Origin of the sequence: Streptomyces sp. NPDC019531 (assembly GCF_044903305.1) — a bacterium.
In the GTDB taxonomy this organism is placed as follows: Bacteria; Actinomycetota; Actinomycetes; order Streptomycetales; family Streptomycetaceae; genus Streptomyces.
This window is the reverse complement of the sequence record NZ_JBJDQL010000055.1, coordinates 6422-55214: the sequence shown is the minus strand read 5'-3', so window position 1 is coordinate 55214 and position 48793 is coordinate 6422. Positions and strand designations below refer to the sequence as shown.

Annotated in this window: 34 protein-coding genes and 1 pseudogene; 13 read left to right on the top strand and 22 right to left on the bottom strand. The window is 69.0% G+C overall.

The genetic code is table 11. The features are described from left to right. Positions 1–433: 433 nt before the first annotated feature. Both ACI2L1_RS39530 and ACI2L1_RS39525 read right to left on the bottom strand, forming a co-directional pair. Positions 434–2812 (bottom strand): S8 family peptidase, encoded by a 2379-nt coding sequence (locus tag ACI2L1_RS39530; protein ID WP_404744287.1) that lies wholly within the window; start codon positions 2810–2812, stop codon positions 434–436. Between the two features lie 237 nt (positions 2813–3049). Further along, positions 3050–4030, bottom strand: a complete 981-nt coding sequence (locus ACI2L1_RS39525) for an AAA family ATPase (protein WP_404744286.1) — start codon at positions 4028–4030, stop codon at positions 3050–3052. Between the two features lie 886 nt (positions 4031–4916). Here ACI2L1_RS39525 and ACI2L1_RS39520 point away from each other — a divergent pair. Beyond that, positions 4917–5177 (top strand): hypothetical protein, encoded by a 261-nt coding sequence (locus ACI2L1_RS39520; RefSeq protein ID WP_404744285.1) that lies wholly within the window; start codon positions 4917–4919, stop codon positions 5175–5177. Between the two features lie 384 nt (positions 5178–5561). Here the strand turns inward: ACI2L1_RS39520 and ACI2L1_RS39515 are convergent, their stop codons facing one another. Next, positions 5562–6377, bottom strand: coding sequence for a DUF4231 domain-containing protein (locus ACI2L1_RS39515; RefSeq protein WP_404744284.1), 816 nt, complete (start codon positions 6375–6377; stop codon positions 5562–5564). A 410-nt stretch (positions 6378–6787) separates the two neighbouring features. Further along, positions 6788–7498: a hypothetical protein gene (locus ACI2L1_RS39510; RefSeq protein WP_404744283.1), complete on the bottom strand. Its 711-nt coding sequence runs from the start codon at positions 7496–7498 to the stop codon at positions 6788–6790. A gap of 1431 nt (positions 7499–8929) precedes the next feature. Here ACI2L1_RS39510 and ACI2L1_RS39505 point away from each other — a divergent pair. Both ACI2L1_RS39505 and ACI2L1_RS39500 read left to right on the top strand, forming a co-directional pair. Then, on the top strand, positions 8930–11365 hold the full coding sequence (locus tag ACI2L1_RS39505) for a helicase-associated domain-containing protein (RefSeq protein ID WP_404744282.1): 2436 nt from the start codon (positions 8930–8932) through the stop codon (positions 11363–11365). Between the two features lie 61 nt (positions 11366–11426). Continuing rightward, a complete protein-coding gene (locus ACI2L1_RS39500) occupies positions 11427–12848 on the top strand; it encodes an ATP-binding protein (RefSeq protein WP_404744281.1) in 1422 nt (473 codons plus the stop codon). Between the two features lie 219 nt (positions 12849–13067). Here the strand turns inward: ACI2L1_RS39500 and ACI2L1_RS39495 are convergent, their stop codons facing one another. Genes ACI2L1_RS39495 through ACI2L1_RS39480 form a run of 4 tightly spaced genes read right to left on the bottom strand, consistent with a single transcriptional unit; the run spans position 13068 to position 19225 of the window. After that, entirely contained in the window at positions 13068–15521 is a 2454-nt protein-coding gene (locus ACI2L1_RS39495) for a SpoIIE family protein phosphatase (protein ID WP_404744280.1), read from the bottom strand. An 8-nt stretch (positions 15522–15529) separates the two neighbouring features. After that, positions 15530–16240, bottom strand: a complete 711-nt coding sequence (locus tag ACI2L1_RS39490; protein WP_404744279.1) for an HD domain-containing protein — start codon at positions 16238–16240, stop codon at positions 15530–15532. Positions 16241–16266: 26 nt separating this feature from the next. Beyond that, positions 16267–18099: a PEP-utilizing enzyme gene (locus ACI2L1_RS39485; RefSeq protein WP_404744278.1), complete on the bottom strand. Its 1833-nt coding sequence runs from the start codon at positions 18097–18099 to the stop codon at positions 16267–16269. Positions 18100–18142: 43 nt separating this feature from the next. Further along, positions 18143–19225 (bottom strand): PEP/pyruvate-binding domain-containing protein, encoded by a 1083-nt coding sequence (locus ACI2L1_RS39480; RefSeq protein ID WP_404744277.1) that lies wholly within the window; start codon positions 19223–19225, stop codon positions 18143–18145. 652 nt (positions 19226–19877) lie between these two features. On the opposite strand from ACI2L1_RS39480, the gene ACI2L1_RS39475 reads away from it, so the two are divergent. Then, the gene (locus ACI2L1_RS39475; protein ID WP_404744276.1) at positions 19878–20231 is read left to right on the top strand and encodes a hypothetical protein; all 354 of its coding nucleotides are present in this window, start codon (positions 19878–19880) and stop codon (positions 20229–20231) included. 253 nt (positions 20232–20484) lie between these two features. Here the strand turns inward: ACI2L1_RS39475 and ACI2L1_RS39470 are convergent, their stop codons facing one another. Next, positions 20485–22005 (bottom strand): glycosyl hydrolase family 28 protein, encoded by a 1521-nt coding sequence (locus ACI2L1_RS39470; protein ID WP_404744275.1) that lies wholly within the window; start codon positions 22003–22005, stop codon positions 20485–20487. A gap of 218 nt (positions 22006–22223) precedes the next feature. Between ACI2L1_RS39470 and ACI2L1_RS39465 the strand changes: the two genes are divergently transcribed. Continuing rightward, a complete protein-coding gene (locus tag ACI2L1_RS39465; protein ID WP_404744274.1) occupies positions 22224–23492 on the top strand; it encodes an ROK family transcriptional regulator in 1269 nt (422 codons plus the stop codon). Between the two features lie 148 nt (positions 23493–23640). Here ACI2L1_RS39465 and ACI2L1_RS39460 read toward each other — a convergent pair whose 3' ends face one another. The 7 genes from ACI2L1_RS39460 to ACI2L1_RS39430 form a co-directional block, all read right to left on the bottom strand. Continuing rightward, the gene (locus ACI2L1_RS39460) at positions 23641–25950 is read right to left on the bottom strand and encodes a beta-L-arabinofuranosidase domain-containing protein (RefSeq protein ID WP_404744273.1); all 2310 of its coding nucleotides are present in this window, start codon (positions 25948–25950) and stop codon (positions 23641–23643) included. Positions 25951–26020: 70 nt separating this feature from the next. After that, positions 26021–27100, bottom strand: a complete 1080-nt coding sequence (locus tag ACI2L1_RS39455) for a lactonase family protein (RefSeq protein WP_404744272.1) — start codon at positions 27098–27100, stop codon at positions 26021–26023. A gap of 101 nt (positions 27101–27201) precedes the next feature. Then, positions 27202–28200, bottom strand: coding sequence for a sugar kinase (locus ACI2L1_RS39450; RefSeq protein WP_404744290.1), 999 nt, complete (start codon positions 28198–28200; stop codon positions 27202–27204). Between the two features lie 26 nt (positions 28201–28226). Further along, positions 28227–28898: a bifunctional 4-hydroxy-2-oxoglutarate aldolase/2-dehydro-3-deoxy-phosphogluconate aldolase gene (locus ACI2L1_RS39445; RefSeq protein ID WP_404744271.1), complete on the bottom strand. Its 672-nt coding sequence runs from the start codon at positions 28896–28898 to the stop codon at positions 28227–28229. After that, complete coding sequence (locus ACI2L1_RS39440; protein ID WP_404744270.1) at positions 28895–29716, bottom strand: carbohydrate ABC transporter permease; 822 nt, start codon at positions 29714–29716, stop codon at positions 28895–28897. The genes ACI2L1_RS39445 and ACI2L1_RS39440 overlap by 4 nt, the downstream gene beginning before the upstream one ends. Beyond that, a complete protein-coding gene (locus ACI2L1_RS39435) occupies positions 29713–30753 on the bottom strand; it encodes a carbohydrate ABC transporter permease (RefSeq protein ID WP_404744269.1) in 1041 nt (346 codons plus the stop codon). Before ACI2L1_RS39435 ends, ACI2L1_RS39440 begins: the two co-directional genes overlap by 4 nt. Beyond that, entirely contained in the window at positions 30750–32102 is a 1353-nt protein-coding gene (locus tag ACI2L1_RS39430) for an extracellular solute-binding protein (protein ID WP_404744268.1), read from the bottom strand. Before ACI2L1_RS39430 ends, ACI2L1_RS39435 begins: the two co-directional genes overlap by 4 nt. Positions 32103–32844: 742 nt before the next feature. On the opposite strand from ACI2L1_RS39430, the gene ACI2L1_RS39425 reads away from it, so the two are divergent. From ACI2L1_RS39425 to ACI2L1_RS39400, 6 genes are all read left to right on the top strand, one after another. After that, the gene (locus ACI2L1_RS39425; RefSeq protein ID WP_404744267.1) at positions 32845–33894 is read left to right on the top strand and encodes a LacI family DNA-binding transcriptional regulator; all 1050 of its coding nucleotides are present in this window, start codon (positions 32845–32847) and stop codon (positions 33892–33894) included. Next, positions 33891–34667: an SDR family NAD(P)-dependent oxidoreductase gene (locus ACI2L1_RS39420; protein ID WP_404744266.1), complete on the top strand. Its 777-nt coding sequence runs from the start codon at positions 33891–33893 to the stop codon at positions 34665–34667. The genes ACI2L1_RS39425 and ACI2L1_RS39420 overlap by 4 nt, the downstream gene beginning before the upstream one ends. Before the next feature lie 223 nt (positions 34668–34890). Next, a complete protein-coding gene (gene dgoD / locus ACI2L1_RS39415; protein WP_404744265.1) occupies positions 34891–36036 on the top strand; it encodes a galactonate dehydratase in 1146 nt (381 codons plus the stop codon). 374 nt (positions 36037–36410) lie between these two features. After that, positions 36411–37937, top strand: a complete 1527-nt coding sequence (locus ACI2L1_RS39410) for an alpha-N-arabinofuranosidase (RefSeq protein ID WP_404744264.1) — start codon at positions 36411–36413, stop codon at positions 37935–37937. A gap of 14 nt (positions 37938–37951) precedes the next feature. Further along, positions 37952–40372, top strand: coding sequence for an alpha-L-arabinofuranosidase C-terminal domain-containing protein (locus ACI2L1_RS39405; protein ID WP_404744263.1), 2421 nt, complete (start codon positions 37952–37954; stop codon positions 40370–40372). Beyond that, a complete protein-coding gene (locus ACI2L1_RS39400) occupies positions 40369–41694 on the top strand; it encodes a glycoside hydrolase family 27 protein (RefSeq protein WP_404744262.1) in 1326 nt (441 codons plus the stop codon). The genes ACI2L1_RS39405 and ACI2L1_RS39400 overlap by 4 nt, the downstream gene beginning before the upstream one ends. A gap of 208 nt (positions 41695–41902) precedes the next feature. Here ACI2L1_RS39400 and ACI2L1_RS39395 read toward each other — a convergent pair whose 3' ends face one another. Next, a complete protein-coding gene (locus ACI2L1_RS39395) occupies positions 41903–42682 on the bottom strand; it encodes an SDR family NAD(P)-dependent oxidoreductase (protein ID WP_404744261.1) in 780 nt (259 codons plus the stop codon). Positions 42683–42712: 30 nt separating this feature from the next. On the opposite strand from ACI2L1_RS39395, the gene ACI2L1_RS39390 reads away from it, so the two are divergent. Then, the gene (locus ACI2L1_RS39390) at positions 42713–43543 is read left to right on the top strand and encodes a DUF72 domain-containing protein (RefSeq protein WP_404744260.1); all 831 of its coding nucleotides are present in this window, start codon (positions 42713–42715) and stop codon (positions 43541–43543) included. Here ACI2L1_RS39390 and ACI2L1_RS39385 read toward each other — a convergent pair. From ACI2L1_RS39385 to ACI2L1_RS39365, 5 genes and pseudogenes are all read right to left on the bottom strand, one after another. Continuing rightward, positions 43509–45284, bottom strand: coding sequence for a copper resistance CopC/CopD family protein (locus ACI2L1_RS39385; RefSeq protein WP_404744259.1), 1776 nt, complete (start codon positions 45282–45284; stop codon positions 43509–43511). The two genes, ACI2L1_RS39390 and ACI2L1_RS39385, sit on opposite strands and share 35 nt — an antisense overlap. Positions 45285–45405: 121 nt before the next feature. Continuing rightward, entirely contained in the window at positions 45406–46158 is a 753-nt protein-coding gene (locus ACI2L1_RS39380) for an SDR family NAD(P)-dependent oxidoreductase (protein ID WP_404744258.1), read from the bottom strand. Then, complete coding sequence (locus ACI2L1_RS39375; RefSeq protein WP_404744257.1) at positions 46155–46622, bottom strand: cupin domain-containing protein; 468 nt, start codon at positions 46620–46622, stop codon at positions 46155–46157. The genes ACI2L1_RS39380 and ACI2L1_RS39375 overlap by 4 nt, the downstream gene beginning before the upstream one ends. Continuing rightward, positions 46619–47224 (bottom strand): GNAT family N-acetyltransferase, encoded by a 606-nt coding sequence (locus tag ACI2L1_RS39370; protein WP_404744256.1) that lies wholly within the window; start codon positions 47222–47224, stop codon positions 46619–46621. The genes ACI2L1_RS39375 and ACI2L1_RS39370 overlap by 4 nt, the downstream gene beginning before the upstream one ends. Further along, positions 47217–48362: pseudogene (locus ACI2L1_RS39365) on the bottom strand (penicillin acylase family protein); the annotation flags it as partial. The pseudogene ACI2L1_RS39365 and the gene ACI2L1_RS39370, both read right to left, overlap by 8 nt. A 90-nt stretch (positions 48363–48452) precedes the next feature. Here ACI2L1_RS39365 and ACI2L1_RS39360 point away from each other — a divergent pair. Then, on the top strand, positions 48453–48793 hold a 341-nt coding region (locus ACI2L1_RS39360), incomplete at its 3' end, for a hypothetical protein (RefSeq protein ID WP_404744255.1).

Sequence of the window (48793 nt, the reverse complement as noted above, 5' to 3'; positions counted from 1 at the left end):
AGACCCGAAACCCTTCGTATGGACGAAGACCGCGGACGAGATCCTTGAGCGCCTCGCCGGATATCTGAACCGAATTCCAGACTCAGGACACTAGTTCAAGGCGGCTCGCTCCGCTCCCCGCGCGCGGCCCGGCCCCCGGCCGGGCCTGCGCTCCTGTCTCCGCCCCGCTCCAGCCCGGCCGGCGCCCGTGCCGCGCTCACAGCAATCAGCCGCCTGATGCCAGAAAAGGGGTACGTCGTGGCTGGGGCGGTCGGCTCCGCGGCTTTACGGAGCCACTTTGGCGCGAGCCTCGAAGATCATGGCCCCAACGTCGTGCTTTACCGGGCAGGTCCACAGACTGCCCGACGCGCCGCAAGCTTACGGGGCCATGATCACTCGCGCCAAAGCAGCGCCACCCCAAAGCCGCTCCACCGACCTCATTTCTTAAATGCGCCTACTCAGTATCCCTGCCAAGCCGCACCCTGGTCCTCACACGCAGCCTGGCGGCAATCTCGTTGTAAACCTGAATGCGCGAATCCTCCGAGACTTCAAGACTGACTGCCAAGCCGTAGGGCACAGGCTCTCTGATTTTTCCGATCAAAGCACGGCAATTCACTTGCACGGAAATCAGATCGCCGTCGACAAATACGGCCGCGCGATCCCCACTCATGACTTCATGTTGCACGGTCCCGCGCCGCACACTTTGCCAGTCAGCATCGGTTCGCCGCACTTCAAGCTCAGCGGTGCTTGGCATGAAATACAGGTGTGCAGCCCTATGTTTCCTGTCGTTTCGAACTGTGGGAGAGAAGTACGCCAGAGTCACAGTGAACCTTCGCGGAATTGTCTTGCCAGCAAGTCCAGGCGGCAGGGGGAACTGAAACACGTCTGCTTCCCCTTCAGAGAGTTCGCCCCACCCCAAGACCGTCGCCCTATTGGCCGCACACTCCCTCACACGCCGCACGTCGAGAACTCCGAAGCCATAAAATCTCGAAATCGCTTCCCGTAATTTCGTTTTGGGGACATCGGTCAGTACATCACTCAGTTCCTGTGCCGCACTGGGATATCGAACGGAATGAACCAAAGCCGCCTTCGTCAATACCGCCCAGTACTTCTCGGGCACCTCGGTACCGTTTGTCGACATCTCACTAAGCAACTCAAGAAACAGTCCACCCTGATGAGAAGTCACGGCCGCGGCACCCGAAGTGCCATGAAAGTGTCGACTCCCGTTCAATGCCCCAGGTGGGCCCCCAGGCGAGGCAGTGAGTAGACCTGGAGCAATCGAACTTGATACGAAGTCCAAGGTAGTAGTGGGGGTTTGTCCCCCGCTTGGCCGCTGCCGGAACAAAGTGCGCCCGCCTGGAGCAATTAGGTCAGGCTTGACGCTGCGCCTATACCCCATCCCAATTGCCGTCACGGGACTCGGAAGCGACTCAGTTCCGCTGGCTGAGCCAGGCAACGGATCTATGCGGCGGCCGACGATATAGCTGTCCCCGCAGGCATCGTCATGGCAAGCTCCCACGCAGAGGCCATTCACAGCCTCAGATGGACTTAGAATTCGGCGCCTTTCCGCAGTAGCAACTAGGAGGCGGAGCGTCTCCTGTCTTAGCTTTTCTGGGGCAAGAGTCTCAAAGATGTCAGGGGCATACGGATAGGTCAAGCAAGTGGGGTGATTCCCCGCGCTAACCACAAAGAGGACCTGATATTTGTACGCCAGCCAATCTAGAAGCCTCGCCCAGGGGCTCAGAGTCGTTGCTAGCTGCAGACTCGCATCCCCCAGTGAGAGATTAATGAGACGCACACGCCCATTTCGGGTGAGATCTTCATGCGATAGTAGACGCACAAGAGAACGGTGCACCAGGTCAATAGCAAGTTGATCCCCGGGAATTCTTTCCACCCGTGAATTCCACGCTTCTTCGGGACGCAAGACCGGTCGTACGTAAATAGGTCGACGGAGACTCTCCGTCTCAGCTTCCCCTCTGTCACCGTGCAAGATCAGGCTCGCCACAGCAGTTCCGTGCTGCCTGTCACCAGCTTCGATCTCTGGGTCCCAGTCGTCAGGATCATCGACAATTACGGCATCACGCAATGATTCGTGCTGCGCCAGGGGATATCCATCCAGGACCGCCACCAGCGGATGGAGGTTACGGTCACGAGACGCCTGTGAAAAGTCGAAGGTTTCCTCAGCTAGGTCTTGAATTGGGGTGGCAGACTGCGCTTCAGGCCTAAAAAATGCAATCTCCTGTGCGCGAATCAAGGCGACGTCTTGGTATCGTTCATTTAGGATGGATTCAATGGCCTGAATTGGCAGATGAGCGAGAATTCCATGATAGCCGATATCGGAAATTGCACAGCTGGCCAGCGTCTGGCCGCCAGCGATTTCTACTAGGGACCGTACGCGTTGCTCGGCGCTCTCTCGGCGACCCGTTGCGGCCCTGTACCAGAGTTCGATCTCCACAGGAACAGATTCCTGCGCCTCTTCGACTCTGGCGGCAAATTCCTCTAGGACGCCGGTGCCTCGAAGCCTGTCCTTGGCGGACCACCTGCGCAGGTCAACAAGACGTGCAAATACATTACGCCATCGAGTCAGGCCGCGCGGGAACTTTTGAGTGTCACTCTTATACATGTCCCAGAGCTTCAAGACGTCATTGAGCCCGTCTTGATTACTCGCAAGCATGAACAGCGTGCCGTCAAAGCGCGCAGAGGGATCGTCTAGATCTACAAAGTTTCCCGCACCGTCAATATCGGTCGTATCTGATTCTGCCAGATATTCGAAACCTTGGATCTTACTTACGGCTTTATAGAAATCATCAACGTCTCCGATGATCTCTAGCACAAGGACTAGTTCAGGGTCTACGCCAGAGAGCTCTGATTCGATGGAGGCCCTTTGCCCCTCAAGCATGTCATGCAGTGCTTGCCATGCTCCGCCTAATCTTTTCTTCTGGGAGTCCGCTCCAGGGAAACGAATGTTCGATTCTCCGCCGCCGTTCAGCTTCTGCCGGCCAGTCTTTCGGCGCTCTGGAAAGACTAGTAGAGGGTAGGACGACGAAGGAGGCGTAACCATGCTTATACCTTAGCCCTTTTGGATGGCTCTCGCACGCTTTTCCCAGTTAACTAGGACCCTTGACACGAGGCTGTCGTCTTTACCGTCCAAGTCGCCAGCGAGAATTTGCCTACGCCGCAACTCTAGGAAAAAGTCCTCAATCTCTGCATAGCTAATTTGGCCGAGCCTGTCAATTATGGTTCTGCTTGATTTAGAAAATCCCATTCCCAGCCGTTCCCGGAGATCCTCAGCGAAACCTGTCCGCTGATCTCGCGTCGGCATAGGAAATTCCAATTTCAGCTGGAACCTTCGCCATACCGCACGATCCAGCAATTCGCTGTGATTGGTCGCCGCGCAAACGATCACATGAGAGGGCAACTGGTCAACTTGCATAAGCAGATTGCTTACGACTCGCTTAACCTCTCCCGTGTCATGCTCGTCTCCACGCTCTTTAGCCAAGGTGTCGAACTCATCCAAGAAAAGTACGCAGTGCCGAGAGCGCGCTTCAGCGAATACTTTCTCGAGGTTGAGGCTTGTCTCACCTAGGTAGCTGGTAATTACGGTTTCGTACCGCAGGACCAATAGGGGAACGGCTAGTTCTGCTGCGAGCGCCTCAGCTGTAGATGTTTTGCCGTTTCCAGGAGGCCCAATGAGGAGAACGCGATGACGCGGCTCAATATTATAAGCTCGCAGCAAATCGACGCGATGCTGCTCCTCAATCAGAGTTGCCAAATCTTCAGAGATGTTTTCCGGCAGCCTTAGGTCCGAAAGGCGCCGCTTTGGGTGGATTTCAACGTAGCCATCACTTTTCGCAGCCGTACTAGGCTGCTGCAGCATATTTGGCTGGCTGGCAGGCGCATGGCGAAGCAGGCTCACTAGCTGATCGGCGAGGACCGTGTGCCTCTTGGCTTGCTCCTCGCTAGCAAGAGCTTCCACGCTACTTCTCACACGCCGCTCATCGCGTGTCAGGGCTGCTTGTGCCAACTGCAACAGCAGGTCAGCTCGGGCCATGGCTCCTCCCCGATCCCGCTTCCAATGGCTCGGCCACTCCAGTTAGGCATCCCCACATCAGACACCCACTAGTCCAAGGATGCCGCAAGGTACTGACACTTCCCCACGCAAACCCCGGACGATAGCCGTAACGCCCTACCGTATCAACAGCATCGGTCACACTCGGTACGATGCGGACACGTTGTGTTACCGCCACCGTCCGGCATCCGCAAGTTTGCAGATCCTGGCTCACGACGCTGGACTGTTGGCTGCGCTACGAGAGGTCAACGACGCCGGCCAGGCCCCTGGGAGCCTACTGGCGGCGAGGAGACACGGAAGAGCCCGAATACCAAGCCCGACGAGACCCGTGCGGCGCAGCCATCGACTCGTACATTGACCAGAGCAGCCGCGTGATCGGTAAGCGCCTGGAGCGCCCCTAACGAACCGCTGAACGACACCGCACCCGTTCAGGGCGGCAGCAGCGGGGTATCACGGGCGGTGCCGCAGAGGACGCCTCACTGCAGCCGTTCGCCTAGGTCAGCGAGCCGAACCAGCGATGAATGATCGCAGGTTCCCAAGCTGAGAGCGCGAGTCGCTTCTTGGCGCCCTCTCTACCTAGAAGCCCACGTGTGCCAGCACTCGGGTTCCTGCCGCCGCAGGCGATAGTGCGCGCCCGTGATCCAGGTGCTTTGCTCTGGATATGCAGGCTGTCTACGCAAGTCTCGTAGCTGTGTCCGGCACGCTGCTCGGAGCAGTGACTACTCACGGATTCCAGCGCCGCGCAGCGGAGTCCGCGACACGTAACTCCCGGGCGGATCGCCTACGCGAAGAGCGGCTGACCGCCTACAGCGCCTTCGCGGAGGCTGTGACGGACTATCGGAGTAGCCAGTACCGACGGTGGGAACTCATGCAACTCGATCCAGCGAGCCCTGAGTCGGCAGCAGCGAAGCTCGAATCGCATCGCCTGCGCGGCGTGACTCGACAGATACGCTGGCGCATACAACTCCTGACCGATGATCAGGAACTCGTGCAGCTTGCCGACGCCGCAGTCATCGAGGCCAGAGACGTGGGCTTGGCTGATGATGTGGCTGACCGCAAGCGCAGACACGATCTCGCCGGCGAAGCGGTCGAGCGGTTCGTTCTTCATGCGGCCACGCATGTGCGCTAGCCCAGAAACACCGGAAGCCAGCCGCGCTTCTTGGTGATTGGCCGTCGAGCGGTGTGTGTCTAACTGCGTGACAACGCCGACGGACAACGGCGGACGAGCGCGAACGTCTGCGGACCATTAGCGCAGGCGAAGGGGACACCAGCCCAAGGCAGAGCCCTCACCCAAGTTGCTTCGGGACGAAAAGGTCGCCTCACGTGGTCTCGCCTCCCCGCTCCGTTCGTCGCAGCTTGCTCTGGCCAACGGCATGGCAGCGTGGCTGAGGACCGGTTGGGGTACAGCGAGGCACACGCGTGCCTGATCGGTCAACGCGCCCGCCATCGTGGCTGGCTGTCGTCGGTTGAGGCCCAGACGGCTCTCAACTGGCCATGCCATCGCGGCGCACAATCAGCCGGCCTGATCACGCGTTTCCGACGGTTGGTCAAGCTGTTGTTCGCGGCGGCTCTGTTCCACTCGGAGGGTTTCGACCTTCGCGGTGAGAAGCGCAAGGTTTGCCGCAGAGTCAGTGCCATCGTAGGGCGGCAGGCCGAGGTGGAAAGCGTTAGCGTGCTCTTCGATCGAGTCTGCGGTCTGCTGCAAGTTGAAGCTGCGTTCGCGGAACTTGTAGTACCCAGTGATGCCTGCACAGATGGCAACCATCATGGTCAGGCCAATGATGATCGATTTGAGTGGCTGAGTGGTATCGCTGAAGGACTGCGCCCCAGCATTTGCAATGGAACCGATGATAATCAGAAGCTGGAATAAATTGTGCCGTCGACGGTAATGGCGACTCTCCTTACGGAGCTGATCCAATTCCTCTGGTATGGACTCAGTAAAGGCGAACTGTCTGTTGCGAATGGGGATGTCTAGCGGAGTCGCGTCGATGAGCCGACTCTCGATCGCGATTTCAAGATCTAGCTCCAGCTCCTCTCGAGTCAGCCGATTCCCACTGGTGCCAGGCCGTGGGCCTGGGTGCCTGATCGTTTCGATCCACGAGGACGCAACGAACGCGACAGCAAATGCGACCGCCAGAAGAACGAGCACCGTATTGATGGGCGCCATGTCGAAGCGCCGCCACGTCAGCGCAGTGGGGACTGCGACGCCGAGCACACAGAGCACGACACCAGCCCCGAAGCCATACATCAGGCGCTGTCGCAGGTTAACCCCTCTGATGTGCTGACGAAGTTCCAGGATCCGTCCGTTGTGTGCCCGCAGACGTGCCACAGGTCCGAGCGGCGATGGAGCTGACACACATCCCCCTTACTGCTCTGCTCGTGCCGGTCTCGCTCCGGCACCATCTCCAGCTCGGCGAGCCCGCGGCCGAAGTCATCTTCAGTCGTACCCGCACGCTAAGGTCACGGCACTGCGCATCGCGGAAAACGGCTACTGATTCCGGCGACGGCCCGCCCAGTGCGGGTACTTTACGGGCCAGTGCCATACCCCCCCCCCGGCACCATCACGCCCGCGTCCGGAAAGGCCGTTATGGCTGTCCGTCTCAGCTTCCGTCTTGTTCAGCACCGGTTCCGTCTTGTTCAGCACCGGTTAGGCAAGACCAACCACGAGTCGACCGCGGCCCAGGACCGACTCATATGCTGGGTCTGCTGGCGTATGTGAAGCATTCGGTTCCGTAGAGGTCAGCTGTCCTCGGGGCTGTCTCCAGCGCCTCCGGAGTTCGCTTCAGTGGTGCCGGTGACGCGGTCGTGTGCCTTCTCTGCGGCAACCATCACGAGCGCCACCAATCCACTTAGCTCCAGGAATTTACCGAGGATGCCGTCCGCGGTCTCGCTGGAGAACGTCACGGTCATCAAGGACGTCATGATGACGGCTCCGACGAACAGAGCAAACTGCTGGCGGCTCACCTCGACGGGGAGGTACTCGATGGCTTCCGAGGCAGTGAAGTCACGGACGCTGTCCTCCAGCTCGGCCACCAGTTCCTCGGGGACGTCATCCTCGGGCGTGGCCCGGTAGGCCTCTTCCACTGCGGCTGCGGCAGTCGTGAGCTGGGCCTGGCTGAGGGTGCGAAGCCCCTCCACCGTGCTCATCAGCCGGGACAGCGCGGTGGCGCCGACGGTCAGGTCGAGGTTGGCCTGTATCTGCCGCTGGGTCTCAGCGAACGACAGCAGCATCCTGGACAGACCGCTCGTGTCGAGGTTGGCCTGCATCTGCCGCTGGGCTTCAGCGAACGACAGCAGCATCCTGGACAGACCGCTCGTGTCGAGGTTGGCCTGCATCTGCCGCTGGGCTTCAGCAAACGACAGCAGCATCCTGGACAGGCTGGCCAGGGCCGGAGAATCCACGCGCAGGAGGTGAAGCGACGTCTCGGGCATCTCGGGTGTGGTCGCCATGCCGGCCACCTTGCCACAGTGCGGGCGGCCCTGGATGTGTGGTCTGCAATTCGCGAGTGGTGAGACGGCAGAGTGTGCTCGCTGTCTTGGGGCACCGGCGGGGGCACGCTCATTCGCCTCTATCCACGGCGCCCTGAACGGTCTATTCGTTGTGCTCACGCAGCATCCGCATGACGATCGCGAGGGAGGGCCCTTCCTCTTGCCGGTTGTGATGACGAGCATGGCCGCGATCTGTCGCAGGCTCATCTCTTGCCTGAGCAGGTTCGGGGCCATGGCGAGGACGGTCACAGGGCGCGATCGTCGGCAGCAGCGCTGGCAGGCTGGCGGACAGCCGCACCACTCGGCGGGACGGCTCAGCGGATGCGTCTATCTGCAAAGCACAGTCCACGGTGGATTTGCTGAGTTTCGCTGAACCGGGCGACTGAGAAGACAACCTGCGGTACGCATGCATGACTAAGCGATGGACCCCAGGCCCAGACGGAGGATCAGCATGCGGGGAAGAGAGCTGCCGTTTACCACTGCGTCTGACCAGCGTGACGCGATGGAGTACATGCAGGAGTGTTACGCAGACGAAGGTGTCGCCCGCTCCAGGGAGCCAGCAGTACTGGTGCGCGCCAGCGCTGCCGGTAGCCGAGAGGTCTTCCACGGTGACGAGCACTGCGGCCTCATGGTCGGCGACGGACGACATCTCGCTGAAGCCAGTTGGATGCTGCTGGGCGATGCGCGGGGTGCGAGGTATCGACCGTGCGAGCGCTGTGGATCTCCCTCCGTGTAGAGCCCAACTGGCCACGGCCACGCCCTCGTACTGCCGTCAGCCGACCGTCTCAGTTTCCGTCTCATTCAGCGCCGTTCATGGCCGTTCAGACAGGACCGCAGCCGACAGCCACTCCCAGGACCAGCCGCCCATGAACCCAGGTGAACGCCCCTGCACGCAGCCCCGCAACCCACCAACACAGTTGGAAAGCGTGTTGGGGGCAACCCCTCACGAGTTCGAATCTCGTATCCTCCGCTCCCGCCTGAACAGGCGAAACGAAGAGCCGAGCCGCGAACGTGGCTCGGCTCTTCGGCGTGGATTGGTTGCAGTTTTGGTTGCGTCCACAGCAGATATTCAGGACATTCCGGTGAACAGTCAGGCGCACGCGCCCGCATGGGTGGCTTCATGTCGAACCCAGTCGCTTACGTCCGCGTCCATCGCCTTCTGGGGTTCGGCGAGGTAGGCCAGGGGCGCGCGGGGAGCCGGGCACGGGATCCGGTCAGGCGTCTCGCGCCGGGTCGCGTCCGCAGTTGACGCGCACCACGAGCCGCCAACGCTCGCTGGAGGAACCTGGCCCCGTGCGGCACCCACTGATCACGGGAATACGCCATTCTTGAACCCGGCGTCGATACTCCGGCCCGCTGCGATACTCCCTGGCGCAACGAGGTGCACACCACGTGAAGTCTCGATCCACGCTGGCGACATGGCTGGGCAGCCTCGACGGCTCTCGTCTGGCACGCGTGCTCGGAGTGCGAAAGGACGCCATGTCCCCTCCGGAGCCGCGCTCGGTGGGGGAACTGGCGGACCGTCTACAGCGCCCGGGATCGGTGGCACTGGTCCTGCCGCGGCTCGCGCTGCCGCATCTCCAGGTGGCCGAGGCGCTGGCGGCGTTGGGTGCGCCCGCGTCACGCGAAGCCCTGGCGGCGCTGCTGGGCGTGGTGGACGACGAAACCACCCGCGAACTGGACGCCGTGCTGGAAGTGCTGGCCGATCATGCTCTGGTCTGGCCGGACGGCGCGGAGAAGCTCCGCATTGCCGGACCTCTGCGGCAGGCGTGGGACGCGCCCTTGGGACTGGACGCTCCGCTGGAGCAGCTGCTCGCGGGCGCGACCTCCGACGAGCTGCGCGGCATGCTGGCGGCCCTGGGCGTCAAGCCGCCGAGCACCAAGCCGCAGCGACTGGCCGCACTGGTGGAACACCACAGCAAAGCGGAACAAGTTGTCTCGGTGGTTGCGCGAGCCCCTGCGGCGGCCCGGAAGCTACTCGAACGCCACGCGGAGGGTGAGCCAGGGCAGCCGCAGTTCATCGTGTTCGGCACTCCCGGTTCCGGCCTCGAACCGGGCGAGCGATGGGCGCTGGACCGGGGGCTCCTGATCAAGGACCGTCACGGCTACGGTCCGGCCCGTATGCCGGCCGAGGTGGCGCTCGCGCTGCGCGGGCCGGGCTGGCACGCTCCGTTCGAGCCCCTCCCGCCTTCCGCACGATTGGCGTCTGTCACCCCGGCAGAGGTGGACCGCGAGGCGTCAGCCGCGGCCACGGTGTTCGCTTCGCACGCCGCTTCGGTCCTGTCGGCATGCTCTGAGGCCGCGCCGGCCCGGCTGAAGTCCGGCGGGATCGGTGCGCGTGAACTGGCCCGGATCGGCAAGGCCGCCCAGGCCGATGACGCCGTCGTGCGCCTTGCTCTCGAGACCGCTTACGCTGCCGGGCTCCTGGGGCGGGACGGCGATCGCGTGGCGCCCACCGAGGCGTATGACGCCTGGGCGCAGCAGGAACCCCCGGAGCAGTTCGCCGTACTGCTTCAGGCATGGCGGAACTTGCCGCTCACCCCGGCGCAGTCGCGTGACGAGGACAACAAGGCGCTTCCCGCTCTTGCGGGAGCACCGCCCTGCAATGGCTGCGTGGAGGCTCGCCACGGGTTGTTGGCCGCAGCCGCACAGCTTCCGGCAGGGCGGGGCACGAGGGTCACGTCGGATCTTGGGCCCCTGATCGCCTGGCACCGCCCGTTCGCCCACTCGTCGCCCCCGGACGGAACACCGTTCGCCATCGTGATCCGTGAGGCCGAAATCCTCGGCGTACTCGCCCGCGGTGCCCTGTCCGCCTTCGGCATCCACGTTCGGGCCGGCGACACGGAGGGGCTGGGAATCGAGTGCCGGCGGCTGCTGCCCTCGGCCACCTCGACGGCACGGATCGGTGCCGACCTCACCGCCGTCGTCACCGGCACACCGTCCGCGCGGCTGGCCTCGCTCCTGGACTCCGTCGCCGACCGGGAGACAAGCGGTACGGCATCGGTGTGGCGGTTCAGCGCCGACGGCATCCGCCGGGCACTGGATGCCGGCCGCGTCCCCGACGCCATCGCCGCCGACCTGGCCGCTGTCGCCGCCGGGCCCCTGCCGCAGCCGCTGTCGTACCTGATCACCGACACCGCACGTGGCCACGGGCGCGTACGCGTCGCCCCCGCCGCCTGCGTCCTCCACAGCGACGAGGCCGCGCTCTTGGCGGAACTCGCTGCCCACCGCAAGCTCGCCAAGCTTGGGCTACGGCAGCTGGCGCCGACGGTGCTGGTCAGCCGCAGCTCGCTCGACACGACTGTCGCCGCGCTCCGGGCCGAGGGATACGCTCCCGTCGCCGAGACTGCCGAGGGCACGGTACGGATCGAGAAGACCCGGCCTCAGCGGGCCGCCGCTCCTGTGCCGGCTCCGCGCGGCACGGGCACAGGGGGCAGTGGCCGGATCGCCGCCACAGTCGTGGCGAAGGCGGCCTCCGCGGTAGACCCGGGCATCTTGGCGGCCCAGCTGCTGAAGGCCCCGCCGACGCCTCCCGAACCCGCGCCGTTCGACGGAGGAGCGGCCTTCGCCACGGACACCGAGGAGATCGTCGCAGGGTGGGCGAAGCACCTGCCGTACAGCGACGTCCGTCAGCTCGCCCATGCCATTGATACCGGTGAACCCATCACCGTCGAGTACGTCGCTGCCTCGGGGAACAGGACGGTGCGCACCCTCAGCCGCCTCAAGCTCGACCCGCCCTACCTCGAAGCCTGGTGCCACCTGCGAGACGACGAGCGCGTTTTCACCCTCTCCCGCATCCACAGCGTCATGAGCCTCATGCCCGAGTGAGGCAGATGGTACCGATGGGGATAGTATCCCTGCCGATACCATCCCCATCGGGAGGTCGGAAATGCGTCGCTTCATCGGGCGGGACCGTGAGCTGCGCGTGCTCGGCAACGCTTTGCAGGCGGTTCAGGATGCCGTCGGGTCGGCGCAGCCTGGGCAGTGCATCCTCATGCGGGGGAGACGGCGGGTGGGCAAGTCCAGCCTCGTCGAGGAGTTCCTCCGGCGGACCGAGACGCCGAACCTCTTTTACACCGCGGCGGGCGGCACGGCGGAGGACGAATTGTCGGAGCTGTTCGACACCGTTGCCAGGTCCACTCTGCCGGAGCGGAGACTGTTCGCGGAGGAGACCCCCGATCAGTGGAACGCAGCATTCAGGCTCCTTGCGGAGATCCTGCCCGACGACACCCCCAGCGTCGTCGTCATCGACGAGGTTCCGTATCTCATGGACCGCATCGACGCCTTCGAGGGCATGCTTCAGCGGGCATGGGACCGGCTTCTCAGCCGCAAGCCCGTGCTCCTCCTCCTGGTCGGATCCGATCTGTCGATGATGGAGGCACTGAACAGCTACGACCGGCCCTTTCACCAACGAGGCCGGGAAATGATCGTGGGCCCGCTGAACCCGGCCGACATCGGCGAGATGCTCGGCCTGTCACCGGCTGCCGCGTTCGACGCTGCTCTGATCACTGGGGGGCTCCCCCTGATCTGCGCCGAGTGGCGGGTCGGAGCGGACGTCTGGGAGTTCCTCCGCGATTCACTGGACAACCCGATCTCGGCACTGCTGGTCTCGGCCGAGCGCTCACTGGCCGCTGAGTTTCCGCCGCAGGCGATGAGCAGGGAGGTCCTGCGAGCCATCGGATCCGGGGAGCGGACCTTCACCAACATCGCGCGCGCGGCCGGCGGCATCGCCCACACCACTCTCACCCGAGCCACTGACGTCCTGGCCGAGAAACGGGTCGTGGCCGCCGAACTGCCACTCTCACTGCGGCCGTCGAAGGAACGCCGCTATCGCGTGGCCGACCCCTACCTGCGGTTCTGGCTCGCGTTTCTGGATCCGCACATGGCGGAGATCGAGCGGATGCGGGGAGATCTCACACTGAGCCGGATCAAGGAGCAGTGGACGAGCTGGCGTGGTCGCGCGATCGACCCCCTGGTCCGGGAATCCCTCGCCCGCCTGCTGCCGGACGGGCTCCTGCCCGCCGCCCCGGCGATCGGCGGGTACTGGACCCGCAGCAACGCCGTCGAAATCGATTTGGTGGGCGCCGACCGACAACCGGTGGCCAAACAGTTGCTCTTCCTCGGCTCGGTCAAGTGGCTGGAGAACTCCGCGTTCGACGGCCACGACCTGGCCGCACTGCAGAAGCACCGAGCAGCGATCACCGACGAGCCGGTACCGCTCGTGGCGGTCTCCCGCAGCGGGATCGGTTGTTCCGGCCTTCAGGCGGTGTACGGTCCCGAGGAACTGCTCAGCGGTTGGCGCAGAATGTGAGCAGGAACTGAGCCCTGGTTGCAGTTCTGGTTGCATTCGCTGTCGTTCAGTACCGTCCACCGCCTGCCCTCAGCCACATTCCGTCGCAGGTCAGGACGACCCTGCCCCCTCCCGAGCCTCCGGACGAACATTAACTGGGCGACCGGCAGCAGCCCCGTACAGCCCCATAGGGATGCCTCCCGCCGCGCGCCGGCGGAGGCTTGTGTGCCGAAGTCCGGCTCACGCCGCCTCCACCGGCTCCCACCCGTCGGAGCGGACCGGCCCGGACTCTGCCGGAAGGGCCTGCTCACACCAGATCGTCTTGCCTGTCGAGGTCTGCCGCGATCCCCACCGCTGCGTCAACTGGGCGACCAGCAGCAGCCCCCGGCCGCCCTCGTCGAACGAGCGCGCCCGCCGCATGTGTGGCGCGGCGCTGTTCGCGTCCGAGACCTCGCAGGTCAGCACCTGGTCGTAGATCAGCCGCAGTTGGATCGGGGAACCGCCGTACCGGATCGCGTTCGTCACCAGTTCGCTGACCACCAACTCGGTCACGAACGCGGCCTCCTCCAGCCCCCAGGACTCCAGCCTGCGCAGGCTCTCCGCCCGTACCCCCGCCACCGCCGCAGGGTCCGCCGCCACGTCCCACACCGCGACCCGCCGGGTGTCCAGCGCCCGGGTCCGCACCAGCAACAGCGCGGCGTCGTCCGCGGGGCCGTTCGGGAGCAGCGTCCGCACCACCTGGTCGCACAGGTGCTCCAGCGAGTCGGCCGGCGCGGTCAGTGCCCTTCGCAGCGCCTCCACGCCCACGTCCAGATCGTGTTGCCGGGACTCGACCAGACCGTCGGTGAACAGCGCCAGCAGACTGCCCGGCTCCAGCGTCGTCTCGACCGACTCGAACGGCACACCGCCCAGGCCGAGCGGCGGGCCGGCCGGCACCTCCAGGAACCCGGCCGACCCGTCCGGTGCCACCAGAGCGGGCACCGGATGACCGGCCCGGGCCAGCGAACAGCGCCCCGACACCGGGTCGTACACCGCGTACAGACAGGTCGCGCCGATGTCCGACGCCGGATCGCCGCCCAGGTCGCCCCCCGACTCCGCGGACAACTGGATCACCAGGTCGTCCAGCCGCGTCAGCAACTCGTCCGGAGTCGGATCGACGTCCGCGAGCGTGCGTACGGCGGTCCGCAACCGCCCCATCGCCGCCGCCGCGTGAATCCCGTGTCCCACGACGTCCCCGACCACAAGGGCCACGCGCTCACCCGACAGGTGGATCACATCGAACCAGTCGCCCCCCACCCCCAGGTTCGGTGACGCGGGCAGATAACGCGAGGCCACCTGCACCGCCGACTGGGGCGGCAACCGCTGGGGAAGGAGACTGCGCTGAAGCGCCAGCGCCGCGGTGCGCTCCCGGGTGAACCTTCGTGCGTTGTCCAGACACACCGCCGCCCGAGCCACCAGGTCCTCGGCAAGAGACAGGTCCTCGGGTTCGAAGAAGTCCGGAGTCTCCCGATTGCGGACGAACATGACGACGCCCAGCATCGTCCCCCTCGCCCTGACCGGCACCAGCATCCACGAGTGCGTCTCGAACCGGGCGATCTTCGCCTGCCGGGCCGGGCTCTCGGCCGCCCATGCGCGGATCACCGGGTCCGTCGTCCGGTACACCGCCGGGCGTCCGCTGGCCAGGCACAGTGCCGCGGGGGAGTTGGCGAGGTACACGTCGGAGTCGTCGGCGGCGTCCTGTACCTCCGTGACGCCCTGGAACAGGGTCAGCTCGGCGATCCGGCGCATCCGGACGGCGCCGGCTATCGGCCCAGGGATGGGCTCGTCGCCCCGCAGCAGAAGCTCGAGGAGGTCGACGCGGGCGAAGTTGCAGAACCGGGGCACCACCACCTCGGTCAACTCCCGACCGGTCTGAGGCAGGTCCAAGGTGCTGCCGATGCGGACGCTCGCGTCGTTCAGCAGCGCCAGGCGCTCTCGGTCCCGGCTGGCCTGGGTCACGTCCGTCACGGTGGTGCAGACGCCGAGTGTCTGGCCCCGGCTGTCCCGCAACGGTGTCGCGGAGACGCTCAGCACCCGGTGGGCGGACTCAGCCAGGACACGGCCCTTGACCTCACCGACCTGCTCCTCACCCGTCAACAGGGCGAGCCGCATCCGCTCCTCCCACTCCACGGCGTCCGGGCCGGTCAGGACGTCGGTCAGGCGGCGCCCGCGCCGCTGCTCGTCCGGGATGCCGCTGAGCCGGCGCATCCGTTCGCTCTGCCACACGCAGCGCAGGTCGGTGTCGTAGACCGTGAGTGCCATCGGCGCGGATTCCAGGGCCCAGGAGGACAGCGCCTCCCGCTCCCGGAGTGGGGACGGGACGGGAGGCGGGCCGATCAACAGGACCGAACCCGGCCCGGTTTCGTCTCCGCAGCCGACCACGGAGTGGTGGGACACCGGCAGGGTCAGCAGTCTGTCGGCTCCGTCCCGGACCGGAATCACCGAGTGCCGTTCGCCGGGCCCGTCGGTGTCTTCGTGGTCCAGGTCCTCCAGCCCGAGCAGCTTTGCGACCGGCTGTCTCAGTGCCTCCGCGGCCGTGTGGCCCAGCAGGCGTTCCGCACCCGCGTTCCACCCGATGACCAGACCCCGCCGGTCGGTCACGACCAGCGCGATGGGGGGCGACCAGTCCATGGCACCCAGCGTGCTGTACGCCATGTCCATAATCAACCTGAATTGTCGCCATGTGTGCGGGGAGCCCGACTGCTGATCGCCAGCCGCTGCGGACTGTGCTCGAGTCCGCCGAGGGCGGCCAGCGCACGGCCGATCCCGCGTGCCGGCTCGGTGAACAAACGGTTGTAGGTGATCGACAGGACCAGCCGCAGAGCCTGCTCGGCGTCGAGGCAGAACCAGGAGCCGATGGTCCGCAGCCCGTGCGGGGTGAGCCGCCACAGCTTGTCGGCGTCCTTGACCACCGCGTCGTCGGCGTTCAGGGCGTACGGCCGGGTGTCGTGACCGTCGACGATCGCCACGACCCGCGCGGCGTGGGCCTGCGGGTATCCGACCTCGGCCAGGATGCGTGCCGCGATGAGGGCGCCCTCGGTCTCGTGTCTGCGGACCGTCTCCAGATGGCGGGAGCCGGGGGCGATCGCGGGAAGGATGTGTGCCGGGTCGACGGCCTTCCAGCCGGTGTCATGGAGCAGGATCGCCGGGAGCACGACTTCGGCACGGGCCGGCGGCACCGCGTCCAGCAACGCGGCGGCGAGGCCGTAGGCGTAGAGCGAGTGCGTGTCGTTGTCACGCACATCCAGATAGGGCAGGGCGCGGTCCCAGATCTCCTGATGGACCCCGGTCAGGCGCACCAGTGCGGGGACGGCGTCCGCCGGGGGGATCTGCGACGCGTCGAGCGGAAGTACATCGAACGGTTCGGGAGGCATAGCGGTCTCCTGGAGGTGCGAGCAGCTCAGTCGAGGAGTGTGACCGTGCCGGCCGTGCCGTCCACCCGGACCCGCTGCCCGGTCCTGATGCGAGTGGACGCCGTCCCGGTTCCCGTGACCGCGGGCAGGGAGTACTCGCGGCAGACGATGGCGGCGTGCGACATCACCCCGCCGATGTCGGTCACCGTGGCCCGTATCCGGCCGAACACCGGGGCCCAGCTGGGCGCCGTGACCGGCGCGACGAGGATCTCCCCGTCCTGTACGAGGTCCAGCTCGGCGGGGCTGTGCACGATTCGGGCCGGGCCGACCGCGAGTCCTGGTGAGGCGGCCATGCCGGTCAGGTCGCCGGCGGCAGGGCCGACCAGCCAGGAGCGGACCCGTTCGCTGGTGATGCCCCAGAGCATGATGCTGAACGGTTCCGTGACGGTTTCCGGAGGCCGGTTCAGCGCCGGTTCCGGGCGCTGTGCCGCCAGGACCTGCACGATTCGCCGTCGCCGTTCCACCACGGGCGGCCAGTAGTCGGGGCCCACCGGTGCGCAGCCCTCCGCCCAGGCTGCCGCGAAGTCGAACAGGGCGCCACGGACCTCGTCGCGCGTGAGGTAGAGCATGTCGGTCTCACCCGGCCAGAAGCCCGCCCGGTGCAGCAGTGCGGACAGCTGCCGGATCTTGCGCCAGAAGACACCCATGGTCCAGTGCTCGATATAGAAGTTGTGGTTCTCCACGTACGGGTAGACATGGCGGGCGAGCCGCAGTTTGGCCTCGAAGTCGGCGCGCTGGCCGGGGGCGAGCAGCGCGGCGTACTCGTCGGTGATCCGGTCGCGTTCGGAGACGAGCTCGGCCACGCGCCGGTCCACGTTCTCGCCGCGGCGCAGCCGTCGGACGTAGTCGCGGACGTACCCCAGGGGCAGCGAGGGATCGTCCCGCCAGTACCGGTCGTCGCTGTAGAAGCCGTTGCCCGAGGTGAAGTTGAACCACGGGTCGCGGGCCGTCTCCCAGGCGGCCAGCCACTCATGGCCCCGGGGCGCCCGGGCGACGGCGGCGAGGGTGTCGGGCCCGGGTCCGGTGGTGGTCAGCGGCTGCTCCAGTCCCAGTGCGACGCCCAGCTTGGCCAGCTGCTTCAGCTCGTCGTCCGGGCGGAACAGCTCCATGTCGACGCCCTGGGTCATGCTCGCGATGCCCTGGTCGGGGATGCCGGGAAACCACTGCCTGCAGGCAGTGAAGAGGTCCAGGTAGGCCGCGTAGCCGAGGTTGAGGAACTCGAAGTGGTACTGCCAGGCACGGTGGCACAGCGCCAGAAGCCGGTCGTATCCGCCGAGCAGGGCATCGGTCGCGTCCAGTCCGACGCCGCGCTCGATCTCCTCGTACGGCTGCGCGGGGGGCAGCTCGGTGAACTGGATCGCCTCCAGCTCCTGGATCGTGGTGCGGACCTTGCGCTTCCAGTTGTCCAGCAGCGCGTCCCAGTGCTCGAAGTAATACCCCGCGCGTCTGAGGAACTCCGGGACGCGCGCCGCGGCCTCCTCCGGTGGTACGGCGACCGGGCTGAGATAGACATACCCCAGGTGGACACGGCTCTCGATGCCGGAGGCCGGCGGCACGAGGAAGTGCCGGGTGTTGTACTGGCCCAGGCACTTGGCCGCCAGTTCGGGGCCGATCGTCTCGAACGGTTTCAGCACCGCGGGCCAGTGCTGGCTGTCGCAGAACCAGAACTTCGCCTCGTCCGCCACACGCCTCTTGGGCTGGAAGAGCACGTGGTACGGGTACAGGCTCTGCCAGTCCTCGGCCCCGGCGGGCGGCTGCTGCTCGTAAGGGCTGGGGAAGGTCTCGCGCGGTCCGGCTGTCGTGCGTGGCTGGGTCGCCATGGTGAGGTCCCTTCATCGGGTCCGTCGTGACCGGGCCCGAGGTTCAGGTCGGATAGGTCCCGAGGCCGAGCATCGTGTCGGCGATGCTGGAGACGCCCGCCCCGGGCACCACCGTGGCGGTTGTGCGCGGTCTGCGGCTCCAGACCGTCTCGGGACGCGCCTGGAGAAGAAACACCCGGGGGCTGTCGTCCGGGAGCGGAGCGGAGGCACGGCCGATGGCCCACTCGATGTCCTGCGGGCAGCCGTAGTGGCGCTCGACCGCCTTGGCCAGCCGGGCGATCGCGGTGACCTCGGCGGGTGCCAGACAGGCCACCTCCTGGCGGGCGTCCTCGACCGCGCGCCGGACGAGGACGTCTCCGTCCGGCGCCGCGACGAGCTCGTGCCGCTTTCGCGACACCGTCGTCCGTACGGGGAGGAGCAGCACCTTGTCCACGACGTAGCTGTCGGGGGTCATCTCCCCGGACACCACCGGCTGTCCGAGCCCCAGCGCGGCATCGATGACGATCTTCGACCGGTCGCCGTCGGACGGATTCACGGTCAGGGCCACACCCGCCGCGCGGGCGTCGACCATCCTCTGCACGCCGACCGCCATGCCCAGTCCCCGCTCGGGCACACCGTTGGCGGCGCGGTAGGCGAGGGCACGGGCCGTCCACAGGCTCGCCCAGCAGCGGCGTACGGCGTCGAGGACGGCGTCGGCCCCCCGGACCCACAGGTATGTGTCGTACTGCCCGGCGAAGCTCAGGGTCGGCAGGTCCTCCGTCACAGCGCTGGACCGTACGGCCACCGGGATGTCTCCGCCGTCCCCGAGGCCCCGGTAGGCGGCGGTCACGGCCGCGGTGACCGGAGACGGCACGGGCCGCTCGGTCACCAGTCGGCGGACCGCGGCGGCGCGTGCCTCGGTGCCGCCGGCGTCGCTGACATCGAGGCCGGCGAGGGCGGCGTCGATCTCCGCGCGCAGGCCACCGCTGTCGAGCAGCACGTCGAAGGCGTCCGTGGTCAACGCGAACCCGAGCGGCACCGGGAGCCCGGAGCCGGTCATCGTGAGCAGACCGGCGCACTTGCTCCCGACCCGAGCCGTGGCCGGATCGGCGCCGGAGCCGAATGTGACGGTGTACGGGCAGGCCATGGGACGTCCCTCCGCTATGACGCGGCTCACAACACATCCCCACCATCGAGCGTAAGGGGTCCTCGCCAGGCGGGGGACTTCCTGGCCCGGCAGGCGTCGCACACCGGGGGCGAGGGCGGGCGGGGTCGATCACCGACGAGTCCGTACTGATCGTGACGGTCCGGACGAGTCCGTACCGCTCGTGACGGTCTCGCGCATCGGGACCGGTTGTTCCAGGGTCCAAACGGCGTACGACCCCGAAGGTCGCTTCGGAGCTGGGGCCGCTCGTGGCCTGGCACCGTCCACTCGCCGGCGACGCCTCGCCCGAGGACACGGCACCGTTCGGCAGCGTGATCCGCGAAGCCGAACTGCTGGGCGTGCCGGCACGGGGTGCGCTGTCCCCGCTCGGTGCCCACCTGGCGGCCCAGGCCGACGAAGAGCTCGACATCACGGCCCGGCGGCTGCTGCCCCGACAGTCCTGGTCAGCGGCAGCCCACCCTCGACGGCTCTCGCCGCGCTCCGTGCTGCGGGCTACGCCCCGGTCGTCGAGACAGCCGGGGGGACGGTACGCATCGAACAGCGCCTGCCGCAGAGGGTCGCCGCTGCCGTCCCGCCCCCGCGAAGCAACGTCGGGCGGCGCGGCCCGGGGATCGCCGCAACCCGGGTCTCGGCCATGCCCACCGACGCCGGGCCGGACATCCTGGCCGAGCGGTTGCTCAAGGCTCCGCCGACGGCACCGGAACCCGATCCGTTCGGCAGCGGGGTGCCTTTCGCGACGGACACCGAGGAGATCGTCGCCGGATACGCGAAGCGCCTCTGTCGTACGGCGACGTCCGCCAGGTCGCCCATGCCCATCGACACAGGTGCGGCCATCACGGTGGAGTACGTCGCCACCTCGGGCAGCCGGACCGTGCGCACCCTCAGCGACCTGGAACTCGACCCGCCCTACCTCGACGCCTGGTGCCACCCGCGCGCAGCGGAACGCGTCTTCACTCTCTCCCGCATCCATGGCGTGATGCCCGCGTAGGACTCGGCGGCCAAGGCCGGGTGCCCGGGTGCGCCACCCCGCGGCCCTCCCTGTCGTTCGGAGGCTCGATGCCGCTGCGGGCGAGGCGGTGGCGGATGCCGCGTCGGCGGAGCCATCAATGCGGTACGAGCATCCGCCCCCTCCCGGAAGCCTGATCCCTCGTCGCCTGCGCCGCAGGTCATGGTGGCGCGCCTTGGTCGTGCGGTCGGCCCCGGCGTCCCCTCGGGAGGACGTCGGGGCCGACCGACGGTGGTTACAGGGCGGCAGCCTCCGCGGTGGTGAGGAAGCGGAGGTTCTTCACGTACTCGTTGACGAACATGGGCACGCCGTCGGAGGCCAGGAACCACCCCGGCTTGCCCGTGCTGTCGGCGATGACCCTGCCGTTGACGCGGAGGTTCTCGAAGGTGACGTCCTTGACGAGGCGGTCCTCGCCGAGGCCCACGACCAGGGAGAGGTCGGCGTTCTTGCCGTTGTAGCTGAGGTCCTTGATGTAGACGTTCTCGATGCCGCGGCCGGCCGAGGTGTTGTACTTCGGGTTGTACTCGACCCGCATGTGGATGAGCTGGCCCCAGCGGAAGTCCTCCACCCGGATGTTGTCGAACCTGACGTCCCGGACGAGGTTGCTGTCGCCGACCATGAAGGCGATGGCGCCCTGGTAGGTCACCTGCGGCTCACGGTGGTCGAGGATGTCGATGTTCTCGAAGGTCAGGTTCTCCAGCATCTCCGGGTTGTCGGTGTTGCCGTGCACGCCGATGTTGATCGGGTGGGCGACGTCGGCCCAGAGGGAGCAGTTCTTGACCTTGATGTTGCGGGTGTCGCCGTAGAAGTCCCCGCGGTGGGTGTAGAGGGCGACGCAGTCGTCGGACGTACGCAGGAAACAGCCGTCGATCGTGACGTTCGTGGAGCAGTAGAGCTGGATGCCGTCACCCCAGCCCTGGTGGCTGAAGGCACGCAGGTTCTTGATCGTGAGGTTCTTGCACTCGGCGACCCGGCTGTTCTCGTACCGGGGGTTGAGGATCGTGACTCCGTCGATCCGGATGTTCTCGCTCTTGTGGATGAAAAGCGCGCCGACGGGAGAGTCATAGAGCACGCCGCGGCCGATCAGCCCGGAGTTCTCCACGTTCTCGAAGATCACCTGGGAGGTGAGGACGGCGCCGGCGGCCAGGTAGACGGTGGTGCCGCTGGGCACGTTCAGGATCCGGTCGGGGTGGGTGTGCAGACCGGGCCCGAAGTACATGACGTTGTTGTCGCCCTCGGACGGCGCGTTCTTCTCGAGCGGGTTCGCGAGCAGGTGCAGACAGTCGAAGATCTTGTCGTCGACCTGGACGACGACGTTGCGCGGCCGGTCCAGGGTGAAGCGCGCGGTGCTGCCGAGCACCTCGGGCTTGATGCCGTACGAGTCCGGGCGGACGCGGAACTTCTCGGCGCTGCCCGGGTTGTAGGTGACCTCCACCTCCACGGTGCCGGAGAAGTCGAAGGCGGCCCAGGAGGAGTTCTGGGCCGCGTTGCGGCCGGTGACGGGGTCGATGAGTGCCAGCTTGGCCAGGTAGACGTCGAGTCTCTGCCAGCTGCCGCCGAGGGAGCGGACCTTGACGCTGAAGGAGTTGTTGACGGGCACCCGCGGAAGGGTCGGGTGGATGACCACTCTGTCGCCGGTGCTGTCGGCCTCCGCCGCGGCGGCCTGAGTGGTTCCCGCGATGCCGCTGGCCAGACCGGCCATCGCGAGGACGCCGGCGGCCTGGAGGGTGGACCGGCGGGACAGGGGTTCGCTCATGGGGACTCCTTGACGGAACGCGGGGACGGGGTCCGCCTGTGGCCGGAGGGAAGAGCCCTGCCCTGTGGACGCGCCGCGCTGCCGACCGGCAGCGTGCAGGCAGAGCCTTCACCTTTCGTGCAGATGCGGCGGATAGGTGCGCTGAGCTTGCAGTCGCACGGAGATGTGCGTCAAGAGTGTTGACACACTTTCGAAACAACTCGGTATCCTCACGCTTCATGAGCCAAAAGCCCGGAGGGTCTCTACGCAGCCTGCGCCGCACCAACGAGGAGCAGCTGCTCGCCCTCCTGCTGACCCACAGCCCCCTGCACCGTGCCGCTCTCGCGCGCCGGGCGGGCATCTCCCGGACCACGGTCTCGACGATCGTCAACGACCTGATGGCCCGCGGCCTGGTCGTCCAGTCCGACGAGGAGCCCGGCGAAGCCCACGACGGGCGGGCCGGGGACCTCCTCGCGGTCGACCCTCGTGCGGCCGCCGTGTTCGGCATGAACCACACCTTCGACGGCGTCTGGGTCCATCTCAACGATCTCTCCGCGCAGGAGATCGCGAGCCGGGGCGTCGCGTTGAACCCCGCGTGCGGTCCCGCCGAACGCATCACCGCCGGCGTCGGCATACTGCGCGATCTCCTGGACGAACACTCTTTGCAGCTCGGCCGGATCATCGGGGCGGGCATCGGCGTGCCGGGTCCGATCGACCACACCACCGGGGTGGTCGGCGTGTCCCTGCCCGGGCAGCCCTGGTCGCACATCCACGTGGCCCAGGAGTTCGAGCGGGCACTCGGTCTACCCGTCGCGGTGGAGAACAACACTCGTCTGGAGGCCCTCGCCGAGACACGCTGGGGGGCCGGGCGCGGCGTACGGAACCTCCTGTACGTCGGGCTGTCCAGCGGCATCGCCGCCGGTCTGATCCTGGACGGGCAGCTCCACCGCGGTGCGATCGGAGCTGCGGGTGAACTGGGACATGTGTCGGTGAACCTCGACGGACCGGTATGCCGGTGCGGCAACCGCGGATGCCTGGTCCTGCACGCCGGCATTCCGGCCGTGCTCACCGCGCTGCGGCCCGCCTTCGGAGAGGGCACCGGACTGGACGAGATACTCCGGCGCACCGCGGCCGGCGACCGGGCCGGGGAGGGCGTCTTCTCCGACGTCGGCGCCGTGGTCGGCCGGGTGCTTGCCAACCTGTGCAACCTGCTCAACCCCGAACTCATCGTGGTGGGCGGCGAGTTGGCCCTGGCCGGGGATGTGCTGCTGGAGCCCATGAGGGCGGCGATCCGCCGTTACGCGCTGTCACTGGTCCGCGACGTGGACGTGGTCCCGGCCGAACTGGGGCTCGGGGCCCGGGTGGGCGCGCTCGGCGCCGCCGCGCTCGTGCTCGGCGAAGCCCCGGACCTGGCTGTCGCGCTCAACCGTATGACCGTGGGGAGGACCACGCCGCCCGGCGTGGCACGCCCGGCCGCCGAGCAGGTCGACAGCGGGGAGGCATCGTGACGCGGACGCGCTTCCCGTGGACGCCTGTCCAAGGGAAGGTGGGGCCACATGCGCCGGCCGACGCTGGTCAGGGTGTGACCGATCCGTTCGGCAAAACTCCGTCGTCACCAGCTTCGCAAGCGAGTTGGGCTGGTGGTCAGGCATCCTGTCAGCGCACCAGCCGGACTTCGCGCAGCCGGACGGTGCTTGTCGGGCCGGCGGGCTCGAACCTAACCTCCACGGGCCCGGCAGGACGGTCCGCCCCGAGTGCGATCACCTGAGAAACCTCCCCGTCCCCGGACTCCGGTGAGGGCGTGAGCGTGCCGAGCACCTGTCCGCCGACCAGCACGCGGGTCGGTCCGGCGTCCTCGCCCGGGAGATGGGTCACTTGCAGGCCGGTGGCGGTGCCGTCCTGGTCCGTGAGGCGGTAGGACCACCATCCGGTGGCCGCCCGCCACCTCAGCCCGTCGGTGAGACCCGACGATGTGTTCCACCCCTCGAACCCGTGGTCGCTCTCGGGCTGTTGCTCACCAGCGGCGACCGCGTCGACGGTCCGGTCGCGCAGCGCGAGTGTCGCCTCGTCGGCCGCGCGCAGTTCCGCCCGCCGCTCCTGGAGCCGGCCCGGTTCCGCCACCGGGAAGTAAAGGACGTAGCGGGATTCGTGGATGCCCGCGAACGGGACGAGAACGACGGACTCACCCGCTCGCGTGTCCACGTCATCCAGGGCGAACTCCAGCCGGTCCGGGGTGAGTCGGCGCACGCCGGCCGCGAGATCGGCGGTGGACCGGGCGAGCACGACGGGCAGGTGCTCCAGGGGACGCAGCGGGCCGTCGGCGACATGGCCCATCCTGGAGTCGTCGGCGAAGAGTCCGACCAGGTCGCCGCGATCGCCCTCGGCCGCGAGGACGGTGGGCCCGAAGCGGAACGACACCCACGGTGAGCCGTCGGGGAGCAGCTCGGCGCTGACACCGGGGCGAAGACGCACGGTGATCTCGTCCCCTTCCTGCCAGCGCTGTTCGAGCCGTACGTAGGCCAGGGGTTGCCCGCCTTCTCCGCGCGTGATGAGCCGTACCGGCCCGCCCTCGTCCAGGGGTGCGCCGTTGACACGGACCTGCGGCACCCCCTCGTGCCAGCCTGGGACACGGACGTGGATCGCCACCGGGGTGTCGGGGGCGCCCCGCACCAGGAGTCTCACCTCGTCGTCGTACGGGGCCGTCCCGGTCTGCTCCAGCACCAGGTTCCGTTCGGGCCAGCTGAGCCGGGAGGCGACGAAGAGGTTGACGAACAGGTCGCCGCCCTCGGTCGTGTACAGGAGCTCGCCGTACTTCGCGTGGTTCTCAAGGCCGGTGCCGACGCAGCACCAGAAGCAGTTCTGGGGCGTCGACAGCACCCGGTAGTGGCCCGGTCGCACGGGCGTGAAATAGACCAGACCGCCCTTCGGATGCAAGGACGAGAGGATGTGGTTGACCGTCGCGCGCTCGTAGTGGTCGAGAACCTCGGCGTCCGGCCGTTCGAGGAACAGCTCGCGGCTCAGTTTGAGCATGTTGTAGGTGTTGCAGGTCTCGGGGCCCTCAGGAGACTGGAGCGCGGGGCTGAAGTCGTCGCGGGGGTGCAGGTGTTCGCGCACCGAGTTGCCGCCGAAGGAGAACGTCCGGTGCCGGGTCATGGTCTCCCAGAAGAACCGGGCGGCGTCCCGAAGATCCCGATCGTCGGCGACTTCACCGAGCCGCTGGTAACCGACGGCCTTGGCGATCTGGGTGTTGGCGTGCATCCCGTCGAGGACGTCACGGTGCTCGCGCAGCGGGCCGAGCAGGGACTGGTCGAGGAATCGCCGTGCCAGGGCGGCGTACCGGTCGGTGCCGGTGACGGCGGCGAGGTCTGCCAGCGCCTCGCACATTCCACCGAACTCCGTGCGGAGCATGGCTTCGTGGGTGTCGTCGTCCATCCGCGCCGCTGCCTGGTCCCACCAGTCGGCCAGCCGTCGGACGGCGGCCAGGGCGAGGTCCGAGCCGGTGTACCGGTGGGCATCCAGCAGGCCGGCGAAGAGCTTGTGCAGGTTGTACCACGGCACCCAGGCGCCACCGAGCTCGAACGAGTCCCGCTCCACCTGCCCCGCGGCCACCCGCTGCCACAGCCGCACGCCGTCCGGGATGCCCCCGACGTAGCCGGTGCCCAGGGCGTCCTGGCATTCGACGATGCCCTGGACCAGACGCTCGACCATGGCCCTGGGCCGGGGATCGTCCGTGGCCGCGCTCATGAGCGCGGCACCCGACAGCGCGTGCCCGACGGTGTGGCCGTCGAGACCGGAGCTCTCCCAGTTGCCGTAGGACTCGGCGACGGGCGGTAGCCCGGCCTCGCGCCGCAGCGGTGCGAGGAGCCGGTCGGCGTCGAGAGACAGCAGGTAGTCCAGGGCGGTGGCCTGCGCGTCCAGGAACGGCCCGGGAAGGAGGCGTACCGCTGTGCGGGGCAGTGCTTGCATGACTGTTCGTTCCTCTCGTCTGTTTCGTCCGGATGCGGGGACCGCCGGGACCGCCCCGGTGACCGCTCTGTCAGAGGGCGAGGGCGCAGACGACCGAGGGAACGCGTGCTGCCAGGCCGGGGCCGCCGAGCGCTCCGTCGGGCAGGACGCGTAGTGCGGTGAGGGTGCCGCTGTTCTGGTTGGCCACGAGCAGGTGGTCGGCGGCCGGTGTGAGGCCACGGGGCCAGGAACCGCCGCTGGGCACCTCCCCGATCGGCTGGAGCGTCGTGCCGCTCGCCCGGAAGGCCGCCACGGTGTCGGCACCGCGGTTGGTGACCCACACATAGCGCCCGCAGGGCGAGGCGACGATCCCGCCGGGCTGGTTCGCGATGTCCCGGGCCGTCGTGGCGGGAACGCGGGAGACCTCCGTCAAGGTGCCGGTGGAGGGGTCGTACCGGTGGCAGGTGAGTGTCGAGGAGAGTTCGTCCGCGCTCCAGACCCGTGTGCCGTCGGGTGCGAACGCCAGGTGGCGGGGACCGGATCCCGGCCGCAGCCGGTTGACCGCGATCTGCCGCAGAAGGCCCGTCCGGGTGTCGAGGCGGTGGACGAAGACGGCGTCCGCTCCGAGGTCGGTGGCCAGGACGAAGCGGCCGTCCGGGGAGAGCACCACCTGGTGGGCGTGGCTCCCGTCCTGCCGCCCGCGGACGGGGCCCGTCCCGTCGTGGACGGCGACGTCGGTCAGTTCGTCCACCCGCCCGTCCGGGCCCAGCCGGTGCACCGCCACGCTGCCCGGTGCGGTGTCGCTGCCGTAGTTGGCCGTCAGCAGCCAGCGCCCGTCGGGGTGGACGGTGAGATGGCAGGGGTTGGCGCCACCGGTGCCGACCGGATCCCCGAGCGGGGTCAGCGTCTCGTCGCTCCGCCGCAGCACAACAGCGCAAACGGCCCCGGGGTCGGTCTCGTTGGTGCTGTAGACGACGGGCAACGACGGATGCGCCGCCAGGTACGAGGCACCGGTGACGGGCACGGGCGGCAGGCGCGGATCGGGCCTCAGGGTGCCGGTCTCCGGAACGAGTCGGACGGCGGCGAGCCCGGCGCCCTCACCACCGGAGTCCGGCGTGTAGGAGCCCGTGAGGACGAGGAGACCGTCGGCGGAGGTGACGGGTGTCGGCATGGGGGGTGTCCTTGAGGGGGTTGGGCATGGTGGGAGGTGGCACATGAGGCTGTTGAGGGGGTGGTTTCCGAGGAGCCCTGGAAGGGCGTGAACGCGTGTGTTCAGCGAACGTTGTCATCGTGATGGTCCAGCAGCGCCAGCTCGGCCCGCCGGGGCAGGCCCTCCCAGTCACCGGTCGTACCGACCGCGAAGGCACCGAGGAGGGCAGCCGTTCTCAGCCGCCGCTCGGGCGGTTCGCCGGCGAGCAGCTCGGCCAGGTAGCCGGCGGCGAACGCGTCTCCGGCGCCCACCGTGTCGTGGACGCGCACGGGTACGGCGGGCTGCCGGTACTCCTCGCCGTCGAGAAGGGCCAGGGCCCCCGCTTCACCCAGTTTGATCACCGCGCCGCCGGGCCCGAGGGCGCAGATGCTCTTGGCGAGTTGGCCCGGATCGTCTCGTCCGGGGCCTTCGGGGACCATCAGCCGGGCTTCGTAGGCTCCCGCGAACACGAGGTCGGCCTCGCGGACCAGGGGCAGCAGGGTGGTCCTGGCCGTGTCCTCGTCCCACAGCAGCGAGCGGAAGTTGACGTCCAGTGAGATGCGTACCCCCGCGCCGGAGGCGATCTCCACCGCCCTGCGGACGGCCTGGGCGGGTGCGTCTCCCAGGGCCGGGGTGATCCCGGTGATGTGCAGGACCGCCGCCCCGGCCACGAGGTCCTCGGGGATGTCCTGCGGGCACAGCCGGGAGCCCGCGGTCTGGTTGCGGTAGTAGCGCGTGCGTACGTGTGTGGAGGTGCGCTGCTGCTTCAGCAGGAGGGAGGTGGGGGCCAGGTCGCGGGCGGCGACGGTGGTGACTCCTTCCGCGCGCAGCTCGCGGAGGATGAGTTCGCCGAGTTCGTCGTCGCTGACGCGGCCGATCCAGGCCGCGGATCCGCCGAGCCGGCTGACCCCGATGGCGACGTTCGCCTCGGCTCCGGCGATCCCGAGGCGCAGGGTCGCGCCCCGGGTGAGCGAGCCGGGCTCCGGCGCGGCCAGAACCGCAAGGACATCGCCGACCGTCACGAGATACGGGGGTGTCGGGCCGTCGGTCACGAAGTACGGAGGCGTCGGGCCGTCGGTCATCGGATACGGAGGCGTCGGGCCGTCGGTCATGAGCCTGCCTCGTCGTTCTCGGCGGCGGGTCCGACCGCTTCCAACAAGGCGTGCCCCCTTTCGGTGAGAAGGTCCAGGGTCTTCGGGGCCGGATCACGGTCCGCTCCGCGCAGCAGCGGGGAACCGACGCCCACGGCACAGGCGCCCGCGTCGACGAAGGCGCGTGCCTCGGTCAGGCCGACTCCCCCGACCGCGATGAGCGGGATGTGCGGCAGGGGCGCCCGCAGGTGCCGCAGGTGCTCGGGGCCGCCGGTGCCCGCCGGGAAGAGCTTGACGGCCGAGGCGCCCGCCTGCCAGGCGGCGCACACCTCGGTGGGCGTCCAGGCGCCCGGGTAACAGGGGGTGCCGCCGCGCGCGGCGCCGGCGATGACGTCGGTGTCCACGTTGGGGGCCACCAGGAACTCGGCTCCGGCGGACAGCGCGTCCCGGGCCTGACGGACGGTCAGGACGGTGCCGGCGCCGACCGCCACGTCGGGACCGAGATCGTCGCGGATCCGGGCCAGGGCGTCGAGCGCCCCGTGCGTGGTGAGGGTGACCTCCAGGCAGGTGATCCCGCCCGCCGCCAGCGCCCGGGCCACCGCGGGCAGTCCCGAGCCGTCGGCCGACCGGAGGATCGCCATGACCCGGGTACGCCGCAACTGCGGGGTGAGCTCCGGACGCCCGGTCACTTCAGCCCCGAGGTGCTGACGCTGGTGACGAAGCCGCGCTGCATGATCAGGAAGAGGATGAGCACGGGAACGACGTACATCACGGCACCCGCGGCGACGAGGTTGTTGTAATGGCCGCCGTGCACGTTGGTGTAGCCGTTGGCGATCCTCACCGCCAGCGTGGTGCGGTCGCTGTCCAGCAGCATGGAGGGGCCGATGTAGTCGCCCCAGGCCCACGAGAAGGACAGGATCATGCTGGTGGCGATGACCGGCCAGGACTGGGGCAGGAAGATGCGCCAGAAGATGCGGATGTGTCCGCAGCCGTCGACGATCGCCGCCTCCTCCAGTTCCTTCGGCATGTTGGTGAAGAACTGCCGGAAGAGGAAGACCAGGTACGGGGCTCCGCACAGGCCCCACAGCACCCAGGGGATGTAGGTGTTGACGAGGTGGAGCTTGGCGAAGATCAGGTAGGTGGGGATGAAGGTGATGATGGTCGGCATCATCATCGTCGACATCAACAGGCCGAAGATGGCGCGTTTCCCGGGTGCTTCGAGGCGCGCGAAGCCGTAGCCGGCCCAGGCCGAGGCGAGGGTGATGAGCACCGAGTAGATGGTGGCGATCGTCAAGGAGTTGCGGGCGTAGGCGAGGTAGGGGAAGAAGTTCAACGCCTGCTGGAAGTTGCCGAGGTTTGGGTCGTGAGGCCACCAGTGGATCGGCATGACAGCGAGTTCGTCGGGGTTCTTGAGAGCGGTGACGAACAGCCAGCCGAAGGGGCTGAGCATGAGGACGACGAGCGCGATCAGAATCATGTAGACGGCGTTGCGCTTGGCCAGGGTCATCGGCCGCCTCCGATCGTGCGCGGCTTGGACTCGGCCGGTGTTTCCGGGGCCGTGGAGTAGAAGACCACGCCCCTGCTCAGCCTGAAGACGAGGAAGGTGATCGCGAGGACGCAGAGGAACAGGATCCACAGCAGGGCCGACGCGTAGCCGTACCGGCCGTTGGAGAAGTACTGGGCGAACACGTTGATCATGTAGAAGTAGTTGCTCTCGGGCACCGCCGTAACGCCCTTCGGGGTGGGGTCCAGTGCGATCAGCAGGGGCATGAAGCTCTGCAGCGCGGCGATGATGCCGGTGACAACCTGGAAGAAGAGCACCGGGGAGAGCAGCGGCACGGTGATCCGGGTGAAGGACTGCCAGGCATTGGCCCCGTCCATCCGGGCCGCTTCGAGCAGTTCCCTGGGTATGTCCTGGAGCCCCGCGAGCGAGATGATCATGACGTTTCCGACGGCCCACAGCGTGAGGATGATCAGCACCCATCGGGCGTAGGGGTCCGACAGCCAGCTGACACCGTTCTTGCCGAAGGTGTCCAGCAGGCCGTTGGCGGCTCCGGAGTCCCGGTCGAAGATGAGCTTGAAGGTGAGCGCGGCGCCGACCGGCGGCACCACCGCGGGCAGGTAGAGCAGGGTGCGGAACAGGCCGCGGGCCCTGATCGGCTGGTTGAGCAGCACGGCCATGAGAAGCCCGGCGACGATCGTCAACGGCACCGTGATGAGGGTGAACACGCCGGTACGGGCCAGCGAGGCGAGAACGTCGGGATCGGAGAGGGCCTCGGTGTAGTTGGCCATGCCCACGAAGTGGGTGTGGGGGGAGAGCCCGTCGGAGTCGGTGAAACTCAGCCACAGCGCGTACCCCAGCGGGTAGGCCGTGAGCGCCAGAAAGCCCACCAGCCAGGGGCCGGCGAAGACGTAGAAGGCGAGAGACCGGCGTGTGCGCACCGAACGGGTGCGGCGCGTCCGCACCGGCCGGGGGCCGGGAGCCGGTTCCGACACCGGGGCGCCGGCCGAGGCCGGCGCCCCGGTGTCCTGACGAAGGCTCACTGCAGGGCCGCCTTGCCCTTGGCGAGCAGTTCGTTCATGCCCGAGTTGAGCTGATCGGCGACCTTGCCCGCGGAGGTGCCCGACTTGATCGCACCCGGCAGCACCTTGTTGATGACCGCGTCCAGAGAGGTGGTCAGGGCGTACGGGGAGCAGGTCAGGACCGAGAAGTGCGCCAGCTCCTGCTCCTGCACCTGGAACGCCTGCTTCTGGAACGCTGTGCTCTGGGGCATCTTCGGGCGCAGCGACTTCAGTGTCGGGATGCCCCAGCCGCTGGACGCCCGGTCCGTGGCCGGCTGGCCGCCGAAGTACCACTCGAAGAACTTCCACGCCAGGTCCTTGTTCTTGGCGTCCTTCGGGATCCAGTAACCGGAGGCGCTGAAGCAGGGGCTGACGCGGGTGCTGCCGAGCTGGGGGGCGGGCGCGAACCGGGACACCGCGGCCACCTTCGCCTCGGCGCCGATCGACCCGCCGAACCAGTAGCCGTCGCCGGCCATCGCCATGCGGCCCGCCTGGTAGGTGGGCCAGTCCCAGCCGTCCGGGTTCGGGTTGACCACGTTGGGGCCTATGTCGGCCCGGGCGTACTCCATGTACCACTGCAGCGCCTTGAGCGCCTCGGGGGAGGAAAAGTCCACCGAGGCCAGGTCCTCGGCGAACACGCGCCCCCCGGCGGAAGCGGTCATACCCATCATCGGCAGGAAGACGCTGCCCAGCGCCTGGATGTTCAGCCCGTACACCTTGACCTTGCCGAGCCGGCGCTTGACCAGCCGCTTGCCGAGGTCCAGCCACTCGTCGCAGGAGAGCGGATCGGTGTCGCTGGGCAGGTCGAGCTTGGCCGCCTCGAACATGTCGGTGCGGTACCAGAACATCGAGTCCTGCGAGTAGTCCTTGGTCATGCCGTAGCGGGGGCCGGTGCCCTGCTTCTCCCCGTCGAAGCGCCACACGTCGTTGACCGGGTCGAGGTCGGAGACCTTGAGGACCTCGCTCTTGGCGAAGTAGGGGTCCAGGTCGGCCATCACACCGCGCGCGGCGTAGAACGGAGTTTCCGTCGCACCCTGCGCGCGCACCAGGTCCGGCGGGTTCTTGGCGGCCAGCATGGCGTTGAGCTTGGTGGGGTCGGACTCGATCAGCCGGACCTTGACGCCCAGTGCCGCTTCCGCGGCCTTGATGGTCTTCGCGTCCATCTCGTTCTGGCCGGAAAGGATCGTGAGCGTCTTGTCGCCGCCGCCGGAGTTCGTGTCGTCGTCGACGGAGGCGGCACAGCCGGGGAGCGCGGTGGCCGCCAGCGCGGCACCTGCTGAGGCGGCGAGGAAACGGCGCCTGCCGAAGGGGGCCGTGTCGGGGAAGGACATCTTTGTCAGCCTTTCGTACGGGGTGTCTTGGCAGGAAGAGGGCGGGAAGAGGAAGGGTGCGGACCGCGGGGCAGGGTGCGGACCGCGAGGCAGGATGCGGGGGCGCCGCGAGGGTTTCTCGGGCAGGCATCCGGGCGTGCCCAAGTGCGGTGCGTGCGTCGCCGGGAGCCTCGGCGCCGCGCCCGGTGCCGGGACTGGCGGCGAGTCAGGGGAGGACGCCAGGCGTGGTAGCCGCCGTGCCTCGGGCACGGCACGGCAGGCCGTGCCGACGTACAGCGTGGACGGACGGGCTGTCACATGGTCAGGAAGCCGAGCAGGGAACCGTCGTGAGGTTCTGCTGGACCGTTGACAAGTCCTGGCGGCCGGAATCGTCGTGCGGGACAAGGGTCGATGGATGCGGTCCGGCTGTACCGCATGCCGGTAAGCACGGTGTCACCCGCATCGGGGATCCACGGAGATCCACGGAGGTACCTGCCGGTGGTGTTCCCACCGCCAGGAGTCTTCCGGAGCACTTCACTGCACACGTCACCCAACTTCAGTCTGTACCGACATGTCAGCTTGGTTTCGCGATAGTCGGTTTCCTGGGTTTCATTGTGGTTCGTCACGGAAACTGGCCCAGGGAAACCGGTTGACTCGAACTGCGGCGAACGTTAAGTTGCGGCGACGTTAAGTGTCAAGGGATTGAACAACGTTCGACCAGTCGAACGATTCGCATGTTGAACCTCGGAAGGGAGCGCTGGAGATGTCGGATCCCCCCGCCCTCGGACAACCGGTCCGGGCCAGGCTGGTGGACGTCGCCCATGCGGCCGGCGTCTCCAAGGCCACTGTCTCCAAGGTGCTCAACGGCCGTGACCTGTCCGTCCGGGAGGAGACCCGGCAGCGGGTCCACGAAGTGGCGCAGGCACTGGGCTACCGCCCCCATGCCGGGGCGCGGGCGCTGGCCGGCTCCCGCACCCACGCTCTCGCCCTGCTGGTGCCCGCCCTGGCCAACCCCACCTACGTCACCATCGCGCGCGGCGCCTACCAGCGGGCCCGTGAGCTGGGCTACCTCTCCCTCCTGGCCGAGGACTTCGACGGGCAGCAGGCCGACGACTCCTTCAACGACCTGGTGCAGGACGGCCGGGTCGACGGACTGCTCATGGCCTCGGCACGCCCCGGCCACCCCCTGGTGGACACGCTGCGCAGCAGTTCCGTGCCGCATGTCTTCCTCAACCGGCCGGTCGAGGGCTCCGGCCGGAACGTCACCATGGACGTGGCCCGCTCCAGCGTCACCGCCCTCGACCACCTCCACGGCCTCGGCCACCGGGCGATCGGCCACATCGCGGGCCCGGCCGGCATAGCCCCCAGCGACGCCCGCAAGGACGCGTTTTTGCGGCACGCCGACGAACTGGGGCTGCAAGCCGCACCGGTCGCGTCCGGGGACTTCACCGAGGAGGGTGGCGTCTGCGCGGCCCTTGAGCTGCTGGGCGGCACGCCGGGGGCCCCGCCCCCCGTCACCGCGCTCTACACCAGTTCGCTCGCCCAGGCGATCGGCGCCATGGGGGCCATCCGGTCGCTGGGCCTGCGCATCCCCGAGGACGTGTCCGTGATCGGCAACGACGACCTGCCCATCGCCGGTCACCTCTGGCCACCGCTGACGACCGTGGCCATGCCCCTGTACGAGCTGGGGACCGCGGCCGTGGACGCCCTGGTCGCCGCCGTCCAGGGTGCCCCGACGGGAGACATCGTCGTACCCACAGAGCCTCGCCTGGTGGCGCGCGGCTCCACGAGCGCACCCGGAGCGACACCATGACGGCCGGGGGGACGGCCGGGGGACTGACCCGTTTCGCCGGCCGCACGGCGCTGCTCACCGCCGCGGCCTCCGGGATCGGAGCGGCCACCGCGCACCGGCTGGCCGCGGAGGGAGCCTCCGTACTGGTCACGGACGTCGACGGCGAGGGCGCGCACCGCGTCGCCGAGGAGATCCGCGGCGGCGGAGGACGGGCCCGGGACCACCGCCTGGATGTCACCTCACCCGGCGAGTGGGACGAGGTCGTCAAGGAGGCCGTGTCCTGGACCGGCCGGCTCGACGTCCTGCATCTCAACGCCGGCCGGAATCTGCCCGCGGCTGTGCACGAGCTGGACGACGCCGCCTGGCACGGCCAGCTGACGCTCTGCCTCGACTCGGTGTTCTACGGGGTCCGAGCCGCGTTGCCCCACCTCCGGGAAACCGGGGGCGCGGTGGTGGTCACCTCGTCCGTCCACGCGGTGCTGGGCTTCCGCGGTTTCCCCGCCTACGCCGCGGCCAAGGCCGGCATCGGCGGCCTGGTGCGTCAGCTCGCCGTCGAGTACGGCGGACAGGTCAGGTTCAACGCCGTCCTGCCCGGCTCCGTGTTCACCCCCCCTTGGGCGGTCGCCTCGCCGGACTACCTGGCCAAGTCCGCCTCCCGGGCCCCGGCCGGGCGGCTCGGAACACCGGAGGACGTCGCCGCCGCGGTGGCCTACCTCGCCTCCGACGACGCCGCCTTCGTCACCGGCCAGAGCCTGGCCGTGGACGGCGGCCGCAGCATCAGCGCCCAGGACTGACACCGCAGCGCTCCGCCGGCCGGACCAGCCCATCATCCGCAGACTCCCCGCCCTCTGAGCCCCGCGTCCCCCGCAGACTCCCGCCCTCTGAGCCCCGCGTCCCCCGCAGACTCCCCACCCTCTGAGCCCCCTTCACCCGCAGACCCCCGCAATCTCCGTCCCCCTTCACCCGCACCGCAGACCGGCCGCCGAGCCGCGCGCCGCAGAACCCGGAGACCCCTTCGTGAAGATCACCGGATACGAACTCTTCCTCGTCGAACCACGCTGGCTCTTCCTGCGTGTCGACACCGACGAGGGCATCAGCGGCTGGGGCGAACCCATCGTCGAGGGCAGAGCCCGGACGGTCGCCCAGTGCGTCGAGGAGACCTTCGACCACCTGATGGGCCAGGACCCCACCCGCATCGAGGAGCACTGGCAGCTCATCGCCAAGGGCGGCTTCTACCGCGGCGGCCCCGTCCTCAACAGCGCCCTGGCCGGCATCGACCAGGCACTGTGGGACATCACGGGCAAGGCGCTCGGCGTACCCGTCCACGCGCTGCTCGGCGGGCACGTACGCGACCGGGTGCGCATCTACGGCTGGGTCGGCGGGGAGACGCCCGAGGAGCTGGCCGATTCGGCGGCCGAGCAGGTCGCGAAGGGGCTGACCGCCGTCAAGATGAACCCCTGCGGCCAGTTGGAGCCGCTCGCCACACCGGCCGCGATCGACGCCATCGTGGCGCGAGTCACCGCGGTACGCGAGGCCGTCGGGCCGGAGTGCGACGTGGCCCTCGACTTCCACGGGCGCTTCAGCGGGGCGATGTCCCGCCGGGTGCTCCCCCTCCTCGAACCGCTGCTGCCGATGTTCGTGGAGGAACCGGTCCTGCCGGAGTACTCCGCGGACCTCGGCGCGGTCGTGCGATCCACCTCGATCCCCATCGCCACCGGCGAACGGCTCTACTCCCGCTGGGACTTCCGCTCCGTGATGTCCGACGGCATCGCCGTGGCCCAGCCGGACGTCAGCCACGCCGGCGGCATCTCCGAGACCCGGCGGATCGCGGCCATGGCGGAGACGTACGACGTCCTGGTCGCCCCGCACTGCCCGCTCGGCCCCATCGCCCTGGCCGCGAGCCTCCAGATCGACTTCGCGACACCCAACTTCCTCATCCAGGAACAGTCGCTCGGTATCGGGTACGGCGACAGCGGCGGGTTGCTGGACTACCTCCTCGACACCTCGCCCTTCACGGCCCAGGACGGCTACATCTCCCGGCTGACCGGACCCGGCCTGGGCATCACGATCGACGAGGACGCGGTCCGGGCGGCCGCCGAACGCGGACACCGGTGGCGCAACCCCGTGTGGCGCAACGCCGACGGCTCCCTGGCCCCATGGTGAGGGCCGCCCTCGGCCGTCCGGCGAGAGGGCATCTCCCCTTACGCCCCTGACGCCCCTGACGCCCGGGCCACTCCCCGATCTCATCCCGCATCAGTCCCGCACCGGGCTCCCCCCTTCCCGCACCCACGTCAGCCGGGTCCTCTTCCCTCGGCGGAGCCGAACCGGTTCGCCGGACACACCCACCTCATCCGACGAGCGACTGACGGCCCCCTCCTGGTCCGGTCGGCGCCGGCACACCCGTGCCGACCCCGGATCGCACAACACCCGTGCCGACCCCGGACCGCACAACACGCGTGCCGACCCCGGATCGCACAACACCCGTGCCGACCCCGGATCGCACAACAACACCCACCACCCCGCATTGGAGTACACCCATGTCCACAGCCACCGCGGTCATCAACCTCGACATCGAGGGCCCCACCATCAGCCGCCATCTCTACGGCCACTTCGCCGAACACCTCGGCCGCTGCATCTACGACGGCTTCTGGGTCGGGGAGGACTCGCCCATCCCCAACGAGGGAGGCATCCGACTCGACATCGTCGAGGCCCTGCGCGCCCTGAACATCCCCAACCTGCGCTGGCCGGGCGGTTGCTTCGCCGACGAGTACCACTGGCGGGACGGCATCGGCCCCCGCGACCAGCGCCCCCGGATGGTCAACACCCACTGGGGCAACGTGGAGGAGAACAACCACTTCGGCACCCACGAGTTCATGGCCCTGTGCGAACTGCTCGGCGCCGAGCCGTACATCAGCGGCAACGTCGGCTCCGGCACCGTCCAGGAGATGAGCGAGTGGGTCGAGTACCTCACCCGTGACGGCGACAGCCCGATGGTGCGGCTGCGCAAGGAGAACGGTCGCGAGGAACCGTGGAAGGTGAAGTTCTGGGGTATCGGCAACGAGACCTGGGGCTGCGGCGGCAACATGCGCGCCGAGTACTCCGCCGACCTGGCCCGGCAGTACGCCACGTACTGCCGCGACCACGGCGACAACAAGCTGTACCGCATCGCCTCGGGCGCCTCGGACGCCGACTACAAGTGGACCGAGACGCTGATGCAGCAGATCAGCTGCTTCGGCTGCGAGTCCACCCCGAAGAACTTCTTCCAGGGCCTGTCCTTCCACTACTACACGATGGCCGGCACCTGGGAGGCGAAGGGCAGCGCCACCGACTTCGACACGGACGACTACTACCGGACGATGCTCTCCGCCCGGAAGGCCGACCACATCCTCACCGGCCACTCCACCGTCATGGACATCTACGACCGCGGGCGGACGGTCGGTCTGGTCCTGGACGAGTGGGGCACCTGGTGGGACGTCGAGCCGGGCACCAACCCCGGATTCCTGTTCCAGCAGAACAGCCTGCGCGACGCGCTCGTCGCCTCCACCCACTTCGACATCTTCCACAAGCACGCCGCACGTCTGTACATGGCCAACATCGCCCAGACCGTCAACGTCCTGCAGGCGATGGTCCTCACCGACGGCGACGCGCTGGTGCTGACCCCGACCTACCACGTGTTCGAGATGAACAAGGGGCATCAGGACGCCACCTCGCTCGCCGTGCATCTGAGGACGGCCGACGCGCGACGCACCGTGGGGGATGCGGAGTTGGAGACCGTGTCCGCCTCGGCCAGCGTCAAGGACGGCAACCTTCTGATCTCGCTGTCCAACCTGGATGCCGAGGAACCGGCCGAGATGACGCTCGACCTGCGCGGCGCCCTGGTCGGTGAGCCGACCGCCCGTCTGCTGACGGCCGACAAGCTCCAGGACCACAACACCCCCGAGGCGCCGACGGCGGTTGCCCCGCGCCCCTTCGACGGCGTGACCGTCACCGAACGCGGCTGGAACCTGACGCTGCCGCCCCACTCGTTCCTCACGGTGCAGGCCCCCGTGACCCTCGCCGGCTGAAGGAGACGATGATCATGGTTGAATCCGATCGCCCCGCCGAAACGGTCATCGAGGTGGACACGCGGGCACCGGGCACCGCCATCTCGCCCGATCTGTTCGGGGTGTTCTTCGAGGACCTCAGCCACGCCGCGGACGGCGGCCTGTACGCCGAACTCGTGCAGAACCGGTCCTTCGAGTACAGCCCGGCCGACCGGCCCGAATGGCACGCCCTGACCGCGTGGGAACTGCTGGAGCGGGACGGCGCCGCCGGATCGCTCACCGTCGCCACGATCGTGCCGCTGCATCCGGCCAACCCGCACCACGCGGTGCTGAGCACCACCGCCACCGGTACGACCGGCCTCGGCGCGGGGCTGCGCAACGAGGGCTTCGACGGGATCGCCGTCCGGGCGGGGGAGACGTACGACGTCAGCCTCTACGCGCGCCTGGCCGACGGGAGCGCGGACCGTCTCGTGGCGCGGATCGAGAGCCGGGACGGCAGCCGGGTGTACGGCCAGGCGGAGCTCGGGCCGTTGAACGGATCCTGGGAACGGTACGCGGCGGTGATCACCTGCGAGGCGACCGCCCCGGACGCCCGGTTCACCGTCACGGCCACCGGGACCGGCACCGTCCACCTGGACCTGGTCTCGCTCTTCCCCCAGGCCACCTTCCGCGGCAGGCCCGGCGGCCTGCGCGCCGATCTCGCCCAGGCGATCGCGGACCTGAAGCCGAAGTTCGTGCGCTTCCCCGGCGGCTGCGTGGCACACGGTCTCGGCCTGTCCAACATGTACCGCTGGCCCGACACCGTCGGTCCGCTGCCGGCCCGTCGGCAGATGTCCAACCTGTGGGGCTACCACCAGTCGATGGGCCTGGGCTACTTCGAGTACTTCCAGTTCTGCGAGGACATCGGAGCCAAGCCCCTGCCCGTCGTACCCGCCGGAGTCTGCTGCCAGAACACGCCCGTGACCGGCCAGGTCGGCATCCCCGAGGAGGAGATGCAGGCCTACGTCGAAGAGGTGCTGGCACTGGTGGAGTGGGCCAACGGCCCCGCCGACTCCCGCTGGGGTGCCGTGCGCGCCGCCGCCGGACATCCGGAGCCGTTCGGCCTCGAGTACCTCGGCGTCGGCAACGAGGACGTCATCAGCGACACCTTCCGCGACCGCTTCACCCGCATCCACGACGCCCTGCGCGAACACCACCCCGAGATCACGGTCATCGGCACCGTCGGCCCCTTCCCGGCGGGCGAGGACTGGGAGAAGGGCTGGGCATTCGCCCGCGAGAAGCGCGTCCCCATCGTCGACGAGCACTCCTACAAATCGCCCCGCTGGTTCCTGGAGAACACCCGCCGCTTCGAGACGATGGACCGCGAGGGCCCGCACCTCTACATAGGGGAGTACGGCAGCTGGCGCAACAACGGCCGCAGCGCCCTGGCGGAGGCCGCCTACATGATCGCCATGGAGCGCAACGGCGACGTCGTACGCCTGGCCTCCTATGCCCCGCTGCTCGCCAAACGCGACCACGTCCAGTGGTCGCCCGACCTGATCTACTTCGACAACACCGACGTCTGGCCCACCCTCAACTACCACGTCCAGCAGATGCACTCGGTGAACTCCGGCGACACCGCTCTGCCCGTCACGGTGACCGGAGCCCCCGAGGCTCCGCCCCTCCCGGACGGCGGCCGCCACGGCGTCCTGATCGGCACCAGTGCCGACACCGGCGCCGAGTTCACCGACGTACGCATCGACTCCTCGCCCGCCACGCCCGACTTCGCCGACTGGCACGCCGAGTCCGGCACCTGTGAGCCGGGCGGCGAGGGCCACGTCCGGCTGACGGCAAGCGGGGAGGGCTCCAGGCTGCTGCTGGCCGACGCGGTGGACGGCCCGTCGTACGCCTTCTCCGTGCGGGCCAGGAAGACGGACGGCGGCGAGGGCTTCGTCATCGGCTTCGCCGCGACCTCGCCCGGCGACTGGTACCAGTGGACGGTCGGCGGCTGGCAGAACCGCTTCACCCGACTCCAGCGCGTGGACGACGGCGTCGAGCACGACCTCACCGATCCCATGGACGTGCCGGTCGAGACGGGGCGGTGGTACGACCTGCGGGTCGAGGTGGAGGGCCGGCGTTTCCGCTGCTACCGCGACGGCCAACTGCTCCACGACGTCGAGGACGTGCGCTCGGCCGCGGAGGTCTTCGCCGTCTCGGCGGTCCGCGACAGCGCCACCGGTGACGTGATCGTCAAGATCGCGAACACGACTCCCGAACCCGTCACCTCCCGCCTCCGGCTGACCGCCGCCGAGGACGGTTTCGAGCGCACGACGCTCACCGCTCCTCCGCACCTCACCAGCCGCTTCGAGCCCGCCCCGGCCACCCCCGCCGAGGACCGGCTCACCGGCCCGGTCTGCGAGATCCCCGCGTACTCCTTCACCGTTCTGCGCACCCGTACAGGAAGCGACCAGTCATGACCCGACCCGCCCGTCCGCTCCCCGAGCGGCATCTGCGTCCGCCGATGGGCTGGAACAGCTGGGACTGCTACGGCACCACCGTCACCGAGGACGAGGTCCTCGCCAACGCGGCCTTCATGAGCGAACACATGCTGGCCCACGGCTGGGACACCGTCGTCGTGGACATCCAGTGGTACGAGCCCACCGCCCGCGCCCACGGCTACAACCCGGACGCGCCGCTGGTCCTGGACGCCCACGGGCGTCAACTCCCCGCCCCGAACCGGTTCCCCTCGGCCGCGGACGGCGCGGGGTTCGCTCCGCTGGCCGACCGCGTCCACCAACTCGGCCTGCGGTTCGGCCTGCACATCATGCGCGGCATCCCGCGCCGCGCCGTCGCCGCCCGACTCCCCGTCGAGGGCACCGACTTCACCGCCGACGAGATCGCCGACACCGACTCCGTCTGTCCCTGGAACACCGACAACTACGGCCTGAACCACGACCACCCGGGCGCCCAGGCGTACTACGACTCGCAGGTCGCCCAGTTCGCCCGCTGGGGCGTCGACTTCATCAAGGCCGACGACATGCTCTTCCCGTACCACGAGCGGGAGATCTCCGCCTACGCCGAGGCCATCGCCCGCAGCGGCCGGCCCATCGAGCTGAGCCTCTCCCCCGGCACCGACGTCTCCCTCGCCCACCTCGACCACCTGGGCAACAACGCCACCATGTGGCGCGTCTGCGACGACCTGTGGGACCGGTGGGAGGACGTCGAGACGCAGTTCGCCCGGATGGCCCGGTGGGCACCATGGCAGGGCACGGCGTCGACAGACGGCTCCGCCGCGGGCGGCTGGGCGGACGCCGACATGCTGCCGCTGGGCCACGTCGGCATCCGGGCCGAGCGGGGAGAGGACCGCCTCTGCCTGCTCACCCGCGACGAGCAGATCAGCCTGATGACCCTGTGGCTGATCTCCCGCTCCCCGCTGATGATGGGCGGCGACCTGCCCACCAGCCCGCCGGAGACGATCGAGCTGCTCACCAACGAGGAGGCACTCGCCGTCCTGTGGCACAGCACCGGCAACCGGGAGGTCCTCCGCGAGAAGGGCCTCGTCCTGTGGACCGCCCAGGACACCGACGGAAGCACCCGCTACGCCGCCGTGTTCTCCCTCGCCGACACCCCTCAGCGCGTCACCGTCCCGCTCGGCTCCCTCGGCGCCCGTCCCGACGACCGCGTCCGCGAACTGTGGACCCGCACCGACACCCCGCACGACGGCCGCAGCCTGGCCGCCGACCTGCCCGCGCACGGCGCGGTCCTCTACCGGCTGGCCCCGGCCGTCAGGAAGGAGTGAGGCGGGGCGACGATCCAAAGTGGTGATCGACACCGACCAGGGCCAGTCCGGGGCCTCCACCGAAGACCGGGACGGTTTCCGGCGCCTGGTCTCCGACGCGCCATTGCGCACCACCTTCTCCGATACATCCGGACAGGCGCGCGATGGCGTAACTCGGATATGTTCTCCCGGTCTTGCACACCCGGACGCCGCCCCGAACGCAGCGGTTTCAGTGCACCGACAACCCTCCGTCCACGAAGATCGACTGCCCTGTGACATACGCCGACGCCCCGCTCGCCAGGAAGACCGCCGCTCCCGCGAAGTCCTCCGCGAGGCCGTTGCGGCCGGTCATGGTACGGGCGGCGAGGGCCGCGACCGTGTCGGGGTCGGTGGCGAGGCGGGCGTTGAGCGGGGTCATCACGAAGCCCGGGACGAGGGCGTTGCAGGTGACGCCGTGCGGGGACCAGGCCTCGGCCTGGGAGCGGGCCAGGGACTCCAGGCCGCCCTTGGAGACTCCGTAGGCGCCGCTCTGGACGAAGGCGCGGTGGGCCTGCTGGGAGGTGATGTGGATGATCCGGCCGAAGCCGCGCTCGGCCATGCGGGGGCCGAAACGCTGGCCCAGGAGGTAGGGGGCCTCCAGGTTGACGGCCATCGTGGTGTCCCACACCTCGTCGGTCAGCTCGCCCATCGGCGGACGCAGGTTGATCCCCGCGGAGTTGACCAGGATGTCCGGCTCGCCGAACGGACCGACGGCCGCCCGGGCCGCCGTACGAACGCCGTCCCTCGTGCTCAAGTCGCCGCTCACCCAGGCCGCCCGGCATCCGTCGGCCCTCAACTCCTCGACCACAGAGGCCAGTTCCGGCTCCTTGCGGGCCACGACCACCACGCTCGCCCCGGCCCGCGCCAACGCCCCCGCGATCGCCCTGCCGATGCCCGAACTCCCGCCGGTCACCAGGGCCACACGGCCGTCCAGCGAGAACAGTGCGGAGAGATACGCCTGCGAAGTCATGTCAGGACCCTAAGTCGGTACCCGAGGTCCATGACCAACATCCTCGTCGGCACCTGCTCCTGGACCGACCCCGCCCTCGTCCGCAGTGGCTGGTATCCACGCGGACGGCGGGACGCAGAGGGGCGGTTGCGGTACTACGCCGAGCGGTTCCCGGTGGTGGAGGTGGACGGCACCTTCTACGCGCTGCCCAGTGAGCGCAACAGCCTGCTGTGGGTGGAACGGACGCCACCAGGGTTCACCTTCGACGTGAAGGCGTACGCCCCGCTCACCGGCCACCCGGTGAAGCAAGCTGCCGCTCCGGACGAGGTGTGGGCGCGGTTCGCCGCCGGGATCGAGCCGTTGCGGGCGGCCGGGCGGCTCGGCGGGGTGCTGTTCCAGTTCCCGCCGTGGTTCCGGCCGGGGGTGCGGGCGGAGAGGTTTCTGGAGGAGACCGCGCAGCGGACCGCCGGATGGCCCGTCCATGTGGAGTTCCGGCATCCGGACTGGTGGGAGGAGCGGCACAGGGACCTCACCGGGGCGCTGCTGAGCAAGTACGGCTTCGCCGCCGTCGGCGTCGACATGGCCCAGGGGCTGCCCGCCTCCCTGCCGCCGGTCACCCCTGTCACCACGCCCCGGCTGTCCGTCGTGCGGTTCCACGGGCGCAGCGTCTCCTGGGGCCGCGGCAGCAAGGAGGAGCGTTTCCGGTACGACTACCCGCGCGCCGAACTCGCCGAATGGGTACCGAGGTTGCGGGAACTGGCCGAGCGGGTCGACCGGCTCCACGTCCTGTTCAACAACTGCTGCGCAGCGGCCGCCGTACAAGCCTCCGAGACCATGGCCGGCCTGCTCAGCCCACGATCTTCACCGTCTTCGTCACGCTGACCTGGTCGATGTCCGAGACCCTGATCGTCGCCTTCATCTGCCAGTCGCCGGCGATGGGCAGCGTGAGCTCGTTGGTGCCCCAGTAGCCGCCCTTGTCCTTCACCTCGGCGTCGATGGGGCCGATCCGCTTGGCCGGGAGGGTGAAGGACAGCCGGAGTTCGGGGACCGTGGCGAGGCCGCCGTCGGCGGCGAAGACGATGCACTGGACCGAGTTCAGGCCGGTGCGGCCGGGGTCGAGGGTGACCTGCACCTTGCCCGAGGTGCCGGCCACGGCGAAGGGGACGTCGGTCACGGCCGCGGCCGGCAGCCCGCCCGCGGCCGGGGCCGACCCATCCGCCTCGGTCGCCTCGGCCTGCGCCCGGCCCGGGAGCGTGCCGCTCAGCACGGTGCTGAGCACCAGCACCACGACCCCGACGGCCACTTCGGCGAGGACGGACCGGCGCAGGCCGTACTGGTGGGCCCGGGAACTTCCCGAGGTGGCGGCAGGCTTCGGCCCCTCCAAGGCCGCCGGTCCCCCCACCCGCTCCGGCACCCGCTCCCGTACGACCGACTCCGACCGCACCTGCGCCCCGACCGCCGCCAGGCGTCCCGTCCATCGCCGCGACAGCCTCGCCGCCGTCAGCAGCAGCGCCACCGCGATCAGCTTGAGGACCAGCAGGTGGCCGTACGTCGTCCCGGTGATCGCGCTCCAGGAGCCGAGGCCGCGCCAGGACTGGTAGACGCCGGTGGCGACGAGGACGGTCACGGCGGCGAAGGCCAGCCGGGAGAAGCGGGAGACGACGCCGGCCGGGATGTCGTCCGAAGAGTCCCGGTACAGCGTGCTGAGCAGGGCCGCGAGGCCGCCCAGCCAGACCGCCATCGCCAGCACGTGCAGCACCGCGGACGTCATCGCCACCGGCACCTGGATCCCGGCGGACGCGTGCTCGGCGGCGGCCCAGGTCAGCGCGAGGCCCACGGCGAGCACACCGCCCGCCGCCTGCCACGCCCGCGACAGCCGCTCCTCGCCGAGCCGCAGCAGTCGTACGACGAAGAAGTAAGCCACCAGCAGCAACGCCACCCGGACCAGGAGCGCCTCGCCGGGGCGGGTGCTCAGGGTGCGTTCGAAGCCCTGCGCCGAGAAAGCGCCACCCGGGCCCGTCCCCGCCTCGTACGGCGCCCGCAGCACCAGTAGGAACAGCGACGAGCCGAGCAGGGTGCCCCAGCCCGCCCACAGGAGCCGGCGCAGCCGGGCCGGCTCCGGCGGGCGGCAGACCGTGAGGAAGACCGCGGTGCCGATGAGCAGGGCCGCGGCGAGGTAGGCCAGATAGCGGCCCATGTTGTAGAGGCTCTCGGTGGCCGGGTCCTCGGTCGGGCCGGTGTTCACGGCCACCGGGGCCGGGGAGGGCTTGCCGACCGAGAAGGTGAAGGCGCCGGAGACCGGGTGGCTGTCGGCCGAGACCACCCGCCAGGCCACCGTGTAGGTGCCCTGGGCGAGCTTCGCGGGCAGGGACACCCGGGCCGTGTCCGAGCCGCCCGTCCCGTGTCCGGCGTCACCGACCTTCAGGCGCTTGCCGTCGGGGTCCAGGACGCGGAAGGAGTCGTCGAGCAGGCCGACGGACTCGGTGAAGGTCAGGGTGATGTCACGGGGGGCGGACTTGAGGACGGTTCCGTCCTCGGGGTCGGTGGCCCGGAGGGCGGCATGGGCCGACGCCGCTCCCGCGCCGCCGAAGAGGAGCAGGACCAGCACGGTGCCCAGCAGCACCAGCCCTTGAAGTCCTCGCCCTCGCCGGCCTGTGCCGCTGCCTGCACGCTCACACCTCACGTCACTACTCCGTACCTGGACTCAGGGCTCCCGATACGTACGGACGCGAACCCGGGAACACTCACCACGTGGGCCGCGCGGACATCCCGCCGTCCACCACCAGGTCGTGCCCGGTGATCCAGGACGCGAGCGGCGAGGCCAGGAACACACACGCGTCGGCCACGTCCTGCGGCCGCCCGAGGCGTGCGAGGGGTGCCTTCCGCACCCACCGCTCCGTCCCCTCCGGCCAGTCCCGCGCCAGCCCCTCCCGGTCGATCAGGCCGGGCGAGACCGTGTTGACGCGGATGCCGTGCGGGCCGTACTCCAGGGCCGCCGCCCGCGCGTGCATCACGACGGCGGCCTTGGCGGCGGAGTAGTGGGCGTGCCCGGGCGCGGGACGGCTCGCCTCGATGGACGCGATGTGGGTCACGGACCCGCCCGCCCGCATGACCTCAGCCGCCGCCTGCGTACACGCGAAGACACTGGTGAGGTTGGTGTCCACGACCGCCCGCCACTCCTCCGCCGGCATCCCGGGCAGGGGCCGCGTGGGCTGCACGCCCGCGTTGTTGACCAGCGAGGTCAGCCCCTCACCCCATTCCGCGGCCTCCCGGACCAGCCGGTGACACCCCTCCTCGTCCCGCAGATCCGCTTCCAGTACGACGGCCCGGGCACCCATGTCCCCGATGCGGGACGCCACTTCACGGGCCGCCGCCACGGCCGTACGGCAATACACCGCGACCGAAGCGCCCTGCTCGGCGAACCGCAGCGCGATGCCCCGCCCGATGCCGCCGCCCGCGCCGGTGACCAGGGCGACCTGTCCTTCCAGGAGTCTCATGGACGGCACAGTCCCGCGATCCGCGCGGCCTCGGCGGGGTAACGCGCCGTCAGTTCCCGTGCGTCCCCGTGCTCGTAGTCCTCGTAGGTGAAACCGGGCGCCATGGTGCAGCCGAAGAAGCTCCACGCACCACGGGTCCTGGCGCCCATCCAGGTGCCCGCGGGCACGGTCAGCTGGGGGTGCTGGCCGCCGCGTATGTCCGGCCCGAGGACGGCGGCGCTCGCGGTGCCGTCCGGGGCGAGGAGCAGGAGGTCCAGCGGGTCGCCGAGGTAGTGGTGCCAGATCTCGTCGCTGGGCAGGCGGTGCAGGGCGGAGTAGTCGTCCGCGGTCAGCAGCACGACGATGGCGGAGCCGTCCGGGCGGCCGTCCGCGCGCTCGGACCCCGCCCAGGTACGGCGGAACAGCCCGCCCTCGCGGGGGATCGGCTCCAGTTCGTAGTACGCGATGAGCTCTTCCGGGGTCACCCCGGGAAGGCTACCTCCCTTGTGAGGAAGGCCAGTTGGGCGTGCTTCTCGGGCAGATGCACGTCCGGGATGTCGATCTCCGGCAGGACGACCCGGGGCCCGGCCACGAAGCCCTGCTTCAGGAAGCGGGTGATCGCCTTCTCGTTGCGCACGTCGGGGTCGACGACGACCCGCCGCCGGTCGAGGCCCAGCAGGACGTACGCGGCCACGGCACTCAGCAGCGCCGACGACCAGCCGGGACGCGTACCGTCCGGACCGGGGGGCGGTAGCAGCAGGTGGATGCCGATGTCGCCGGGCTCGACGGGGTAGCACTCGCTGACCCGGTCGGCCTCCGGCTCGTAGGTCTGCAGGAGTCCGGCCGGTTCACCGTCCTTCTCCAGGAGATAGGCGTGGTGGGTGTCGAGGGTGTCCAAGTGGGCATAGATCTCGGCCACTTGGTCCTGGGTGAGGCCGTTCATGCCCCAGAACGCGGCCCGTTCCTCGCGCACCCAGGCGTGGACGGTGGCGGCGTCGGCGTGCGGGTCCAGACGCAGGACGCGTACGGTGCCGAAGCCGTCGACGGGCTGGGTGTGGACCGCGTCACGGGCGCGGGTGTCAGACATCGGTGTCCTTGTCTTCCTTGGTCAGTCGCTGCCAGTCGGTGACGACCGGGACGAGATCTCCCCTGAGCCACAAGGGGAGTTGGTCACGGTGATGGGGTGAGCCGGGGACACCGGAGGCGCCCAGCGGGACCACCCAGAGGCTGTCCTCGCGGCGGGCCAGGTCCCAGACGTAACGGGCGGCCGGGCCACGGGCGGCGCGATCGGTGAGTCCGGGGACGGCGGAGGTGCACAGGACGCAGTCGTGGTCGCCGGAGAGGGCGGGATCCGTCGGGTCGTCGTCCGCGGGGAGGGCGCTCCAGGGAGCGAGGCGGTGGGTGTCGCCCCAGGTGCCCTGGGGCGGCTGCGCAGCCACTTCCTCCACGGCCCCGCGCACGATCTCGGCCCGGTCGATGCCGTACAACTGCTCGGCGCTCAGGAGGTGTTCGAGCGCGAAGGCGACACGGGGGACGAGGCCGAGCCAGGGGAGGAGGACCTCGGGGTAGGCCGGCGGGGCGGTGAGCGCGGCGAAGGCGGGGTGGGCGGCGAGCCGTCGTACGACCGCGCTGCGGACGGCGGCGTAGAGGGCGGCCTTCCGGCTGCCGGAGTCCATCCGGCGATCCCACTGAAGAATCGTTTGCCTCGTGGTCACGGCCTGGGGGCTCAGGTCGTCCAGAGCCGCGAGCCGGTCCAACAGGGGCTGTGCCGAGGCGAGATGGGTGTCCGTGTGGATCAGCGGCATGTCGGCGGACGACCAGCGGTCCTTCTCCGCCAGCAGGGCGGTGATGCGGTCCGCCCGGTGGGGCGGCGCGAACTCGACGCCGAGCGGGGTGGCGGGACCGCGCTGGTTGGCCATCACGGCGATGCCGTCGACGAGTTGGGCGCTGGGTGTCTCGTGCCGGCCCCGCCACTCGTGACCGGGCTCCCAGGCGGGCACCGGCCGGAGCCGGTTGGCCTCCGCCCGCACCGGAACCGTCCCCGCGACCCGGTGCAGCAGCCCGCCCTCGGTGTCCGCGGCCTGCACGACGTTCACGGGCTCGGCCCACAGGTCGAAGGCACGGTCCACGTCGGCGGTACGGCGGGCCCGGAGGAGGGGGAGGAGGGCACTGAAGCCGAGGTCTTCGGTGACACGGGGTGGGTAGCGGAGGGAGAGGGCTGTGGGGATGGAGATGGGTACGGGGGCGGGGCCGGGGGTTTCCGGCTCGGAGGTGACGGGGGTCGGGGGGAGGCCGTCGGGAGCGTCCGGGGGCAAGTGACCGCGACCGGCGGGGGTCTGCCGGACGCCGTCGGGAACATCCGAGGCCAAGGGGCCGTAGCCGTCCGGATTCCGTGGGACGCCGTCGGCAGCGCCGAGCACCCTGGAGTCGTGGTCCCCGAGGTGGCGCGGGACGCCGTCGGGAACGTCCGGGGCCGGGCGGCCGTGACGTGCGGCTTCCTGCGGGACGCCGTCAGCGGCATCCGGTACCAAGGAACCGCGACCGGCGAGGCCCTGCGAGACGCCGTCGACAGCGCCGAACACCGGGGACCCGTAGCCGGCCAGGTGGTGCGGGACGCCGTCAGCAGCATCCGATACCAAGGAACCGCGACCGGCGA

Bases quoted from the DNA above. Each gene is read 5' to 3' on its own strand.
- ACI2L1_RS39525 (WP_404744286.1), bottom strand. From the start codon at position 4,030: ATGGCCCGAGCTGACCTGCTGTTGCAGTTGGCACAAGCAGCCCTGACA.
- ACI2L1_RS39520 (WP_404744285.1), top strand. From the start codon at position 4,917: ATGCAACTCGATCCAGCGAGCCCTGAGTCGGCAGCAGCGAAGCTCGAA.
- ACI2L1_RS39510 (WP_404744283.1), bottom strand. From the start codon at position 7,498: ATGGCGACCACACCCGAGATGCCCGAGACGTCGCTTCACCTCCTGCGC.
- ACI2L1_RS39500 (WP_404744281.1), top strand. From the start codon at position 11,427: ATGCGTCGCTTCATCGGGCGGGACCGTGAGCTGCGCGTGCTCGGCAAC.
- ACI2L1_RS39495 (WP_404744280.1), bottom strand. From the start codon at position 15,521: ATGGCGTACAGCACGCTGGGTGCCATGGACTGGTCGCCCCCCATCGCG.
- ACI2L1_RS39490 (WP_404744279.1), bottom strand. From the start codon at position 16,240: ATGCCTCCCGAACCGTTCGATGTACTTCCGCTCGACGCGTCGCAGATC.
- ACI2L1_RS39485 (WP_404744278.1), bottom strand. From the start codon at position 18,099: ATGGCGACCCAGCCACGCACGACAGCCGGACCGCGCGAGACCTTCCCC.
- ACI2L1_RS39480 (WP_404744277.1), bottom strand. From the start codon at position 19,225: ATGGCCTGCCCGTACACCGTCACATTCGGCTCCGGCGCCGATCCGGCC.
- ACI2L1_RS39475 (WP_404744276.1), top strand. From the start codon at position 19,878: ATGCCCACCGACGCCGGGCCGGACATCCTGGCCGAGCGGTTGCTCAAG.
- ACI2L1_RS39470 (WP_404744275.1), bottom strand. From the start codon at position 22,005: ATGAGCGAACCCCTGTCCCGCCGGTCCACCCTCCAGGCCGCCGGCGTC.
- ACI2L1_RS39465 (WP_404744274.1), top strand. From the start codon at position 22,224: ATGAGCCAAAAGCCCGGAGGGTCTCTACGCAGCCTGCGCCGCACCAAC.
- ACI2L1_RS39460 (WP_404744273.1), bottom strand. From the start codon at position 25,950: ATGCAAGCACTGCCCCGCACAGCGGTACGCCTCCTTCCCGGGCCGTTC.
- ACI2L1_RS39455 (WP_404744272.1), bottom strand. From the start codon at position 27,100: ATGCCGACACCCGTCACCTCCGCCGACGGTCTCCTCGTCCTCACGGGC.
- ACI2L1_RS39450 (WP_404744290.1), bottom strand. From the start codon at position 28,200: ATGACCGACGGCCCGACGCCTCCGTACTTCGTGACCGACGGCCCGACA.
- ACI2L1_RS39440 (WP_404744270.1), bottom strand. From the start codon at position 29,716: ATGACCCTGGCCAAGCGCAACGCCGTCTACATGATTCTGATCGCGCTC.
- ACI2L1_RS39430 (WP_404744268.1), bottom strand. From the start codon at position 32,102: ATGTCCTTCCCCGACACGGCCCCCTTCGGCAGGCGCCGTTTCCTCGCC.
- ACI2L1_RS39425 (WP_404744267.1), top strand. From the start codon at position 32,845: ATGTCGGATCCCCCCGCCCTCGGACAACCGGTCCGGGCCAGGCTGGTG.
- ACI2L1_RS39420 (WP_404744266.1), top strand. From the start codon at position 33,891: ATGACGGCCGGGGGGACGGCCGGGGGACTGACCCGTTTCGCCGGCCGC.
- ACI2L1_RS39410 (WP_404744264.1), top strand. From the start codon at position 36,411: ATGTCCACAGCCACCGCGGTCATCAACCTCGACATCGAGGGCCCCACC.
- ACI2L1_RS39405 (WP_404744263.1), top strand. From the start codon at position 37,952: ATGGTTGAATCCGATCGCCCCGCCGAAACGGTCATCGAGGTGGACACG.
- ACI2L1_RS39400 (WP_404744262.1), top strand. From the start codon at position 40,369: ATGACCCGACCCGCCCGTCCGCTCCCCGAGCGGCATCTGCGTCCGCCG.
- ACI2L1_RS39395 (WP_404744261.1), bottom strand. From the start codon at position 42,682: ATGACTTCGCAGGCGTATCTCTCCGCACTGTTCTCGCTGGACGGCCGT.
- ACI2L1_RS39390 (WP_404744260.1), top strand. From the start codon at position 42,713: ATGACCAACATCCTCGTCGGCACCTGCTCCTGGACCGACCCCGCCCTC.
- ACI2L1_RS39380 (WP_404744258.1), bottom strand. From the start codon at position 46,158: ATGAGACTCCTGGAAGGACAGGTCGCCCTGGTCACCGGCGCGGGCGGC.
- ACI2L1_RS39370 (WP_404744256.1), bottom strand. From the start codon at position 47,224: ATGTCTGACACCCGCGCCCGTGACGCGGTCCACACCCAGCCCGTCGAC.